Consider the following 57,120-nt stretch of genomic DNA (forward strand, 5'->3'; position numbering starts at 1 on the left):
TCATCCAACTGTTCGGGCTCTCGCCAAAGTGGAACGGTGAATGGCAGCTTGTGCTCCCACACGTGCTCAAGGCACCTCTGGCATTCAGCTTGCCATTCACCGCTCTCACTTCAGATTCTAATCCCCTCTCAAGACACAAGCTGGCTTGCCGGCGATAGGGCCGCACAGCGGCCCCTGTATCCCGTCTGATTACAGCGGATAGTGCTTCAACTCCCGCGCAATCAGCATCCGCTGGATCTCGCTAGACCCTTCATAGATCTGCGTGATCCGCGCATCGCGGTAGTAGCGCTCCACCGGGTAATCCTCCAGGTAGCCATAGCCGCCATGCACCTGGATCGCCATCGAGCACACCCGCTCGGCCATTTCCGAAGCGAACAGCTTGGCCTGCGAGGCCTCCGACAGGCACGGCTTGCCGGCGCTGCGCAGGCGTGCGGCATGCAGGATCAGCAAGCGCGCGGCATTCACCTGCACCTGCATGTCGGCCAGCAGGTTGGCGATGCTCTGGTGTTCGTTGATCGGCTTGCCGAACTGCACCCGGTCACGCGAGTAGACCAACGCCGCCTCGAACGCGGCGCGGGCAATGCCCAGTGCCTGGGCAGCAATGCCGATACGGCCGCCCTCGAGGTTGGACAGGGCGATGGCCAGGCCCTTGCCACGCTCACCGAGGATGTTGGCGGCAGGGATGCGGCAGTTGTCGAAGGTGACCGCGCAGGTGTCGGAAGCGCGGATGCCCATCTTGTGCTCGCTGCGATCGACCTTGAAGCCCGGGTTGTCGGTGGGCACCAAGAACGCCGACAGGCCCTTTTTGCCCAGCTCAGGGTCGGTCACCGCGAAAACGATGGCCAACCCGGCGCGGCGGGCGTTGCTGACGAACTGCTTGGCGCCGTTGATAACCCACTGGCCATCCACCAGCTCGGCGCGGGTGCGCAGGTTGTGCGCCTCGGAACCGGCCTGTGGCTCGGTCAGGCAGAAGCAGCCGATCACCTCGCCGGTGGCCAGGCGTGGCAGCCACTGCTGTTGCTGTTCTGCCGTGCCGTAGGCCAGCAGCGGGCCGCAGCCCACCGAGTTGTGGATGCTCATCATCGCTCCGGTGGCGCCGCAGCCGGCGGCGATTTCTTCCACCGCCAGGGCGTAGGCGACGTAGTCGGTGTAGCTGCCGCCGAAGTCTTCCGGCACCACCATGCCCAGCAGGCCCAGTTCGCCCATCTTGCGCACCACGCCATCGTCGATCCAGCCGGCCTTTTCCCAAGCCTGTGCATGCGGGGCGATCTCGCCACGGGCAAAGTCCCGGGCCATGTCGCGGATCATGATCTGTTCTTCGCTCAGTTCCAGGTCTTGCATCTGTGTACTCCCGGGCTCACAGGCCTTCGAAGAATTGGTCGACCCGCTGGCGTTGCAGTGCGGCCAGGGTCGGCGGGTTCCAGCGTGGTTGCTTGTCCTTGTCGATGATCAGCGCGCGCACGCCTTCGATGATGTCGCCGTGCTGGAACCACTGGCGGTCCAGGTGCAGCTCCATGGCAAAGCAGTCGTCAAGGCCCAGCTGGCGACCCCGGCGCAGCATCTCCAGAGTAACCGCCATGGCCAGCGGCGAGCGGCTTTCCAGCTGGTCGGCGGTGGCCACGGCCCAGGCGTGGCTGTCGCCAATGCTCACCGCACGCAGTTGCTCGACGATGGCAGGCACGTCCGGCAGAGCGAAGAAGTGGTCGATGACCGGTCGCAGTTTTTCCAGCGGCGCATCGGCGAGCACCTGGGTGCCGAGCCTGGCCAGCAGGTTTTGCAGGTCCTTGAGGGGGTGGTCGCCAAAGCGCAGCTGGTCCAGGCCCTGGTCGAGGGCTGCCAGCTGGTCGCTGGCCAGGTACCAGTCGGCCAGGCCGCAGTACAGTGCATCGGCTGCCTGGATCTGCGTGCCGCTGACACCCAGGTAGGTGCCCAGTTCGCCGGGGATGCGCGACAGGAAGTAGCTGCCACCCACATCCGGGAAGTAGCCGATAGCCACTTCGGGCATGCCCAGGCGGCTGCGTTCGGTGACCACGCGCAGGTCGCAGCCCTGCGCCAGGCCCATGCCGCCACCGAGGGTGAAGCCGTCCATCAGCACCAGCACCGGCTTGCGGTAGCGGTGGATGGCCAGGTCAAGGGCGTATTCCTCGACGAAGAAGGTTTCATGCAACGTTTCGCCGGCCTTGAAGCTGTCGTGCAGCGAACGGATATCGCCACCGGCGCAGAAGCCCTTGGGGCCCTCGCCACGCAGTACCACGGCGCGAACGTGCGGATCATCGGCCCACAGGTCGAGGTGCTGGCGCAGGCTGCGGACCATGTCCAGGGTCAGGGCATTGAGACCGGCGGGGCGGTTCAGGGTCAGGTGGCCGACCTGGTTGCGGACCTCGGCCAGCACATGGTCTGTTGCCGAGGTATGAGCGTGCGCAGTCATTGCGTTCTCCCTGCTTTGTTATTGATTTTCCAAGTGAAGTCTGGAGTTCGCTGGAGGATCGCAGGATCCTGTCATGCGAATTTGCCTTGCACAATCGACAAATCTGCAGGGGGATTCTGCATTTTTGTCTTGTGTGGCGATAACGCCACTCTAGCAAGGTTTCAGGTTGGCCGGGCTGGCCCTATCGCCGGCAAGCCAGCTCCCACAGATACCGCACAACCTTCAAGGCCTGCGCTGTACCTGTGGGAGCTGGCTTGCCTACGATAGGGTCATGAGCGACAGCGCATATGCTAAATCGTTACCCTGACCGTAACGATCAATGCCTGAGCTTGATTGATGCGCAACCACCCCAGCCCTAAGGTGACCCCCACGACAGCGAACCCGTGGAGTCACCATGACAACAACCAAGAATCCACCGCCGCAATGGTCGCGGCGGCGCGCCGAAAAGCAGCGTCGCCTTGACCGGGTCCGCCACCTCGCCGACGGCGTGGTGCTGCCCACCGAGCGAATCGTCGAAGCCCTTGAACTGCTGCTGGCTCCCGGCGACCGGGTAGTGCTAGAAGGCAACAACCAGAAGCAGGCCGACTTCCTCTCCCGCGCGCTGGCCAAGGTCGACCCTGGGCGCCTGCACGACCTGCACATGATCATGCCCAGCGTCAGCCGGGCCGAGCACCTGGACCTGTTCGAACGTGGCATCGCCCGCAGGCTCGACTTCTCCTTCGCCGGCCCGCAGAGCCTGCGCATTGGCCAACTGCTGGAAGACGGCCTGCTCGAAGTCGGCGCCATCCACACCTATATCGAGCTGTACTCGCGGCTGTTGGTCGACCTGATCCCCAACGTCACCCTGGTGGCTGGTTTCATGGCCGATCGCGATGGCAACCTGTTCACCGGCCCCAGTACCGAAGACACCCCGGCACTGGTGGAACCGGCCGCTTTCAGCGACGGCATCGTCATTGCCCAGGTCAACCAGCTGGTGGACCGTGTGGATGACCTGCCGCGGGTCGATATCCCGGCATCCTGGGTCGATTTCGTGGTGGTTGCCGACCAGCCTTTCTATATAGAGCCGCTGTTCACCCGCGACCCGCGCCATATCAAGCCGGTGCACGTGCTGATGGCGATGATGGCCATTCGCGGCATCTACGAAAAACACCAGGTGCAGTCGCTGAACCATGGCATTGGCTTCAACACCGCCGCCATCGAGCTGATCCTGCCTACCTATGGCGAGTCCCTGGGCCTGAAGGGCAAGATCTGCCGCAACTGGACACTCAACCCGCACCCGACGCTGATTCCGGCCATCGAGACCGGCTGGGTGGAAAGCGTGCATTGCTTCGGCACCGAGCTGGGCATGGAGGACTACATCGCCCAGCGCCCGGACGTGTTTTTCACCGGCCGTGATGGTTCGCTGCGTTCCAATCGCATGATGTGCCAGCTGGCCGGGCAGTACGCTGTCGACCTGTTCATCGGGGCCACCCTGCAGGTGGATGGCGATGGCCATTCCTCGACCGTGACCCGCGGCCGCCTGGCCGGCTTCGGCGGTGCCCCGAACATGGGCCACGACCCCCGTGGCCGGCGCCACGCGACCCCGGCCTGGCTCGACATGACCGTGCCGGAAACCATGCTCGAACGCGGTCGCAAGCTGGTGGTGCAGATGGTCGAGACCTACCAGGAAGGCGGCAAGCCCACCTTCGTGGAAACCCTCGATGCCGTGGAAGTGGCCAGGAAAGCCGGCATGCCGCTGGCGCCGGTGATGATCTATGGCGACGATGTCACCCACCTGCTGACCGAGGAGGGCATTGCCTACCTGTACAAGGCCCGCAGCCTGGAAGAGCGCCAGCAGATGATCGCCGCCGTGGCCGGGGTTACCGCCATCGGCCTGCGGCACGACCCCAAGAACACTCAGCGCCTGCGCCAGCAAGGCCTGGTCGCCTTGCCCGAAGACCTCGGCATCCGCCGCACCGACGCCAGCCGCGAACTGCTGGCTGCGCGCAGCATCGCCGACCTGGTCGAATGGTCCGGCGGCCTCTACAACCCGCCTGCACGGTTCAGGAGCTGGTGATGAAAGCACTCGACTTGCAACCGCGTGGGCTTCTTCGCAAGCACAGCAATAGTGATGCATCTGGAAATTGCGCAATCCTTGTGGGAGCGGGTTTACCCGCGAAGAGGCCAGCGCAGGCAACCAAATTACCCCTGGCCGACCACCTGGCCGACCTGGCCGTGGAAGCCCTGATCGACGAAGCCGACCTGTCCCCCAAACCCGGCCTGGTCGACCGCCGTGGCAACGGCGCCCACCACGACATGACCCTGGCCCTGATGCATGCCTCGGCCCTGGCCCTGTGGCCCTGCCTGCGCAACATGGCCGAAGCCGCTCAGGCCATCGGCACCCTCGGCCAGCCCCTGCGCACCACCCTGGGCCAGCTCGGCCGCGAAGGCGAGGCGGCAATGCTGGCCGCCACCGGCGGGGTCAACACCCACCGCGGCGCAATCTGGGCCCTCGGCCTGCTGGTAGCATCCAAGGCCCTCGATACCCAGGCCGATGCCAGCACCCTGGCTGCCCGTGCCGGTCGCATCGCACTGTTCGACGATCCCGCCATGACCACCCAAGACAGCCATGGCCTGCAGGTACGCCGCCGCTATGGCACTGGCGGTGCCCGCGAACAGGCGCAACAAGGTTTCCCGGCGGTTATCGGCCACGGCCTGCCGCAACTGCAGCGCAGCCGCGCCGCCGGTACCAGCGAGCCGCACGCCCGGTTGGACGCGCTGCTGGCGATCATGGCCGTGCTCAACGATACCTGCGTGCTCTGGCGCAGCGGCCCGACCGGGCTGGCTGCCGTCCAGCACGGCGCCCGTACCGTGCTGAGCGAAGGCGGCAGCGCCACGCTGGCCGGGCGCCGGCAGCTGCGCCGGCTGGACCAGCACCTGCTGCACCTGAATGCCTCACCGGGCGGCGCCGCCGATCTGCTGGCCGCCTGCCTGTTCCTCGACAAAGCCGGGAGCCTGTGACATGGAAACCCTGACCTTTCAATTCCCCGCCGCCGCACCTGGGCGTGGCCGCACGCTGGTGGGCTGCGTCAGCTCCGGCGACCTTGAAGTGCTGATCGAACCCGGCACCGCCGGCAGCCTGCAAATCCAGGTGGTGACCTCGGTCAACGGCAGCGCTGCCCGCTGGGCGCAGCTGTTCCAGCGCCTGTTCGAGGGCCGCACCTGGCCGGCCGTGAACATCGACATCCATGATTTCGGCGCCACCCCAGGCGTGGTGCGCTTGCGCCTGGAGCAAGGCTTCGAGGAGATCGCCCATGACTGATATCGCGCGCCTGCTGCACAGCCGCAGCTTTGTCGAACTCGGCGCCCGCCAACGCGCCCGCGCCTTGCTCGACCCGGGCAGCTTCCGTGAACTGCTGGGCCCTTTCGACCGGCTTATGTCACCCTGGCTGCCGCGCCAGGGCATCGTGCCCCAGGCCGATGATGGCGTGGTCATCGCCAAGGGCCTGCTGAACGGGCGCAACGCTGTGGTTGCCGCCATCGAAGGCGGTTTCCAGGGCGGCAGCATGGGCGAGGTGGGGGGGGCCAAGATCGCCGGTGCGCTGGAACTGGCCATCGAAGACAATCGCAACGGCATCCCCACCTGCGCCGTGCTGCTGCTGGAAACCGGCGGTGTACGCCTGCAGGAAGCCAACCTGGGCCTGGCGGCGATTGCCGAAATACAGGCGGCGATTGTCGAGCTGCGCGCCTGGCAGCCGGTAGTCGGCCTGGTCGCAGGGTCGGTCGGCTGTTTCGGCGGCATGTCCATCGCCGCCGGCCTGTGCAGCCACTTGCTGGTCACCCGCGAAGCCCGCCTGGGCCTCAACGGCCCGCAGGTGATCGAGCAGGAAGCGGGCATCGGTGAATACGATGCCAAGGACCGCCCCTTCATCTGGAGTTTGACCGGCGGCGAGCAGCGCCACGCCAGCGGCCTGGTCGACGCCTATGTGGCCGATGACATCGAGGCTTTGCGCGAACGCTTGCTGCAATTGCTCGACGAGCCTTCAACGGATCGCGCCGGTCAACACGCCTGGTTCCTCCAACGCCTGGCCCGGCTGGGTGATGGCTGCCCGCAACTGGATGCCGCTGCCGTGCGTGACCTTTACCAAGGAGATGCCGAATGAACCGTGCCTTGAACTGGCTGCCGGGCCTGGCCGGCGGGCAAGCCTTGCCAGGCTACCCCGCGTCGTTGCGGGTAATGGATGGCGAACTGGACAACCGCCTGGCGCGCTTCATCGCCGTGGTGCCGGACGCCGAAAACCCGTTCCCCCGTGCGCGCTCGGGCGAAGTCGGCCTGCTGGAAGGCTGGGGCCTGGCCAAGGCCGTGGGCGAAGCGATCGAGGCCGACCGCCATGGCCAGAAGCGCGCCATCGTCGCGGTGATCGACGTGCCCAGCCAGGCCTATGGCCGCCGTGAGGAGGCGTTGGGGATCCACCAGGCTTTGGCTGCTGCGGTGCAGGCCTATGCCCAGGCACGGCTGGCGGGGCACCCGGTGATCGGCCTGCTGGTCGGCAAGGCCATGTCTGGTGCCTTCCTGGCGCACGGTTACCAGGCCCAGCGCCTGATCGCCCTGGACGATGCCGGGGTCATGGTGCACGCCATGGGCAAGGCTGCGGCGGCGCGCATCACCCTGCGCAGCGTCGAGCAACTGGAAGCCCTGGCCGCCGAGGTGCCGCCAATGGCCTACGACCTTGCCAGCTACGCCTCGCTTGGCTTGCTGTGGCGCCGCCTGACGGTGGACAACGCCGAGACGCCTAGCAGTGCCGACATCGCTCAGGTACGTGCCTGCCTGGCAGATGCGGTGCGCGACATCGGCAGCTCGAGCGACTTGTCGTCGCGGCTGGCGGGCGAAAACCGCAGCGCCTCGCGCCAGGTGCGCGAACAGCTGCGTCGCCAGTGGCAGGGCGCTTGAAATGAACGCGCCAAGGCCACACGACCTGCTCTGGGGCATGCCCGTATCTGGCCTGCCTGTCGATGCTCCGCGTTGGGCGCAGGATGTGCTGCTGAGCGGCCAGCCGGTGGTGGTGCGCCGTGCCACCTGTGCGGACGGCTGGGTGGCGGTAGGGCTGCGTGGCCAGGGCAGGGCGCAGCGGTCGGGCGTACTGATGCGGCTGGCCGATATCCAATGTCAGCAAGGCCCCGAAGCGCTGCGCTGGCAAGCGGAAAGCCCTTGGCCTGCATTGCAGGCCCTGGCCTCGGTCGCCCCGGTGCTGGATGCCAGCGGCCTGGCCTGGGGGCCGACAGGTGGGGTGGGGTATCAGCTCGCCACCGGTATGGAGGTGGTACACGCCGAGAGCGACCTGGACTTGCTGCTGCGCACGCCACAACCACTGGCCCGGGCGCAGGCGCGTGCGCTGCTGGATATTCTCGATTGCGCGCCTTGTCGTATCGACCTGCAGCTGGAAACCCCGGCGGGCGCTGTCGCCCTGCGCGAGTGGGCCGGCTTCGCCCGCCGCGTGCTGCTCAAGTCGGCCGATGGCCCATGCCTGGTCAGCGACCCATGGGCAGTGATGGAGCGTGCCGCATGAGCAGCCTGTTCGCCTTCCCCGGCCAGGGCGCTCAGCAGGTGGGCATGCTGCAGCGCCTGCCCGAGGGTGCCGGGCAATTGCTGGAAGAAGCCAGTGACACCCTCGGCCAGCAGGCCTTGGCGCTGGACAGCCAGCAGGCCCTGCAGACGACCCGTGCCGTGCAGCTGTGTCTGCTGCTGGCTGGCGTGGCCTGGGCGCGCTGGCTGATGCAGCGCAGTCCCGCGCCGGATTACGTGGCGGGGTTGTCGATCGGCGCCTATCCGGCAGCGGTCACGGCGGGCGCCCTGGGCTTTGCCGATGCCGTGCGCCTGGTTGCCCTGCGTGGCGAACTGATGCAGCGCGCCTATCCGCAAGGCTATGGCATGACCGCACTCAGCGGCCTGGACCTGGCCTGCGTCGAACACTTGTTGAGCGACACAGGCGGCGAGGTGTATGTCGCCAACCTCAACAGCGACAACCAGATCGTCATCGCCGGTAGCGATGACGCGATGGCTGAGGTTGCCGCCAGGGTACGCCGCCTGGGCCAGGGCGTGGCCCGGAGGCTGGCGGTCAGCGTGCCGTCGCATTGCCCGTTGCTGGATGGCCCCGCGGCCGAACTGGCCAGTGCCTTCGCCACGGTCGAGTTGCAGCGACCGCGTATCACCTACCTCAGCGGCAGCAGCGCACGGCCGGTGTTCGACCCACAGCGTCTGCGCGACGACCTGGCCGGCAACATGGCGCGGCTGGTCAACTGGCGTGCCACGTTGCGCAACGCCTATGAGCGTGGCGTGCGTCTGCACCTGGAGTTGCCGCCCGGCAACGTGCTCGGCGGGCTGGCCCGACCGGTGTTCGAACAGGGCAGGGTGGTTGCTGTTGAAGGCACCCGCTGGGACACCCTGGATGCGCTGCTGCGCCAGGAGGTGGCTAACGAACGATGACAGCGGCACTGCGGCGGATGGTGACCCCTGTGGGAGCGGGCGTGCCCGCGAAGCAGGCACCTCGGTGAATGGCACGGGCGTCGCCCGTGTTCGCGGGCACGCCCGCTCCCACAATGACCGCGATAGCCGCACAAAAGTGTGTTTACGAAGAACAACAACAAGCAACTTCGACACTACCTGAGGACAACAACAATGATCATCTATGGTGTGGCACTGCTGGCGGTCTGCACGCTTGCCGGCGTCATCGTCGGCGACTTCCTGGGCGTGCTGCTGGGCGTCAAATCCAATGTGGGCGGGGTCGGTATCGCCATGATCCTGCTGATCTGCGCACGCCTGTACATGCACCGCAACGGCGGCATGAGCAAGGAATGCGAGTTCGGCGTAGGGTTCTGGGGCGCAATGTACATCCCGGTGGTGGTGGCCATGGCAGCCCAGCAGAACGTGGTCACCGCCCTGCACGGCGGGCCGGTGGCGTTGCTGGCGGCAGTGGGCGCGGTACTGGTGTGCGGTGCGACCATTGCCCTGATCAGCCGCAGCCACCGCGGCGAACCCCTGCCGGCAGTAAAGGCCGGCCCCGAAAGCAATGTGCAGGCTGCCCCTGCAGGAGGGCGTTGATCATGTGGCCGATCATTGACAATGCCCTGGAACATAACGGTTTGATCACTGCCTTCGCGGTGGTGGGCGCGATCATGTGGTTGTCGGTGGTGCTGTCGAAGTACCTGACCTTCGGCCGCGTGCACGGCTCGGCCATCGCCATCGTCATCGGCCTGGTGCTGGCCTGGGTCGGTGGCACCATAACCGGTGGCCAGAAAGGCCTGGCCGACATGGCGCTGTTCTCTGGCATCGGCCTGATGGGCGGGGCCATGCTGCGCGACTTCGCCATTGTCGCCACGGCCTTCGAGGTGCAGGCCACCGAGGCGCGCAGGGCCGGGATGATCGGCGCGGTGGCGCTGCTGCTCGGCACGGTGCTGCCGTTCATTGTCGGCGCGGCGGTGGCCTACGCGTTCGGTTACCGTGATGCGGTGAGCATGACCACCATCGGTGCGGGTGCGGTGACCTATATCGTCGGGCCGGTGACCGGGGCGGCGCTGGGGGCCAGCTCGGACGTGATGGCGCTGTCGATTGCCACCGGGCTGATCAAGGCGATCCTGGTGATGGTGTTCACCCCGGTATCGGCGCGCCTGCTGGCGCTGGACAACCCACGGTCTGCGATGGTGTTCGGCGGGTTGGCGGGAACGGTGTCGGGGGTGACGGCCGGGCTGGCGGCGACCGATCGGCGCCTGGTGCCGTACGGGGCACTGACAGCCACCTTCCATACCGGGTTGGGCTGCCTGATGGGCCCGTCGATCCTGTACTTCTGCGTACGCGCCCTGGTCGGGTGACAACAATTTGCTGGACTGCGCAGACCCCTTGTAGGAGCGGCCTTGTGTCGCGATCGGGCCGCAACGCGGCCCCAGCGATATCCGCATCGCAGTCAAGATCCTAGGGCCGCTGCGCGCCCCATCGCGACACAAGGCCGCTCCTACAGGTACAGCGACAACCTCGAGAGCAATGCTGTACCTGTGGGAATATCTCGTGACGAACACCTGCAAACCACCCCCCGTTTCGGGGAAAACCGCTGGGGAATCCTCCCCAACCTGTTTCGTTTACCGCTGCAACCAACTGAAAATAAAAGCAAACCGTTCCTGGCATACACCTTGCTCCAGCTCCACGCAGAGATCCTGTGTACCGGAGGTGCAGCATGTCTATGCCACTCAAAGGCCCCATCCTGTCATCACTCGTACTGGCCTTGCTCGGCTGGGAGTCGACCAGCGAAGCCGCCGTGCAGTGCCAGCGCACCCTGGTCGCCAACGTGGTGGCGCTGGACCAGCCACTGATGTTCAACCGCCTTGGCGCGCAAAACGCCAACGGCATGATGTTCGCCCTGCGCGAGGATGTGGTGGACGACAAGATGGTCCCCCTCAGCAGCGGCGGGGCGGCGGTACCGGGCAAGGTCACCCTGCGCCCGGACAAGCGCCCGCGGCCCATCGTGCTGCGGGTGGCCGCCGGTGAATGCCTTACCGTCAACCTGACCAACCTGCTCGACTACAAGGCCAACCCCAACAAGCACGGCATCGAGGCTGAAGAGCCTGAGGGCGAAGAGGAGGGGCCGGAGCTCGAAAATGACGCCGCCGAAGGCTTCGTCGCCGACGAGCAGGTGGCCGAGCGCATGGTCGGCTTCCAGGTCAACGGCATGCAGGCGGTCAACAGCATCGCCGATATTTCTGCCTACACCGGGCGCAATGGCAACTTCTTCGTCAGCCCAGGCAGCACCCGCAGCTATACCTTGTACGCCGAACGCGAAGGCGCTTTTGCCGCTACCAGCAAGGCCGCCACATTCGGCGGCGAGGGCACTGCGGGCAACGTTGCCAACGGCCTGTTCGGCCAGGTAGTGGTGGTGCCAAAACTCGGCCGCACCTACCGCAATACCCTTACCGAAGAAGAAATGCGCCTGGCCACCACCGGCCGCACCGCCACCGGCCAGCCGGTGATCGACTACGAAGCGCGCTACCCGCAAATTCAGCCCTGGATCGCCGAAGGCAAGGCCGGCAAACCGATCATTGCCATGGTCGACGGCAACGAAATCATCAACAGCGAAACCGATGCCATCGTCATGGGCCCCAACCCGGATGGCAGTTTCCCCAAATCCACCTACCCGCTGGAAAACCTGGGCAAGCGCAACCCGGCGCTGCCCAACCGCCTGGAGGCGTTCCGTGACTTCGCCTCGCAATTCGCCGACGAGGTCGCCGGCACCCAGGCGTTCCCTGGCTACTGGGCCGACCCGGTGATGGGCCATGTGCTGGAACCCACCCGCGACTCGTTCATGATCAACTACGGTTCCGGTGGCATGGGCGCCGAAGTGGTGGCCAACCGCCTGGGCGTGGGGCCGATGCATGACTGCCTGTCGTGCGCCTATGAGGAGTTCTTCCTCAGTTCGCACACGGTCGGTGATGTCGGTACGCTGGTGGACGTGCCGGCCAACGTCGGCCTGGAGCACATCCGTCCTGGCGAGGTACCACCGGCCAGCGCCGTCGGGGTCAAGGCCAGCATGGCCCTGTTCCCGGCGGAACCGGCCAACGTGCACCACAGCTACATCGGTGACTTCACCAAGTTCCGCAACACCCACAACGGCCATGAACAGCACATCTTCCACCTGCATGGCCATCAGTGGCTGTTCAACCCCAATGACGACAATTCCGACTACATCGATGCCCAGGGCATCGGCGCGGGGGGCGGCTACACCTACGAAATCGCCAACGGCGGTGCGGGCAACCGCAACCGGGTGGCGGGCGATGCCATCTACCATTGCCACTTCTACCCGCACTTCGCCCAGGGCATGTGGGCCATGTGGCGGGTGCATGACGTGTTCGAGGAAGGCACCCGTCTTGAAGTGAGCGGGCAGGGCGAGAATGGCTTCCACAGCACCCCGTTCGCCCTGCGCAGTGGCAAGCCGGCGGTTGGCGCCCGGGCCTTGCCCGATGGCGAGATCGTTGCTGGCACGCCAATCCCGGCCATCGTGCCGCTGCCCGGCAAGGCCATGGCGCCGATGCCAGGCAAGGTGGTGGTGGTACCGAAGCTGTCCGAAGAGCTGGTTGCTGCCAATGACGACGACGAGCCCGAAGAAGAGGATGAAGAACCAGCCAACCAGGCGCCGGTTCGCAAGGCCATCGGCTCGCTGGCGCTGGTCGACCGCAGCGACGCCAACCGCAACGCCGACGGCACCTTGAAGAACCCTGGCTATCCGTTCTGGATCGGCGGTATGGAAAGCAGCGTGGGCAACCGCCCACCAACCCCGCCACTGGACATGCTCGACCCGGCCATGGCACGCCAGCTCAAGGAAAGCGGCAAGGCTCTGTGGGCCAACCTCGACCCCAACCAGGTCGATGGCTGGGACGGTGGCCTGGGGCGCCATGCGCTGGACGGCGTATCCGCCGGCGGCGAAGCCGAAACCACCACCACCAAGCTCGATTTCACCAAGGTGGTACACAAGGCCAAGCCGATCTATCTGCCCGAAGAAGGCACCGATGTCGAGCAGGCGGCCATGCAGTTCCACGCCCAGGCCGAACACCAAAGCTTTGCCCTGATCCCCGGCAGCGAGCCGGTGGCCAAGGCGTTCCGCACCAACGGCGCATTGCCCACTGCCGGCGCGCCGTTCTACGAGCCGTGCATGGATGACCGGGGCAAACGCCTGACCCAGTCCTCCGGGGTAGGCGAATACTTCAGCGGCGAAAGCCTGTCGGGCCTGAACTTCCGTGGCGCCTCGGCCTTCACCGCCGACCGTCCACGCATCTACAAGGGCGCCAACATCCAGTTCGACGCGGTGTACAACAAGGTCGGCTACCACTTCCCGCAGGCACGCATCATCGCCCTGTGGGAAGACGCCTGGCCGGTGATCACCAAGCAGCGCCCGCCAGAGCCGCTGGTGATGCGCATGAACACCTTCGACTGCACCATGTACCAGCACACCAACCTGATCCCGAACATCTACGAGATGGACGATTACCAGGTGCGCACCCCGACCGACGTGATCGGCCAGCACATCCACCTGCCCAAGTGGGACCTGACCGCCGCCGACGGCTCGGCCAACGGCTGGAACTACGAAGACGGCATCTTATCGCCCGGCAGCGTGGTCGAGCGGGTGCAGGCCATTCGTGCCTACAACGGCTGCACCCAGGGCGATAGCCGCGACGGCACCGCCGCCTGCCCGCAAGCCCGGCAGCACCCGTACTTCGGCCGCTTTGGCCGGGCCGACTGGCTGGGCGCACGCACGGCCATGCAGCGCTGGTTCGCCGACCCGCTGGTGAACGTGTACAACGTCGACCGTGGCCTGGGTACCATCTTCACCCACGACCACCTCGGCCCATCGACCCACCAGCAGCTTGGGCTGTATGCCACCGTGCTGGCCGAACCGGCCAACTCCACCTGGTACCACGCCGAAACCGGCGAGAAGCTGTACAACCCGGCCACGCGGCAGGACGGTGGCCCGACTTCGTGGCAGGCGGTGATCCAGACCGGTGACCACGACGGCGACGGCAAGAACGACAGCTACCGCGAGTTCTTCCTGGAATACAGCGACTTCCAGCACGCGTACGAGGCCGGTGTGTACGTCGGCGCCGGGCCGGACGGCATCCCCAATGCCCAGTCGTACCCGGCCACTGCCGACAGCTTCCGCTACGCCATCAACCCGCCCGTGCGCGGCAAGGCATCGAACCTGCTGGAGGCCATCGTCGAAGAACGCGGTGGCATCAACCCGGGTTGCCCAAGCCGGCCCTGCCCACAGGCCATCTCGGTGGACGACCCGGGCATGTTCGTCGTCAACTACCGCAACGAGCCCCTGGCCCTGCGTGTTTACGACCCCAACAAGGTCGGCCCGGACGGCAAGCGTGGCATGCAGGCCGACGGCCTGGCCGGCGACCTGAGCTACGCCTTGCAAACCCGTACCGACCGCGCCATCCCGGCAATGAACCTGGCGCCCTCGGCGATCACCTCGGCGGTCGGCCCCACTGGCGGCACCACGCTGTTCCCGCCGCACATCAACGCGGCCGGCAGCGAACCGGGCGACCCGTTCACCCCGATGCTGCGCACCTACTCCGGCGACAACGTGCGCCTGCGCATGCACGCCGGTGGCCATGAAGAGGAGCACAACATCACCTTGCATGGCGTGAAGTGGCTGCAGAACGGCACCGGCTACGGCAACAGCTCCAACTCGGGCTGGAAGTCATCGCAGATGATCGGTATTTCCGAGCAACTGGGTTTCATGGCGCCGGTGTCGATGATCTCCAGTTCAGCGGCCACCAACGGTGACTACCTGTATTCGCTGGATGCGGCCCTGGAGGGCTACTGGAACGGCATCTGGGGGATCATGCGCAACTACACCGCGCAGCGTGCCGACCTGTTCCCGCTGCCCAACAACCCGCAGCCGGTGGCCATGCGCAACACCGTGAACTTCGATGGCATCTGCCCGAAAACCACGGCCAACCCCAACGGCGTCGGCACCCGCCCCACGGTCAAGCGCAGCTACGAGATCGTCGCGGCACTGGCCAACGATATCCTCGAGAACCGTAACGGTGTCAGCATCAACGACCCGGCCGGTGTCGGCCAGCATGTCGGCGGCCCGCTCAAGGCCAACGGCGGCACCTTGGTGTTCAACAGCCGCAAGACCGCCATCCCGCTGGTCAGTGGGGTAGACCCCGAAGATGGGGAAACCTTCACCATCGGTGGCCACAGCGCGCCGCTGCACGACCCGACCGCGATCCTGTACGTGCGCAAGGCCGACCTGGACGCCACCACCGGCAAGCTGAAGGCGGGCGTGCCCGTGGAGCCGCTGGTGCTGCGCGCCAACGCTGGCGAGTGCATCAGCATCACTCTGGAAAACCGCCTGCCACTGGTAATGCCGGACTTGCCCAGCACTGCGGTGATGCACAACGTGGTCAAGCGTGACCGCTTCGACAGCGAGGGTGCCACCGCGTTTGCCAACAACCTGATGCGGCCATCCAGCCACGTGGGCCTGCATGCCCAGTTGCTGGCCTACGACATCACCAAGTCCGACGGCGCCAACGTCGGCCTCAACCCGGTGCAGACCGTGGCCCCGCGTACCGGCACCAGCGGCGCCTGGCCGACCCGTACCTATCAGTACTATGCCGGCCACCTGGAGCGTGAAGGCAAGCCGGTGTCGCAACTGGGCCGCACGGTAGACAACATCAACACCACGGCCATCGAATTCGGCGGCCTCAACCTTACCCCGTCGGACGTCATCAAGCAGCCGCAGAAAGGCCTGGTGGGTGCCATGAGCATCCTGCCGCAGACCGCCACCTGGACCGAGGACACCGCAACAAGGGCCCAGGCCACGGTCAAAGTCACCGGCCAGCCGGACTACCGCGACTTCGTCACGGTATGGCAGCGTGCGCTGAACATGCGCTGGGCCGACGGTCGCCCGGTGGAGGGCATCAATACCGAAGGCAACGGCGCCGCCGGCGACCCTCAGGACAACGGCAACATGGCGGTCAACTACAAGACCGAACCCCTGTGGCTGCGCTTCGGCATGGCCCCCGACTCACCCTTCGGCCGCGCCGGTGGCCTGGGCTTTGGTGATGTACCCAACGCCCATATGGCCTACGCCAACGCCCTGGTCGGTGGCGACCCGCAAACCCCGGTGCTGTACGCCAAGCCCGGCCAGCCAGTGCGCAACCATATCGTGATGCCCAGTGGTGGCAGCCGCGGCATGGTCTATCAGCTGGATGGCCACTTGTGGCCACTGCACAACTACCAGGCCGAGAAGAACGACGTGGACGGCTACCCGCTGAGCCTGCCCGGCATCGGCTCGGTGCGCTTCGGCTACAACCCGATGGCCATGTACATCGGTGCCCAGGAAAGCGTGCTGCCAGCGGCGCACTTCAGTTTCATGCTGCCCAGTGCCGGCGGCGCCAACGCGGTGGCGGGTGACTACCTGTTCCGCGACTACGCCGCCTACGGCAACCTCTCGGGGCTGTGGGGGATCTTGCGGGTGACCAATGAAGCGCCGCCGGCAACGGCACCGGCGCAGTGACGGTAAATGGGGGCGCGAACATGAACAAGAAAACCCGCCTTGCATGCATGGGTGTAGCACTGGGGGCAGCGCTGATCGGCCTGGGCGTAGCCTATGAAAGCCTCTGGTGCGATCCGCGCGAGTATCTGCAGGACGCTGACGATCCGCAGGCCCTGCACCGGCTGAGCCGGGACGGCGTGACCGTGGAGTTCGAGGCCCGGCCGCTGGCGGGGGGCGAGCTGCAGGAGGGCAGCTTTGCCAACATTCGTTTCAAGGTCAGTGACCAGGCCAGTGGCCAGCCGTTGTCGGGCATGGCCCCAGGGGCGTGGATCGACCCGACGCAGTCGGCCCCGGAGGGCGACCGCGACCAGAGCTGCAAGGCCCGTGTCGCGCTGTTCCTCAAGAGCAGCATCGGCGCCCGGCCATTGCTCGACCTGAACGGTTACTTTCTGTTGATGATGAACAGGGACGCCAGCCTGACGGTGATCGACCCGACCGTGTCGGTGGGCGGCGTGACCAGCACCATGGCCCGCATCGACCTGCCTGGGCGGCCCATGGACTGGGTGGCCACCAGTGACGACAAGCTGGTATTCGTGTCCATCCCCGAGCGCGGCAAGGTCTCGGTGATCGACACCGAGACTTTCACCCGCGTGGCCGACCTGGACGCTGGCGACCAGCCGCTGCGTGTGGCCCTGCAGCCGGACCAACACCGGCTGTGGGTAGGCAACAACAGCAGCGACCCGGCCAAGGGCGGGGTGACGGTGATCGATGTACCGGGTCGCAACACCCTGAAAACCTTCAACACCGGCAGCGGGCACCACGAAATCGCCTTCAGTGCCGACTCGCGCTACGCCTATGTCAGCAACCGTGACAGTGGCACCCTGAGCGTCATCGACATCCCGGAAATGCGCCTGGCCAAGACCATCAAGGTTGGCCCGCACCCGCTGTCGGTCAGTTACTCGGCGTTGTCCCAGGCGGTGTACGTGGTCGACGGCGAGGAGGGCAGCGTGCGCGTGTTCGATGCCCGCAGCCACCAGCTGCGGCACACGGTCCAGGCCGATCCGGGCCTGGGGCCGATGCGCTTCAGCAGCGATGGCCGCTACGGCATCGTGCTCAACACCCTGGAGAACCAGGCCCTGGTGATCGACGCCAGTACCGACAAGCTGATCCACCAGATCCCGGTGGCGGCCGAACCGTACCAGCTGACCTTCACCAAGGGCTATGCCTACGTGCGCGGCCTGGCTTCGTCGAAGGTGAGCATGATCAACCTGGCCAGCCTGGGCGAAGGGCGTTCGCCGATCATACAGGGCTTCGAGGCCGGCCCGGCGGCGCCACGCCAGGCCGGTGACCTGCCGCTGGCCCAGGGGCTTTCGGTATCGCGCGACGACAATTCGGTGTTCGTGGTCAACCCGGTGGACAACACCACCTACTTCTACGCCGAAGGCATGAACGCACCGATGTCCGGTTACAACAACCGTGGCCACCAGGCCCGCGCCGCCATCGTCGTCGACCGCAGCCTGCGTGAACTGGCACCGGGCGTGTACGGCTCGACGGTGAAGATGCCCGCGGCCGGCAAGTTCGACGTGGCCTTCCTGCTCAACCAGCCGCAGATCATCCACTGCTTCAGCACCGACGTGGCCGCAGCGCCGAATGCCGGCAAGCGCAAGGGTGCGCACGCCGAGTTCATCGGCCTGGACAGGCCGTTGTCGCAGCACAGCGCCATTAATGCACGGGTGCGCATCCTTGGCGACGATGGCCAGCCGCGCCTGGGCCTGAACGACCTGAGCCTGCGTTACTTCCTGGCGCCTTCGTCGATGCCGCGCAACCTGCGGCTGGAGGAAGTGGGCGAGGGCATCTATCAGGCAGCCCTGACCCTGCCAGAACCCGGTGCCTGGTACCTGCACGTGCAGTCGCCGTCGCTGGGGCGCAGGTTCGCCGAGGAAAACTACACCAGCCTGCGCGTCCTGCCGGCCGCAACGTCCACCGTTTCCGAGAATGACGTGAGGAATCTGCGATGAACGCCAAGCATGCTTGCAAACTGTTGGCCCTGAGCCTGGCTTTTGCCGGCAACCTGGCCCAGGCCCATGGTGGCCACGACCATAACGGCCACGCCGAACAGCCACCGGCGGCGCGCCAGGAAAAGGCCAGCGTGCGCTTTGCCGATGTCTCGCTACTGAACCAGGACGGCATGCCGGTACGCCTGGAAAAAGACCTGGTGGGCGACCACCTGGTGGTCATGGGCTTCATCTACACCAGCTGCACCACGGTGTGCCCCGTGGTGTCGTCGATCATGGGCAAGGTCCAGCAGCAACTGGGTGGCCGGGTAGGGCAAGACATTCATCTGGTGTCGATCAGTGTCGACCCGCAACGTGACGACGCCAAGCGCCTGCAGGATTACGCCAAGGCCTTCCAGAAAGGGCCGGGCTGGAGCTGGCTGACCGGCACGCCGTACGCCATCAGCGAAACCCTCAAGGGCCTGGGCAGTTTCAGCGCCGACCTCAGCCAGCACCCACCGCTGATCCTGGTGGGCGACGGGCGCACCGGGCACTGGACGCGCTACTACGGGTTCACCGACCCGGCTGTGCTGATCGATGAAATCAACCGCCTCGGCGCCCGCCGGGTGCATGCCAAGAGCACGGCCATTGCCGACCATCACGAGGTGCAACCATGAGCCAGACAAGCTCCCGCCGCGTAGGCATGCGCGGTTTTGACTGGCTGGTGCTGGGTGGCTGCCTGTGGATCCTTGCCTCGGTGGCGCTCGCCCATGAAGGCCATGCCCCGCAGGCGCCAGAGCCGCAGCCGGCCCCGCAGGCGATGACCAGTGGCGGCGGTACCCGCGATGCCCAGACCTGGTTCACCGACACTGTGCTCAAGGACCAGAACGGCTGCGAGCTGCGCTTCTACAGCGATGTGCTCAAGGACAAGGTGGTGATGCTCAACGTGATCTTCACCCACTGCACCGACGCCTGCCCGCTGATCACCCGCAAGTTGCGCGAAGTGCGCGAGACCATGGGGCCGCAGCTGGCCAGCCAGGTGACTTTCGTGTCGATCAGCAGCGACCCGCTCAACGACACCCCCGAGGTGCTCAAGGCGTTTGCCGGGAAGCAGGGCGTGGATGGGCCCAACTGGTTGTTCCTGACCGGTGACAAGGCCAATGTCGACCTGGTGCTCGGGCGCATCGGCCAGTTCCTGCCCAGCCCCGAGCAGCATTCCACACAGCTGATAGCCGGCGACGTGGCCGGCAAGCGCTGGAGCAAGATCCGCCCGGATGCACCGCCGGCGGCGATTGCCCAGCGCATGCAGTTGCTGGCACTGCCTCTGGCAGGGCGGTGAGTATCATGCGATCCCTGCGGCATTGGCCTCTGTGGCATCTGCCACTCTGGGAACTCCCTTTGTGGATGCGGTCTTTGTGGGAGCGGCCTTGCAGCGCTCCCCGTTTTCTGGGCTGGTGCAACTATCGCTGGGGCTGCTGCGCAGCCCTTTCGCGACGCAAGGCCGCTCCCACAAAGACCGCTCCCACAGGGCTTGCGATCTGGTTGGCGTTCGTGCTCGGCATGGCACCCTTTTTTTCTGCCTTTGCCCTGGACCTGACCGAACATGAACAAGCCGGCAAACGCCTCTACCGCGAGGGCGTCTCCAGCAGTGACGCACAGCTGCAAGCCCGGGTCGGCGCCAGCGACATGACGGTCCCCGCCAGCGTGCTGCCCTGCGCCAGCTGCCACGGCAACGATGGCCGCGGTCGTGCCGAAGGTGGTGTGCGGCCACCCAGCCTAGACTGGCAGCGCCTGGCGCAAGGCCAAGGCGAACGCGAAAGCGAAAGCAACGGCCGCCGCTACCCGGCATACACCGACAGCAGCCTGGCCCGGGCCATTCAGCAAGGCGTCGACCCGGCCGGCAATCGCCTGGACCCGGCCATGCCGCGCTTCGAGCTGACCCTGGCCGACCAGCGCAACCTCACGGCCTACCTCAAGCGCCTGGCCCAGGACCGCGACCCTGGCGTGGAGGAGGGTGTGCTGCGCCTGGGTACCTTGCTGCCGGCGTCTGGCCCGCTGGCCGAGGCCGGGCAGGTGGTGCGTGCGGTGCTGGAAGACGGCCTGGCGCAGCTCAACCAGCAGGGCGGCATCCACGGGCGACGCCTGGAACTGGTTGTGCTCGATCCGGGCTTCGACCCGGCCAGCGCCGAACGGGCGCTGCAGCAGTTGCTGGAGCAGGAGCAGGTGTTCGCCCTGATCGCGCCATTGGCACCCATGCTCGACCAGCGCCTGGCAACCTTGCTGGCACCACACAATGTACCGCTGATCGGCAGCACCCCACGCAGCGGTGGCAGCCCACAGATTTTCGACCCGTTGCCCGGCTTGCCCGCGCAATTGCTCAGCCTGGCCGGCCACGCCCGCGCGGCGCTGGGCCTGGCAGCGGGCGACCTGCGTGTGGTGTATGCCGGCAACGAACAAGCGGCGTTGGCCGAGCAGGTGCGCGAACGCTTGCAGCAGCAGGGCTGGGTACCACCGGCGGCCCAGGCCTTTGCTGGCCAGCCCGTGGACGGGCAGGGCATTGTCTTCCTCGGCCGTGCCCAGGCCTTTGCCGAACTGGCTTCGGCACTGCAGTCAGCCGGCCGCCAGCCATACCTGTTCGCCGCCTCCAGCCAGGTGACCGGCGCCGTGGCGCGCTTGCCCGAGGTTTGGTCGCAACGGGTGTTCCTGGCTTATCCGTACGTGCCCGAGGACTGGACCGAACAGGGCCTGGCGACCCTGGCCGGCCTGCAGCAGCGCCAGGGCCTCGACCCACGCCAGGCGTCGTTGCAGGTCAACACACTGTGCGCCCTGCGCCTGTTGAGCGAAGCGTTGAAGCAGACTGGCCGTGACACCAGCCGCGAGCAGCTGATTGCCGCGCTGGAAGGCCTGCATGATGTGTCCACCGGCCTGACTCCGGCCTTGGGCTTCGGCCCAGGTCGCCGGCAAGGCATGGCCGGTGCCCATGTGGTGGCGGTGGCCCTGCCCGGGCCGCGCTTTACCGCAGTCACCCCGTACCGGCCACTGCCGGAAAACCCTTGAGCGGAGGTTGCCATGCGTGTTCTGTTGTTGTGCCTGTTGCAGGTGCTGGCCAAGGCAGCCTGGGCTGACATGCCGGTGGCGCGGGTCAACGGTGTGGAGATCGAGACGATGCGCCTGGAGCGCTATTTCAGCGAATACCTGGACGCCCAGGGCCGCGCGGTGGCCAGTATCCGCAACCCCAACCTGTATCAGCGCCTGCGCGACCAGGCCCTGGATGAGCTGATCGACAAGGAGCTGTTGTGGCAGGAGGCCCAGCGCCGCGGCATAGCCGTCAGCGATGAGCAGGTATCGGCGCATGTGGGCGAGGTCGAGGCCGCGCTTGGCAGCCCGGCAATTTTTGAGCGGCGGCTGGCGGAAGCGGGTTTCGATAGGGCACAGTACAATGAGTACACCCGGCGCGAGCTGGCCGCGCAGCAGGTGTATGCCCAGCTCAGCGCGGTGGCCGCGCCCAGCCAGGCCGAAGTGGAGGCATTCTATGATGCCAATTCGCGAAACCTGCAAGGAGTGCAGCAACAAAGTGACGACTCTTCGGTCATACGCGAACAGGGCCTGGCGCTGGCCAGGGCCGCGCTCATCGGGCAGCGGGAAGCGCAGGCGCGCCAGGCCGTGCGCCAACGTTTGCGTGCGTCCGCTACCGTTGAGATCGCCAACTGAGGCTCCTGATGGCGTTTCCCCAATGCTGGGGAATAACGAAGTAGCAGTGTGCCATCAGTTTCCCCGCATGTGGGGAACGGGGCCGGTGCGCCTGTTTGCCGCGTTGCGGGTGGTGATCAGCGCCCCTGCAAAATCAATGAGTTACGGTTATTCAGCATGACTATTCACGCCTGGCACGAAGCCTGCTCAAGCCTGTACAGGGGCGCACTTCGCAGACCGGGTTACCGGGCAGTTCTTGGGAGTCGACCTTGGTGAACAGAGTATTGGTAGTCGATGACGAACAGACTCTTGCGCAGAACCTGCAGGCGTACCTGCAGGCGCAAGGCCTGGAAGTTCATGTTGCCCACGACGGTGCCAGTGGTATCGAGCAGGCTGCAAGCCTGGCACCGCAAGTGATCGTGCTGGATTACCGCTTGCCCGACATGGAGGGGTTTCAGGTTCTGGAGACCGTACGCAGGAACAGGCAGTGCCACTTCGTGCTGATTACCGCCCACCCCACCGTCGAGGTGCGTGAGCGGGCCGCCGAACTGGGTGTGAGCCATGTCCTGTTCAAGCCGTTCCCGTTGGTGGAACTGGCCCGTGCGATCTTCGACCTGATGGGCATCGAGCGCCGGCGCAGGGCCACGGACAACCCGGCTGAAGGGTTCGTCGAACGACGCCAGAACAGGAACGAATCGTTCCCCCTGCAGTTGTACGATGGAAGCTGGGTTTTGGCCGACCGCCGCCGTAACGGCGCCAAGCCTCCAGGGCCCGACGACGATCAACTGCTCACAGGGGAATAGCGGCGCCCGCACCCTTGGCCGAGCCAACCTGCGACGCGCCCCTGAGCGGAGTCGCAGGCCATGCCAGAAGCATTCGATGCAACCCAGGACGCTCTACCGCCTGCACCGGCCTCTTCGCGGGTACACCCGCTCACACAGGGGCACTGCAATCCTGAAGATATCGAAAATCCTGTGGGGGCGGGTTTACCCGCTAAAGGGCCGGCACAGGTAAAAGCATATTCTGCCTACCCCCGCGACCTGTTGGCCCAGGCCCGCCTGCAAAGCAGCGACGAACGCCTGCTCACCCGCCTGGAACAGCTGGCCTGCGACACCCCCGACATCTTCACCCAGCGCCTGGGCCTGACCCTGCATTATCCGGTGCTGGGCAGCCATGCCCTGCTGGCCAGCAACCCACGCTTCGACAAGGTCAGCCTGGCGATGTGCCTGAAGCGTGAATTCGTGCTGATCGAGCAGGGCGGCCAACTGCTGGGCGTGTTCGCCGATCCCTTCGACCACGCCCGCCTGGCCTGGATCGACGATGTGCTGCAAGGCGCACCGCTGTACCTGGCCCATGCCGCAGACCTGGCCACCTTCCTGGCCCGCCACGAAGAAAGCTTCCACGCCGTGGACGCTCTTGACCACGACGCCGAAACCAGCAGCGAAAGCGACCCGCTGCAGCGCCTGTCGCTGGCCAGCATCAGCGAAGACCAGAGCCGCGTGGTCAAGCTGGTCAACTCTACCCTGTACGACGCCCTCAAGCTGCACGCCAGCGACATCCACCTGGGCATGACCGGCCAGGGCCTGACCATCAAGTACCGCATCGACGGCGTGCTCAACGGCGCCGGCAAGGCCAGCGGCAGCGCCTTCGCCGACCAGGTGATCTCGCGCATCAAAGTGATGGCCGAGTTGGACATCGGCGAAAAACGCGTGCCCCAGGACGGCCGTTTCAAGGTTGCCGTGGGCGACCGGCAAATCGACTTCCGGGTGTCGATCATGCCCAGCATCTTCGGCGAAGACGCGGTGCTGCGGGTGCTCGACAAGCAGGACCTGTCCGACCGGGTCAGCGGCGTGCAGCTGCAGGCCCTGGGCTTTGCCGAGGAAACCCTGCGCGCCCTGCGCCGGCTGGCCGCCGAACCGTACGGCATGATCCTGGTCACCGGCCCCACCGGCAGCGGCAAGACCACCACCCTCTACGCCATGATCAGCGAGATCAACCACGGCGTGGACAAGATCATCACCATCGAGGACCCGGTCGAATACCAGCTGCCCGGCGTGCTGCAGATCCCGGTCAACGAGAAGAAGGGCCTGACGTTTGCCCGCGGCCTGCGCTCGATCCTGCGCCACGACCCGGACAAGATCCTGGTCGGCGAAATCCGCGATCCGGACACCGCGCAAATTGCCGTGCAGTCGGCGCTCACCGGCCACCTGGTGTTCACCACCATCCACGCCAACAACGTATTCGATGTGATCGGCCGCTTCAGCCAGATGCAGGTCGACCCCTACAGCTTCGTCTCCGCGCTCAATGCGGTGCTGGCCCAGCGCCTGATCCGCCTGGCCTGCCCGCACTGCGCCACGCCGTGCGAAGTCGACGACGACACCCTGTACGGCGCAGGCCTGACCCGTGAGGGCGTGGCCGGCTGGAAGTTCGTCCGCGCCCAGGGTTGCGGTCAGTGCCGCGGCAGTGGCTACCGCGGCCGCAGCGCCATCGCCGAACTGCTGCACCTGGACGACGACCTGCGGCAGATGATCGTCGAGCGCCGCCCCCTGTCGCAAATCAAGAACCTCGCCTGCCAGCGCGGCCTGCGCCTGCTGCGGGCCTCGGCCCTGGACCTGGTCCGGGATGGCCGTACCACTCTCGAGGAGATCAACCGTGTCACATTCATCTGATCGTGGCGCTTACAGATACAGCGCCGTACTCGGTGCCGAAGGTGTGGGCCTGGGTAGTTGGCACGCCAATCACCACCAATGGCTGGGCAGCCGCGACTTTACCTGCGATGCCACCCAGCCGGCCTGGGAGGCCGCCGTCGACGCCCTGGCCACGCTGCTGGCCGAGCATGCTGTGCGCGGTGCCCAGTTGCGGGTACTGCTGTCGGCCCGCTACAGCCGCTTCTGCCTGGTGCCCTGGAGTGATGCCATCAGCCACCCGCGCGAGCTGGACGCCTACGCCCGGGCCTGTTTCGAAAACCTCTACGGGCAGCCGCTGGACGACTGGCGCATCGTGCTGTCGCCCGAGCCGGCAGGTGCCGCGCGCATCGCCACGGCTCTGCCCGAAGCCTTGCTGCAGCGGCTGCAGGCGCTGGGCCGGGAAAGCCACCTGAGCCTGCGCTCGGTGCAGCCGTACCTGATGGCCGCCTACAACCGCTGTTCGGCACAGCTGGAGCAGGGTGACTTCCTGTTCGTCCTGGCCGAACCGCGCCGCAGCGTGCTGCTGCTGGCCGCCGGAGGGGCCTGGCAGCAAGTGCTGGCGCAAGGCTGCGCCGATAGCGACCAGGCCCTGCAAGCACTGATCGAGCGCACCTGCGAGCTGTACGGTGAGCACCTGCCACGGGTCTACCTGCATGCCCCGGGCCGGGGCGAGGTGCCGCAACTGGCGGCGGTGCAGCTGTGCCAGCCGGCCAGCGATGCCGACCCGCTTTGCGCCATGTGGCGGGCGGTGGCCTGACATGCGCCGTCTCGACCTGGAATTCCAGCCCCGGCGCAGCAGCCCGTTGGCCTGGTCGCTGCTGGCCGTGGCGAGTGCCATGGTCGCCGGCCTGGTGCTGGTGCAACAAAGCTTGCAGGCCGAGCAGGTCGAAGTGGAGGCCAGCGTGCACCGCCTGGAGCAGCAACTGGGCCGTCGCCCGGCCACTGTCGCACCGCTGAGCAGAGCCGCCAGCCGCGAACAGGCCGAGCGCCTGGCGCAGATGCAAAGCGTGTCGCAGCAGCTGCAACGGCCCTGGCAGCAGCTGTTCGCCATGCTCGAAGCGCAGCCACAGGACGACGTGGCCCTGCTCAGCCTGGCCCCCGACGCGCGCAAAGGCCAGCTGCGCATTACCGCCGAGGCGCGCAACCTGGAAGCGATGTTGCAGTATCACCAGCGCCTGGAAGGCAGTGCCGAGCTCAGCGATGTGTCGCTGCTCAACCACGAGGTGCTGGCCGCGCAGCCCGAGCACCCGGTGCGCTTCACCCTCACCGCCACCTGGGAGACCGGCCATGCGCGCCCGTGAATCGCTGAACAGCCTGATCCTCCAGGAACGTCTGCGTCGCATCGGCCCGGTCGGCCTGGCTGCGGTTGCGGTGGGCCTGCTGGCCGTGGGCGTGCTGTGCGCCGGGGTGTTGCCGCAATGGCAGAGCCTGCGCGAGCTGCGCGCCGCCGAAGCGGACGCCAGCGTGCAGGTCGAGCGGGTCAGGCGTGGCGAGCTGAAGATCGCCATCAAACCCGAGCAGCAGGCCCTCGACAGCCTGCGCCAGCAACTGCCGGGGCAGCCCCAGGCCAGTGCGCTGATCGAGCGCTTGTACCACCTGGCCAGCGCCGAGCACATCAGCCTCGCGCGTGGCGAATACGCCCTGGGCATCGACCCCAGGACGCAACTGGCGCGTTACCAGATCGTGCTGCCGGTGCGCGGCAGCTACCCGCAGATTCGTGGCTTCCTCAAGGGCCTGCTCAAGCAGTTGCCGACCCTGGTACTGGAAGACCTGGAGCTGCAACGCAAACGCATTGGCGACAGTGAGCTCAACGCCCGCCTGCGCATGACCCTTTACCTGTCGAGGTCGTGATGAACACACAACGTGCTGTCATCTGGGTTGGCTTCCTCGGCGTGAGCGCGGCGCTGGCCTGGGCCCCGGGCCACTGGTTTGGCCAGGAAGACGGCGTGGCCCCCTTCGCGGGCGCGCCCGCTCCCACAAAGGATTCGGCTGCGTCCCCGTCCCCTGTGGGAGCGGGTTCACCCGCGAATAGGCCGGAACAGGCCTCTGGTGATCTCTTCCCAACCCAGCAATGGACCAGACCCCAGGCCCTTGCCACCGTCACCGAACAACCCGTGAACGCCGCCCCGGTCGCCCCCTCAGCCCCGACCGCCCCGGCTCTGCCATTCCAGTTCATTGGCCGCATCGGCGACCGCGACGACCTGCAGATCTTTCTGCAGAGCGGAGAAAAACTCTACGTCGTGCGCCAGGGCGACGTGATCGAAGACACCTACCGCCTCGAACGGGTATCGGCCAGCGAGCTGCATCTGGTCTACCTGCCTTTGCATCAGTCGCAGACTTTGTCTGTAGGGAGCGCACCATGAAGTCGTCAAAGCTGTGCAAACCGGCTCCGTTCCTGCTAGTGGCGCTGTGCGTGGCCATTGCCGGCTGCGGCTCCAGCGCGGTACGCAAGGACAGCGACCAGCTGATGAAGGAGGGCCAGTACGAAGCCGGCATTGCCCGCCTGGAAGAAGCCCTGCGCGAGGACCCGCGTGACACCGAACTGAACATCGCCCTGGCCCACAGCCGCCAGGCCGCGGTCGAGGCGCTGCTGACCCAGGCCGACGCCGACCGCATCCGTCACGACTTCGCAGGCGCCCGCATGGGCTATGGCCGTGTGCTGACCCTGGAGCCGAACAACCGCCGCGCCCAGGAAGGTATCCGCCAGCTGGAGCTGATCCGTACCCTCGACGAGCGCGTGGCGCTGGGCCAGGCGGCGCTGCGCCAGGGTGACCTGTTCGGTGCCGAGCGCTACATGCGCGAAGTGCTGCGCCTGGACCCGCAGAACCAGAAGGGCATTGCCCTGCGCAGCGACATCGAGAACGTTCAGGCGCGCACCGCGCAACCGTTCCCGCAGCTGCGCAGCAAGCTGGAGCGGCCGGTGACCCTGGAGTTTCGCGATGCCAACCTGAAGACCATCTTCGAGGTGCTGTCCCAGGTCGCCGGCATCAACTTCATCTTCGACAAGGACATGCGCCCGGACATGAAGGCCACCATCTTCGTGCGCGAGTTGCGCATCGAGGACGCCGTGGCACTGCTGCTGGAGCAGAACCAGCTGCGGCAGAAGATCGTCAACGAAAACACCCTGATGATCTACCCCGACTCGCCACAGAAGACCAAGGACTACCAGGAACTGGTCATGCGCACCTTCTACCTGACCAGCATCGACTCCAACACCGCGCTGAACATGGTCAAGACCATGCTCAAGACGCGCGACGTGTTCGTCGACGAACGCCTCAACACCTTGACCATGCGCGACACCCCCGATGCCGTGCGCATGGCCGAGAAGCTGCTGCAGTCGCAGGACCAGTCCAACCCCGAGGTGGTGCTGGAAGTGGAGGTGATGGAAGTGGCCACCTCGCGCATCCTCGACCTCGGCCTGCAATGGCCGAACACCTTCGGTGTGCTGAGCTCCGACGGCCAGCCGGTGAGCGTGCTCGACCAGCTCAAGGGCATCGACTCCAGCCGCATCAGCATCGCGCCGGCGCCGCAGGCCAAGATCAACGCCCAGGACAAGGACATCAACACCCTGGCCAGCCCGGTGATCCGCGTCAGCAACCGTGAGCAGGCACGCATCCACATCGGCCAGCGGGTGCCGATCATCAGCGCCACCTCGGTGCCGTCCACCCAGGGCCCGGTGATCACCGAAAGCGTCACCTACCTGGACGTCGGCCTGAAGCTTGAAGTGCAGCCCACCGTGCACCTGAACAACGAGGTGGCGATCAAGGTAGCCCTGGAGGTGAGCAACGCCACCCCGCTGGAGGCCACGCGTCAGGGCACCATCCCGGTCCAGGTCGACACCCGCAACGCCCAGACCACCCTGCGCCTGCACGATGGCGAAACCCAGGTGCTGGCCGGCCTGGTGCGCAACGACCACAACGCCAGCGGCAACAAGATCCCGGGCCTTGGCGACATCCCCGGCCTGGGGCGGCTGTTCGGCAGCAACAAGGACGACATGAGCAAGTCGGAGCTGGTGCTGGCGATCACCCCGCGCATCGTGCGCAACCTGCCGTACCAGAGCCCGTCGGACATGGAGTTCGCCACCGGCACCGAGTCGGCCATGCAGGTGCGGCAGATGGCGCCGTTGCCGCCGGCAGATGTGCCTGGCAATGCCCCGGCCACCGACGCCCCGGTGGTGGAAAGCCAGATGGCGATCGCCCCGGCCAAAGGGAGCCCGCGGCCATGATCGCGCAGCGCCGCATGCAGGGCTTCAGCCTGATCGAGGTGGTGCTGACCCTGGCACTGCTCGGGATGCTTGCCAGCATGGCCGCACCGCTGACCGAAACCGTGGTGCGCCGCGGCAAGGAGCAGCAGCTGCGCGAGGCGCTGTACCAGATCCGCGATGCCATCGACGCCTACAAGCGCGCGTTCGATGCCGGCTACATCGAGAAGCGCCTGGACGCCAGTGGCTACCCGCCGAACCTGCAGGTGCTGGTCGACGGCGTGCGCGATGTGCGCAGTGCCAAGGGCGCCAAGTTCTACTTCCTGCGGCGCATCCCGCACGACCCGCTGGTGGCGGCCAAGGGTGAGGACGAAGGCGGGTGGGGGCTGCGCGCCTACGACAGTAGCCCCGACAACCCGCGCGAAGGCGAAGACGTGTTCGACGTGTATTCCAAGGCCCGCGGCAAAGGCCTGAACAACATCCCCTACGGGCAATGGTGACAGCCATGAAACGCAGCAAAGGCTTCACCCTGATCGAACTGCTGGTGGTGCTGGCGATCATCGCCACGCTGATGACCATCGCCATGCCGCGCTACTTCAACAGCCTGGAAAGCTCCCGCGAAGCCACCCTGCGCCAGAGCCTGGCGGTGTTGCGCGAGGCGCTGGACCATTACTACGGCGACACCGGCCACTACCCCGACTCGCTGGAGCAACTGGTGGAGCAGCGTTACCTGCGCAACACCCCGATAGACCCGATCACCGAGCGCAGCGATGCCTGGCAGCTGGTGCCACCGCCCGAAGGCGTGGCCGGCGGCGTGGCCGATATCAAGAGCGGTGCCACAGGGAGGGCGCGCGATGGCAGCCTGTTCGCGGAATGGTAAGGCCGACGCCGGCTTCACCTACCTGGGCGTGTTGCTGCTGATTGCGGTCAGCAGCGTGGCCCTGGCCGCCACCGGCACGCTCTGGGCCAGTGCTGCCCAGCGTGACCGCGAACGCCAACTGTTGTGGGTGGGCAGCCAATATGCCCAGGCCCTGCGCAGCTACTACCGCGCCTCGCCGGGGCTGGCCCAGTATCCCCAGCAACTGGCCGACCTGCTGCAGGACAACCGCTTCCCGCAGGCCAGGCGGCACATTCGCCGGCTGTACCCCGACCCCATCACCAACAGTGACGATTGGGGCCTGCTGCGCTCGATCGACGGCCGCATCACCGGCGTGCACAGCCGCTCGGACGCCACCCCGTTCAAGCGCAGTGGCTTCAGCGCCGAATGGAGCGGTTTCGACGGGCTGGAGCACTACAGCGACTGGCAGTTCGTCGCCGAGCAGGCCTTTGCCGAAAGTGCCGGTGGCGTGCAGACCCATGCCGGCCCGGGAGACACGCCATGAGCCGCCTGGCCGCGCTGTATCTGGGCCTGCTGCTGGTGGCAGTGCTGGCCACCTCGGCCAGGGCAGGGGACGAGGACGAGATGCAAGGTTTCATCGTCGACAACACCATCTCGCACATCGGCCACGACTTTTACTACTACTTCGCCGACCGCCTGCGCGCCACCAGCCGGCTGGATTTCAACCTGGTGGTGCGCGAACGCCCGGATGCCCGCTGGGGCAGCCTGGTCACCGTGGAATTCGAGCGTGAGGTGGTGTACCGCCGCTTTCTGCCACCGAACACCACCGAGCTCAAGGACGAGGCCGTTGCAGCAGCCGACCTGGTCAAGCAGCAAATAATCCAACGCAAGTTGCAACGCCTGCTGCAGGACACCACCGATCTGGAGAGGGACGAGCTATGAAGTACCACATACCCCGTTGCATCGCCGCCTGCCTGTTTGCCAGCGCATGTGCCGCCCAGGCCACCGAGCTGGTGTACACCCCGGTCAACCCGGCCTTTGGCGGCAACCCGCTCAATGGCACCTGGTTGCTGAACAACGCCCAGGCGCAGAACGACCACGACGACCCCGACCTCAAGGACCGCTCCTCGGCCTTTGCCGGCACCACGGCCCTGGAGCGCTTCAGCAACCAGCTGGAGTCGCGGATGTTGTCGCAGTTGCTGGACAACATCAGTAACGGCAACACCGGCAGCATGGCGACCGATGCGTTTCTCATCGACGTCATCGACGATTCCGGGGCCTTGAGCATCAAGGTCACCGATCGCGCCACAGGAGAAATTTCGATCATTGAGGTCAGCGGCCTGAACCCTTGAGGGTGCAAGGCTATTTGTTTGGGGAGAGAACACCATGAAACGTCTGCTGAGCACGCTGCTGATCCTCACCACCCTGGGTCTGCACGGGTGTGGCCTGCGCGAACCGATGCCCGCCGAACAGGACTCGGAAACCCCGACCCTGACCCCCCGGGCCTCGACCTACTACGACCTGATCAACATGCCACGGCCCAAGGGCCGGTTGATGGCGGTGGTGTACGGCTTCCGCGACCAGACCGGGCAGTACAAGCCGACCCCGGCCAGCTCGTTCTCCACCAGCGTCACCCAGGGTGCGGCAAGCATGCTGATGGACGCCCTGAACGCCAGCGGCTGGTTCGTGGTACTGGAGCGTGAAGGCCTGCAGAACCTGTTGACCGAGCGCAAGATCATCCGTGCTTCGCAGAAAAAGCCTGATGTACCGGAAAACATCATGGGCGAGCTGCCACCGCTGCAGGCCGCCAACCTGATGCTGGAGGGCGGTATCATCGCCTACGACACCAACGTGCGCAGCGGCGGCGAGGGTGCTCGTTACCTGGGTATAGACATCTCCCGCGAGTACCGCGTCGACCAGGTGACCGTTAACCTGCGTGCGGTGGACGTGCGCACCGGGCAGGTGCTGGCCAATGTGATGACCAGCAAGACCATCTATTCGGTCGGCCGCAGCGCCGGGGTGTTCAAGTTCATCGAGTTCAAGAAGCTGCTCGAGGCCGAGGTGGGGTACACCACCAACGAACCGGCGCAGCTGTGCGTGCTGTCGGCGATCGAGGCGGCGGTGGGGCATCTGCTGGCGCAGGGGATTGAACGGCGGCTGTGGCAGGTGGCGGGGGATGCGGGGGAAGGGCAGGCTACGGTGGACAAGTACCTGAGCCAGAATCAGCAGCCGTGATTGGCTACGAGGGCCTCTGCGCGGGTGAACCCGCTCCCACAGGTACAGCTTCAACTCCAAGCCCGCGCTGTCCCTGTGGGAGCGGGCGCGCCCGCGAAGCAGGCTACGCGGTGGATGGCACCGGCTTTGCCGGTGTTCGCGGGCATGCCCGCTCCCACAGGGACCGCGTGATCTCAAGTGCGACGCCATCCCTGTGGGGTTTACCCGCAAATGGGCCGGTGCCGGGTGTCTGGCGGGCACCTGGGCTTTGTTGAAATCAAGCGGCAGCCGTGATTGAGCTTGAGGGCCTCTTCGCGGGTGAACCCGCTCCCACAGGTTCAGCGCCAACTCGAAGCCAGCGCAGTACCTGTGGGAGCGGGCCCGCCCGCGAAGCAGACGACGCGGTGGATGGCACCGGCTTTGCCGGTGTTCGCGGGCATGCCCGCTCCCACAGGTACCGTGTGATCTCAAGTGCGACGCCGGCCCTGTGGGAGCGGGTTTACCCGCGAAGAGGCCGGTGCAGGCGACACAACATGGTGAACACTGCTGATTCGCCGGCCGGAGATGAGTGAGAGGCGGCAATGGAAGTGTTACTGCACATTCCCTTCGCTTGAAACGCTTCCCCGACACCGGTAGTCCGATCCTCCCGTACGCGCCACCACGGCGTCCTCCAGTTTCTCCACGTGCGAATGCAGCCATCCGCCGTTGTTTGCCGTGCGTTCGGGGGTGCACTACGAAGATGCGCTGGTGCATCTGTCCACGCTGCTCAAAGGCGCGTTTGCGACCAATCTCAAGGCACTGGAACTGGCCAAGGGAACCTGTCGTGATCTGTTGTTGAGCAATGACCATGGGCTGGATTCGGCCAAGGCGGTGGTGGAGGCGTTGCTGGATGGGGTGGAGAGACAGCAACTGGTTGGGCGGAAGACGGTACCGGGTGTCTGACGAGCGTTTGGGCTTTGTTTGACTCAAGCGGTAACCGTGATTGACCTCGAGGGCCCCTTCGCGGGTGAACCCGCTCCCACAGGTACAGCGCCAACTCGAAGCCCGCGCAGTACCTGTGGGAGCGGGCGCGCCCGCGAAACAGACAACGCGTGCGCTGTTCAAATCGTGCAAGCCCGCCAAGAGGTCGATGCATGAAACCACGATCTTCAGGTCGTTCAGCCCTCTTTGGCATAAGGTCCCGAACAGGTAGATGAAACCTTGCACCCACAAGCAAGCTTTGCAGGCTCGAACACTAACGAAATACCGTTGAACAAGACACTCCCGTCACCGCCAGAGACCAACGCAAATGTCCCTCCATGAAGCGCGCATGGCGCACGATCTCCGAGAATGCATTGTCGCCGCCCGTTGACAAGAACTCCGCTTCCTTCCCCCATCCGACCACCCCCTCTGTGAGGATCGCCTTTTCGAATCGCACCTTGTCGGGACATCGCTCAATCCTTTGCGCTGTTTTGCAGGATTGCTTCGTAAAGGCCGGCCGGTACGGCATCAAGATCGTGTTTGCAGGCGGCAGACAGGAAGCGCATCAGCAGTTCATCCGGCTCGAAGCGCATGCCAGGCGGGCACGTCAGCCTGGCGTAGGGTGTTTTCATCAATGGGTGGTCGATGGAAGGGTTCGGCAGGCCCAATGAACGGCGCAGGTTGAGAATGGCCAGGATCTCGGCGGGGTAGATGGCCTCGAAGGGGGAGCCAAATTCGAAATTGCCGGAGTCAAGTTCGCGGGATGTCAGGGCGATGCGTTGGACATGGGTATCGCAGGCCGCCACCAGGATCGGCGCCAGTTTATCGGGATCAGGTTCGCGCCAATGGGCGACCAATTGACCCCAGGCTGGGTCGCGAGGCAGGGCGTGCTTGTCGAGGTCAAGCGGTTTGCCAAGCCAGTCGCCGATGATGGTCAGACCGAAGGCGGCGTAGCGAAGGGTGGTGCCTGTCGGCAGGTTGTTTCCATCCTCTACGCCGTAGCCGCCTTCCAACGCTAGAAGAATGGTTTGGTGGAAAGGCGCTATCAGTCGAAATTGTCCTGTAGCCATGGCACAGAACATGAGGTGTGTTATGCCGTCCAGCGTATCATTAGCAACTCGCCCGGTGCCTTTAAGTGATTCGATAAGGATTGCATCGCTGGCCATCATTCTAACTATACCGGTCGTTAAATTCTTGGGTGCTGGTGGTGCTATTTTGAGTCGTGCTTGTAGAAGCTCTTTTTTGATTTCGAGAAGCCCAATTCTGAATAGGGCGTTAAAAGCCAGGGTAGATTGGGAACCGTTGTTCAAGTAATCGTCAAACCAATTGGCTGGATAATTTCCGTTAGCAGATGCCCAATCGTCCAGGTCTCGGAGGCTTTGTTGAAATCGATTTTTCTTCATGTTATTTCCAGTTATTAATTTGTATACCGCTGAGGGCGTGGGTTAGTGGGTTGAGTTTGCCACTGGAGTCGAAGAAAACTTGAGCGTGCAGGAATTCAACTTTTCCCGAGGCTGTCGCCGTCATGGTCGCCCCGGCTTTTGATGTGAAGCCGGGGTCATGCTTTTGAAGCTTATCGAGTTGCCAAGCGCCTTTGTCCTTAGCTATAAGCTCTTGGATTCGTCGTAAATTTCTTGACCCTCCAACGCGTTGCGTTTCTAGAAAAGATGGCGTCCTGGTTTTGCCAAGCGTCGTTTTCACCTCAATCACCAACAACGTCCCAGCCTCGAACTTCAGTTCCTCCAGCGGCGCCGTCCCTTTCAGCCCATCGATGTGGTGCCGCATTTCCTGCGTCGTCGGATTACGCACTGTCATCGAGGGCGGTGGTGGTACGTACACCAGCATGTCGATCCCCTGGTCGCTCTTGTTCTTCAAACCGAACTGGCTGGGCCGGGAAGGGTGGGTGCTCAGGCCGAGGATGTTCTCCGGCTTGACCTTCCAGTGGCTGATCAGGGCCGCCGCCAGGGCTTCTTCGCCGGCATCGGCGACGACCTGGGTCAGGCTGCCGCCCATGCGCACCGGCCCGATGCTGTGCTGAATCATGGCCACCAGCCGGTCGCGCAGGGTGGTGGCCATGTAGGCGTAGTCGGCCTTGCCGCCAGCCACATCGAGCGCGACCAGGCTGGCATTGCGCTCCACCGAGTGCAATTCACGGGCGGTGACCGGCAGCTCACCCTCGCGGGGGCGTCGCTGGATGCGGGTTTCCAGTACGGTGACTTCGCCGGCGCTGCGGCTGCCGAGGCGGCGGACTTCCTCTTGCGACAGTGCGGCGTTGTCGAGGCGCACGGTGGTCATGCTGCCGGGCCGCAACTTGTGCATCAGCCAACGGGCGCCGCCGATGGCGGCTGGCAGCAGCAGGGCCAGGTTGATGGCCATGAACACCTGCTTGCCCCGCGCCTCGGCAGTGTCGGGGTTGGCCAGGCGCGCCAGGTCGGTGAAGAACTGTTCGCCGATACTCAGGCCTTCGCCAGTGATCATGCGGCTGCTGCCGTCGACCATGGCATCGGCGGCCAGCGCGGCCTCCAGGGCGACGAAGGCATAGCGGCCGAGCGTTATGGTGCCCTTGATGCCGCGCACCACCGGTATGAATGCCAGCACTCCGAGGGCGAATTCGCCCGCGCCAATGACACCTTGCCAGAAGCGAGCCCGGGCCTTGGCTTCGGTGTAGTGCCGGACCAGCTGTTCACAGGCCTGTTCGATCGGGTACAGGGCACTGGGCGTGTGCCAGGTATAGGGCGGGCTGATACGCTGGGTGCCGTGCTCGTCGACGTACTCTTCCCGTTGCGCCTCGGCCCACTGCACATGGGTGAAGGTGGCGAAATAGATCTTGTGGTCGGTGAACAGGAAATTGCTGTGCAGGGCAAAGGCATAACCGTGCTGGCTGCGCTCGCCCATGTGGTCGAGTACGGGCGGGGGCAGTTCGTCGAGGCGGATCTCGTCGTCGATGCACACCAGCTGCAGCTTTTCGCTGGCGGCAAAGGCATGAAACTCAGCCAGCCAGGCATTGCCCAGCGTGTCGCCGGCATGCTCCAGCACCTGCTGGAGGAAGGTGTCGCGATGGTTGCGCGCCTGGTCGCGGATCCACGGGTTGTTGCGAAACCACGTGGGGCCAACGCCACTTCTGGAAGGTATGCCCAGCAACTGGTCGCAGCCATCACCACCGTCGAGAGAGAACAGCGCGCCGGGAAGGGAGCAGGGTACGCAAATGTCGGGTGGAACAGGCAGCGCTCCGTTGAGTGCGGCTTGCCCCAGCGTTTGTAAAGCAGATGCTTCAACCATGCGGACTCGGCTCCTTGAGTGCTTGTTGGTGGGCTGCCAGTTGACCTGCCAACAACCTGCAGCGCTCTCGGGGAGAGTCGGTGGCTTCAAGCAACTTCACCCAAGGGGTGAACAATGGGTTGAGGTAAAAGTGTCGACCGAACGCGATCGCCAGGAGCACATGCACCAGCACTTGGCTGCGGGGCAACGGGGGCAGCTTGTACAGGTCATCGGACGGCTGAGGTAGCCGTTTTCCGTAATAGCGGTAGGCGAGGATCTCGTTCCCGTTCAGCTCCTTGTGGTTGATGGCGGGCAGCGCATAGCGGCGGCTGGCATCCGACTCATAGCAGCAGTAGCAAGACTGCTGCGCGTCAGCTGGTATGCCGCGCAGGGTCATCAGTTGCTCCAGTGCTCGCCACTGCCGGTCGTGGTCGCAATCGTCATCGGGCAGGCGCAAAATCTGCCGTGTGACGTCATGCATAAGGGTAAGTTGACCCTCCCACTGCATACGGTGGGCTACTGCCCGCACGGTCAGCATGTCGAGTCGCTCATCCTGGGTAAGGCCGGGAACCTGGTGGATTGACCACACCGATTCGCTTGCGGGGTCGTTCCACCAGCCCAGACCCAGCAAGAAATGGCTCAGCACCAGCAAGCTGTATTCCTTGCCGCAGGTGTAGCCCGTGTTGCTGACCAGAGCCCCCGCATTGGCTACCAGCAGGGGAACGTCCTCGGGACGGGTATGAAAACGCGCAAGCGAACCGTCCAACGTCCTCAGCAGGAAGCGGGACAGTCGACGGTTGATGGACCGTAGCGAGGCAGCTTGCAGCGCACCCAGATTCAGGCTCGGCAGGCTCATGCAGGGACCTCGTGGCGCAATGGCAGCCAGGCCAGGCAGCCTTCCCGTTCGATGCTGCTTTCTGTTTGCTCGAACAGCGGCTGTGCGCCAAGTGCAAGCCCGGTTCGTGAATCGTGAAAGTAAAGTCTGCGTATGCGTCCGTGATCGAACAGCCGGGCCAGGGTATCTGGCTGGTGCGCCAGTGAGCCGACGTAGAAGCTTAACGAGCGAGGGTCACCAAGCCTCATGAAGTAACGACGTCGTCCTTCCTGGACTTTGCCAAAGCGACGCAGGTGCCGCGCGAGGGCTTCGAGGGAAAGAGTGGTCTCGGCGACAGTACAGGCGAAGGCCCCGTCCAGGCCGCCAAGCCAGGCATCCAGTTCGCTGCCTGCTGTCAGCTGGAACAGTAATGGCGCATGCTCCTCCAGCCCGGTGTGATGGTCCAGGTGCCATAGGCATTGGTGTCGGCTGGAATGGAACTCGAGCCTGCCCAGCAGGCCCGGATTGGCCGACGCTTCGGCAAGCACGAACAGGCTTGCACTGACGACACCCGTATACAGGCTGCCTTCGCTTAATTGCTGGTGCAGGCTCATGCGTCGTCCTTCCCGGCAAAGGGGCATTCTTCAATCAGCGGTGAGCCTTCCCGAATGGCGGCCTCGATGGCTTCGACCTGGGCCTGCACAGGTGTCTGGTAGGTAACATTGCCTTTGAAGCGGATGTTGGGAGCCTCGATTGTGATGCCGTCGGTATCGAGGATGATCTTGCCGCTCGGGCCACGGATGTGGATGCGTTCCGTGCCCTGAAGCATGTAATACCGGGTCAGCAGGCGTTGTGCAGTACGGGCTTCAATGGCGCGCGTACCTTCTATGACGAGCGACTGATTGCCGCCAATACTCAGGCAGTGATCGGCGGCAATGCTGATGCGGCTTGTGTTGCCAATGGAGTGGATATCGTTGCGGTCGATGCTGGTGAATCGGTCCTGGTGAACATGATCGCGGCGATCACGTCCCGTATCGATAGTCTCGTCACGCGCAATGCTGGTGTTTTGGTCCCGGCCTGTCGCGGTGGCGCGATCATTGCCGACGTTCAGGGTCTGGTCGTGTTTGACCTTGGTATTCATGTTCCTTTCGGCATGCACGTACACTTCCTGCTGACCCAGTTCATCTTCGAAACGCAGTTCGTTGAAGCCATTACCCTTGTGGGTCTGACTCTTGATGGTCATGCGGGTCTTGTGTTCGGGCAGGTCATACGGCGGCAGTTGGTCGCCGCAATAGGTACGCCCGGTGATCATCGGCTGGTCGGGGTCGGCGTTGACGTACTGGATGATCACGTCCTGGCCGATGCGCGGGATGGCCATCGAGCCCCAGCTGCCGCCTGCCCAACCTTGTGATACGCGCACCCAGCAGGAGCTGAACTCGTTGTTTCTGCTCTCCCGGTCCCAGGGGAAGCTGACCTTGACCCGTCCCCATTCGTCACAATAGATCTCCTCGCCGGGTGGACCGACGACGGTGGCCATGTGCGGGCCATCGATGCGCGGTTTGTCCAGCGGCGCAGGTCGCCATTCGATCCGGCCGGGCACCAGTACGGCCTCCTGCGAGTAGCGCGTTCCCTGTTCGGCTCCGGCAGCTTCTTCTTGCAGGCTGGTGAATTGGCTCCCCTCGTGATGCACGCGCATCACGCGCCAGTGTGTGTTGAGGTCTTTGCGGGGGTGTTCGATGAGGGTGAAGCTCAGGCCTGGTTGCAGCCGCACATCGTCGCCCTCTACCTCGGCAATACGGGCGTCATGGCGCAGGGCCGTGAGTCGCGTGGCGGTGAAGGGGACGCCGACCACATCGCGCTTGTAACGGCCGGGGTAGTCGAAGCGCTCATAATCCCGGGACTGATGGGCGATGCCACTGTCATCTGCGCGGTGTTCCTGCCGGTACTGCGGGTTGGTGAAGGTGTAGTCCCGCTGTACCTGTCGTGCGGTGCGTACCTGCTCGCTGTAGCGCAGGCGGCGCAGGCAAGGCCTGGCCTGATCACCACCGCTGTTGGCGCGGTACAGCACCTGGTCGGGGCCGACGTCGTCTTCTTCAGGAAGCCCTTCATCGTCGTCTTCGGTCTTGATCGCGCCTCGGCTGATCTGCCCCAGCGCCAGCAGTCGGTCGGTGATGACCAGCAGGTGTTGTTTCGGCGTGTGTTCGAAGCGATAGATGAAGCCCTCTTCACCCGCCAGGCGGGCGATGAAGTCGAGGTCTGTTTCACCGGCCTGTACGCAGAACTCGCGCACCTGATGGTCGCCAAAAGTGTGCAACTCGAAATGAATGATGCACTGGCGCTTGAGCATGATTTCGAGAATCTGCGGCACGGTCTTGTGCTGGAAGATTCGCCAGTTCGAGCGCAACCCGCCGCGGGCCAGGAGGGGCTCGACCAAGGCGCGGTAACGGGTGCGATAAAAGCCCGTTTCACCTTGGCTGAAGCTGCTTGTCACGCCGTGCACGTAGCGCAGTGGGCGTTCGTGCTGCCAGATCGTGAACAGCACCGGCTTGTCGAGCAACTGTCCGAAGTCGACTTCATCTTCGTGACTGATCAGCTCCAGCTTCAACTGGAATGGCGTGCTGATGGCTTCGTCGAGTTCAAATGAAATCACCTCGAATTGAAGGTCGCCAGCCAAGGGTTGGAAGCTGAAACGCAGTTCAGATTGTCGGTACATGGCGTGTTTTACCTTGTTAAGAATTGCTCCGGTATCAGCCGTAGTCTTGGTGCAGATTGGGCTTGGGGTAAGGTTGATGGCGAGGGCGAACTTGCAGGGTAGGCGGGCTGCGGCGGGATTTAAATAAACAGGGTGTTGTTGTTTTTGGTAATAAGTAGGAACTTTCTGAAACTTGTAACTTAGTGTTTTTTCTTGGTTGTTGGGTTGGCCATGTAGTTGAGAACAAGTTGTGCGCTGTTTCTGCAGGAGCGGCCTTATGCCCAGTTATTTCGTTTTATGGTGGCTAAGACAGCGCAGTACCTGTGGGAGCGGGCCCGCCCGCGAAGCAGACGACGCGGTGGATGGCACCGGCTTTGCCGGTGTTCGCGGGCATGCCCGCTCCCACAGGTACCGTGTGATCTCAAGTGCGACGCCGGCCCTGTGGGAGCGGGTTTACCCGCGAATGGGGCGGTGCCGGGTGTCTGGCGGGTACCTGGGCTTTGTTGAAATCAAGCGGCAGCTGTGATTGACCTCGTGGGCCTCTTCGCGGGCGCGCCCGCTCCCACAAATATTGCGCAAGCTTCCAGATCTTGAGCAAGGCGGCGCTCCTGCGTGTCCCTTTACGTAAACGTCACCATATGCCACCTTCTACCGCAGCCTGATGACGGCCAGGGATTTCTCCCGCAAACTGCGGAAAATTCCCAAGCCCGTTCCCCGCCACCTTGGCGGGGCACAGCCGGAGTAGAAAATGGCGCGACAACTAATAACAAACGCCCACGACCCGCTGCACGAATCCCGCCAGGCCCGCCTCAGGCTGGCCAGCGAAGGCGAGCTGCCACTGGGCATGCTGCGCGACGAGATCGATGCCTCCTGGCGCCGCAGCCTGGGCCATGGCCTGGACTGCCTGCAGGGCGAGCAGGTCGGCCTGGGCCTCGAGCAGGGCCACGACCTGCGCATGCTGCTGGAGCGCAATCGCCTGCTGGTCGACGCCGTTACCCCCGAACTGGACTACCTGGTCGCGCGCCAGGGCAAGGCCGGCATCGTCATCCTCGGCGACGCCCAGGCCAACGTGCTGGCCATAGAGGGGCAGAAGCACGTGCTGCAACGCGAGGGCCTGCGTGACCTGCACCCGGGCAGTTGCTGGAGCGAGTCATTGCGCGGCACCAACGCCATCGGCACGGCAGTGGTAGAAGGCCGGCCGACCTTGATCAACTGCGGCGAACATTACCTCGACCGCCTCAGCCCGTTCTCCTGCACTTCGGTACCCCTGCGCGACCCGCGCGGCGAGGTGATCGGCGTGCTCGACATCACCCGTGAAGGGGTGATGGCGCAACCACAGGACAGCCTGTCGACGCTGATGCTGGCGGCCGGCAACATCGAAAGCCGCATGTTCGGCCTGTGCCACCCAGAGCAATTGGTGCTGGCCTTCCATAGCCGCCCGCAATACCTCAACAGTGCCTGGCATGGCCTGCTGGCGCTGAGCCTGGACGGCGAGGTGCTGGCTGCCAACGACAGTGCCTGCCAGCTGTTGCAGGTGCCGCGCCATGAGCTGTTGGGCCGGCGCAGCAGCGACCTGCTGGGTGAACGGTCACCGGCCTTCATCGCCCGCCTGTGGCAGGGCGGGGTGAGCAGCGTGCAAACGGCCAAGGGCGAGTTCTACTTCCGCGCCCTGCAGCTGCCGCGCCATGGCCGGGTCAACGGCAGCACGCCGGTGAGCAAGCCGGCGCCGGGCAAGCAGTCGCCAGCCCTCGACGCCCTGGCCGGTGGCGACCCGCGCCTGGCGCGCAACCTGCGCATGGCCCGCCAGGGACTGGGCAATGGCCTGCCGGTGCTGCTGCTGGGCGAGACCGGTACCGGCAAGGAGGTCGTCGCCCGCGCGCTGCATCAAGCCAGCCCGCGTGCCGACAAACCGTTCGTGGCCGTCAACTGTGCGGCCATCCCCGAAGGGCTGATCGAGTCCGAACTGTTCGGCTACCGTGAAGGCGCGTTCACCGGTTCGCGCCGGGGCGGCATGGTCGGCCGGCTGATGCAGGCCCATGGCGGCACGCTGTTCCTCGACGAAATCGGCGACATGCCGCTAGCGCTGCAGGCGCGCTTGTTGCGGGTACTGCAGGAACGGCGAGTGGCCCCGCTGGGGGCGGGCGACGAGCAGGAAATCGACGTGGCATTGATCTGTGCCACCCACCGCGACCTCAAGCGCCTGGTGCAGGAGCAGCACTTCCGCGAAGACCTTTACTACCGGGTCAACGGCGTGTCGCTGCGCCTGCCGGCACTGCGCGAGCGTGATGACCTGGCGGCGATAATCCAGGGGCTGCTGGACAAGTCAGATGCCCGGGGCGTGACGCTGGACCCTGCCCTGACCGCGCTGCTCGAAGGCTTCGACTGGCCGGGCAACATCCGTCAGCTGGAAATGGTCGTGCGCACCGCGCTGGCCATGCGCGAGGACGGCGAGCAGGTGCTGACCCTCGACCACCTCACCGACTGCCTGCTGGACGAACTGGCCAGTGGCACGGCACCTTCCGGCAGCCTCAAGGACAACGAGCTGGAGTTGATCCGTGGTGCCTTGGCGCGTCATCAGGGCAACGTGTCCGCGGCGGCCGAGGCGCTGGGTATCAGCCGGGCGACGCTGTACCGCAAGCTCAAGCAGTTGCGCGGCTGACATGGGCGGCCTGTTCGCCCGGCTGGTGGAATCCAGCGACCCTGTGCTCATGCGCCAGGCGTTGGCCTGGCTGTATGGTTTCGTGCGCCCCCATCGACGCGCCATCGGCCTGTTGCTTGGCTTGTCGCTGGGCGCCTCGTTGCTGGCGCTGGCGCAACCCTGGCTGGTCAAGACGCTGATCGACGAGGGGCTGCTGGCCAAGGACTACCAGACCCTCTGGCACATGGCCGCGATCATGATCGGCGCGGGCCTGCTGGGTACCGTGCTGGCCGGGGTAAACCGCTACCTGCACACGCGCTTGTCGGGGCGCATCCTGTTTGCCCTGCGCGATGACCTTTACCGCCACCTGCAGCAGCTGTCGCCAACGTTCTATGGGCGGCGGCGCATCGGCGACATCCTTTCGCGGCTGGATGGCGATGTGGCGGAAATCCAGCGCTTTGCCGTGGATTCGCTGTTTTCGGCGGTGTCGGCGGTGATCGGCCTGGTGGGCGCGGTGGTGCTGATGCTGATGCTGTCGTGGCAACTGTCGCTGCTGCTTGCGCTGCTGGTGCCGATCGAAGTGCTGTGGCTGCGCTGGATGCGGCGCAAGGTGGAGCGCGAAGTACGCAACCTGCGCGAACGCTCGGCGGATGTGTCGTCGTTCCTGGTCGAAACCCTGCTGGCGATGAAGTTCATCCAGGCCGCCGGCCAGCAGGGCCGCGAGGCGGGGCGCCTGGACCAGTTGGGCCAGGGCTACATGCGCCAGTTGCTGAAGGTGCAGGTGACCGAGTTCTTCACCCAGGCCATTCCCGGCACGCTGACCTCATGGTGCCGTGCCTGCGCGTTTCTGGTTGGCGGCTGGTGGGTGATCCAGGGCACCTGGCAACTAGGGGCGCTGATCGCCTTTTCCACCTACATGGGCATGGCGGTAGGGCCAGTGCAGAGCCTGCTGGGCCTGTACGTGGCGGTGCAGCGCATGGCGGTAAGCCTGGGGCGGGTGATGGAACTGAAGCAGGAGGCCGTCGCCGTGCGCCCGGCAGCCAACCCGCAGCCCCTGCCCGATGGCCCGGGCGAATTGCGTCTGGAAGGGGTGAGCTTTGCCCATGAAGGGCGCCAGGGCGCGGTCCTGAACAACGTGCAGGTGTGCGTGTCGGGTGGCCTGAAGGTGGCCATCAGCGGTGCTTCGGGGGTGGGCAAGTCGACCCTGATCGACCTGCTGCAGCGCTTCTATGACCCGGACGCCGGGCGCATCCTGCTGGATGGCACCGACTTGCGCGAGCTGGACCTGGCCGCCCTGCGTCGGCGCATTGCGGTGGTCAGCCAGGATATCGTGCTGTTCCGCGGCACCCTGGCACAAAACCTGGCCTACGGCGTGCCCGAGGCAAGCCGTGAGGAACTGGAACGGGTAGTGCGCCTGGCGCGGCTGGACAGCCTGGTCGACAGCCTGCCGCTGGGCCTGGACGGCCTGCTGGGTGAGCGTGGCCAGCAGTTGTCGGGCGGGCAGAAACAACGCATTGCCATCGCCCGCGCGGTGTTGCAGGCGCCGGCGATCCTGGTGCTGGACGAGGCTACATCGGCGGTGGACGAAGCCACCGAGCGCGAGGTGATCGCGGCCATCGACCAGCTGTTCGCCGGCCGCACGCGCATCCTGATCAGCCATCGTGCTTCGACCCTGGCCGATGCCGACCTGCACCTGCAGCTGCACGATGGCCAGTTGCAGGTGTTGCCCGAGGAGGTGATCAAGCATGGGCACTGACTTGCGCGTTGGCGTCATCGACAGTGGTTGCTCGCCGGAGCAGGCCAGTGCCTTGCTGGGCGCGCGCCGCTTCTGGCTGGAGGACGGCCGGTTGCGCGAAGGTGACCTGCTGCCCGACCAGCTTGGTCACGGTAGCGCCGTGCTCGCCGGCTTGCAGCGGGAGGCCGGGCCGGTGCCCGTGCTGCTGGCCCAGGTTTTCGGCGCCCAGGCCAGCACCAGTGCCTTGCAGGTGGCGGCCGCGCTGCTGTGGCTGGTGGAGGCGGGGGCTACGCTGGTCAACCTCAGCCTTGGCCTGCAGCAGGACCGGCCTGTGCTGCACCAGGCCTGCGCCGAGGCTTTGGCCGCGGGTGTGCTGTTGTGCGCCTCCAGCCCGGCCCAGGGCGGGCCGGTGTATCCGGCCAGCTACCCCGGGGTAATCCGGGTTACCGGCGATGCCCGCTGTGCGCCGGGCCAGTGGTCCTGGCTGGGTACCCGGCAGGCGGACTTTGGCGGTTATGTGGGCGTGGGCGGCAGGGCGGGCGCGAGCCTGGGCTGTGCGGCCCTTAGTGGCAGGGTGGCTGCGTTGCTGCGTGATCAGCCGGGCATGGACCACCCGCAGGTTCATGACTGGTTGCGCCACCACGCGGCGTTTGCCGGCCCTGAGCGACGAGGTGCCGGCCATGGCTGAGCCACGCATTGTGGTGCTGGGGGCAGGCCCTGCGGGTGCGGCCACGGCCATTGGCCTGCGGCGGCTGGGCTATGCGGTGGCGGTGGTGTCCGAATGGCGCCGGTTTGCGGCGGTCGAAGGGGTTTCGCAGCGGGTGCTGGAGGGGCTGCGCCACGCCGGCCTTGGCGGGGCGTTGCGCCAGGCGGCGATGCCGGCGACTCGGCAAGTGCACTGGAATGGCCAGCAGCTGCACCTGAACCAGGAATTTCTGCTGGATCGGCAAAGGTTTGACCGGGCGCTGCGTGACGACCTTCAGCGTGCGGGTGTGAGCGTGGTCCAGGGGCGGGTGCGCGAGGTGGTTCGCGACGTCGGTCATGGTATCCGCCTGGACGACGGGCAGGTACTGCAGGCCGATTTCCTGGTCGAAGCCCGAGGCCGCCAGGCCCCGCTGGCTGCCGATCGCCTGCGTGGGCCGGAGACGGTCAGCTTGCTGAATGTCTGGCAGGCCGCCCCCGGGGCGCCCGCATCGGCGGTGGAGAGCCTGGCGGATGGCTGGGCGTGGATGGCGCGCCTGGAAGACGGCCGCTGCTACTGGCAAGTCACCCTGGACGCCGCGGGGCTGCCGGGCAAGGCCGGGTTGGCGGATTACTGCGCGGCGCGGCGAGCCGACAGCGCGCTGGTGGCCGAGCTGTTCGATGCCAGGGCATTGGCGTCGGCAGAGGTGCATGCTCGCAGCAGTACCGCGATTCTGGCTGGTGAGTGCGTCGGGCAGGACTGGATACGCGTGGGCGATGCCGCGATGGCCGTTGACCCACTGTCGGGCAACGGGATCTTCCAGTCGCTGTCTTCGGCACTGCAGGCGCCGGTGGTGATCAATACCTTGCTGCGCAGGCCCGAGCGGGCAGGGTTGGCGCGGCAGTTTCACCAGCAGCGGATCGAACAGCTGTTTTTGCGCTTTGCCCGGATCGGGCGGGATTTCTATGGCCAAGAGCAGGGGCGCGTGGGGCAGCCGTTCTGGGCACGGCGGCAGGGGTGGCCGGACATGCAGGCATTGCACGTGGCGGCGGACTGGAGTGCGGTGAGGGTCGAGCGGCGGCCGGTGTTGCGTGACGGGCTGGTGGATGAGGCGGAAGTGGTGGTGACGGCGGATCAGCCGTTGGGGGTGTGGCATTTGCAGGGGGTGGAGCTGGCGCCGGTGGTGCGGGAGTTGCAGGCTGGTCGGCCTCTTGAGGCAGTGGTGTCGGGCCTGTCGGGGGAGCAGCAGAGAATGGTGCGGCGGTGGTTGTTGGAGCAGGGTCTGGCTTGAGATTGCAGGGGCCGCTTTGCGGCCCTTTCGCGACACAAGGCCGCTCCCACAGGTTCACGCAAACCTTGAGGGCAGCGCTGTACCTGTGGGAGCGGCCTTGTGTCGCGATAGGCTGCGCAGCAGCCCCGGGATCTCGAATCAGAAGAAAGTCCCGACGATCAACTGCATGTAGGTCCCGGTATCCCGCCCGCCCAGCTGCGTGCCGCCATCGGCCGCGTTGCGCTCCGGCTTGTAGAACCCTACCAGCGGACTGATCAGCAGATGGTCATTGACCATCCATTCCACATACAGGTCCAGCTCCCGCCCGCCCAGGTTGCCCTGGTCGGTGTCCAGCGTATCGAAGTCGAAGTACAGCGCCCCGACGGTCAGGTTGGCCCGTGGTTTGCCCTTCAACGCCACGTGATGTACCTGGCTGTTGCTGTTGAACGGCCCGGCATAGTTGGCTGCCACCTCACCCTGGAACCAGGTGCCATAGCCACGGCTCAAGCCATAGAACAACGGGTCGAAGTCTTCGGAAAAGCGGCTGTAGCGGTAGGTGGCGGTGGGTGACCAGGGCAGTTCGGAGAAGGTCCAGTTGCCTTCCAGGTACCAGGCGTTCTCCCGCCCGCCGGTTTTGTCCTGGGTCACGTACTCGGCGGCCAGCTCCAGGTCTTTCACCCCCAGGTTGCCACGCCCGCGCAGGCTGGCGGTGTCCATGCCGTCACGGTGTTCCAGGCCCATGATCTGCGCGTAGCGCTGGTCCACGTCGAGGCCGCGGATCCAGCTCAGGCCCACGGTGCCGGCGTCGGCGACGTGTTCCAGGTTGGCCACCGCCAGCGATGTGTCGGCCTGGTAGTGGTTGTCGGACTTCAGCCACATCAGGTCGCTGCGCCAGCCTTGCTTGCCGCCCAGGCGCAGCGCGGCGGTGCGGTCGAAGGCCTTGCGTGCGGCCAGGTAGTAGGCACCGCCGCGGTCGAAGTTGGCGCCCAGGTCGACCTTGCCCAGGTTCACCGGATCGCCCTGGATCAGGAAACCGTCGCCCAGGGTCACCACTTGGCGGCCGCCGGAAATATCCACGCCGTCCTCCCCCAGGGCCGGGAACAGGTTGGCCGAGCGCCAGCCCAGGTACAGGTCTTCGATGGCGGTGCGGCGCTCGTCGCCCAGGGTAAGGCCGGCGGCATCGCCATCGCCCCAGGTGGCGGAGCTGAGCAGGTTGAAGGCGCCGTAGAGCGCGCCGCTGTCGGCCAGGGCCTGGCTGCCGCTGAGGCCATACTTGACGTAGCCTTCCTGCCAGGCGGTGCTGCCGGGCTTGCGGTTGCCGGCCAGGTTGAAGCTTTCGTCGCTGTGGAAGGCGCCGAACAGGGCTTCGAGGTCGGCGTTGAGGGTGGTGCCGTCGTGGTTGTACAGCTCGTAGGCCTGGGTGACTTGGGCGGCGAACAGCAGGGCCAATGTGCAGGCTAGTTTGTGCCTCATGGTGTGCTCCATGTTTTTGTTGTTTTTGGGGTTGCCTGTACCGGCCTCTTCGCGGGCTTGCCCGCTCCCACAGGATTTCCTCAGGTCGTGAAAGGAGTGCAATACCTGTGGGAGCGGGCGAGCCCGCGAATAGGCCGGTACAGGAAAATGATCAGAGCTTGATCAACACCGACTTCAGCTCGGTGTAGTGCTCGATGGCAGCGGCCCCCATTTCACGGCCGACGCCGGACATCTTGTAGCCGCCAAACGGCAAGGCAGGGTCGAGGGCGCTGTGGCAGTTGACCCACACCGAACCCGACTTGATGCGCGGGATCATCCGGTGCACGGCGGCCAGGTCGTTGGACCAGATGCTCGCACCCAGGCCATAGGGGTTGTCGTTGGCCATGCCGATCACTTCGTCGATGTCATCGAACGGCATCGCCACCAGCACCGGCCCGAAGATCTCTTCCTGCACCAGGCGGTGGCGCTGGTCGACATCGACGATCACCGTCGGCTTGACGAAGTAACCCGGCCCGAAGCCTTCGCCGCCGCAGGCAATGGTCGCACCCAGCTCGCGGCCAAGCTCGATGTAGCCGGTGACGCGGTCCTGCTGCTTGGCCGAAATCAGCGGGCCCATCTGCACCGCCGGGTCCAGGCCGCTGCCCAGCTTCATGCCGTTGGCGATGCCGGCGATGTCGGCCACCACGTTGTCGAAGTGCTTGCGGTGCACGTACAGGCGGGACCCGGCGCAGCATACCTGGCCCTGGTTGAAGAAGATCGCCGTTGCGGCGCCGGCAGCGGCTTCCTGAAGGTTGGCGTCGGGCATGACGATGGTCGGCGACTTGCCACCGAGTTCCAGGGTGACGCGGGTCATGTTGTCCATGGCCGCCTTGCCGATCAGCTTGCCGACCTCGGTGGAGCCGGTAAAGGTCAGCTTGTCCACGCCGGGGTGGCGGCTGAGTGCGGCGCCGGCGTTCAGGCCGGTGCCGGTGACCACGTTGAACACGCCAGCCGGGTAGCCGGCTTCGTCCACCAGCTCAGCCAGCTTGAGCACGCTCAGCGGGGTTTCGTCGGCTGGCTTGAGCACTACGGTGCAACCGGTAGCCAGGGCCGGGCCGAGCTTCCAGCAAGCCAGCAGCAACGGGAAGTTCCAGGCGACGATGGCGCCGACCACGCCCACTGCCTCGCGTCGCACGAAACCATGGAACTGGTCGTTGGGCATCAACGGCATCGAGGCTTCGACGGTGCTACCCTCGATTTTGGTAGCCCAGCCGGCCATGTAGCGCAGGAAGTCGATGGCCAGTTGCACGTCCATCACCTGGGCCACGGCGGCGCTCTTGCCATTGTTCAGGCATTCCAGTTCGGCCAGCTGGCGGGCGTCGCGTTCCATCAGGTCGGCCAGGCGCCACAGCAGGTTCTGCCGTTCGCGCGGGCGCAGGCGGCTCCACGGCGAATCATCGAAGGCCTGGCGCGCGGCGCGCACGGCGCGGTCGACATCTTCGGCCTCGGCGGCGGGCACCTCACCCAGCACCTCGCCAGTGGCCGGGTTGCGGAACGACAGGGTGCGACCGCTGGCGGCGTCCTGCCAGTCGGCGCCGATGCGCATCTTCAGCTTGCGTTCGAGAAAGGCGCGGGTGGCGGGCAGGATGGGCAGTTCAGAAAGCATGGGACGGTGCCTCTTGTCATTGGATGTGACGGGCACAGGCGCAATGGGCGTGCCAAGGTCCGCAGATGGCCGCAAGCCTTTGAGCAGGTTGGTTTTTGTCCTGGGGCAAGGTTGGGATTGCAGGGTTGCGCTGTTGCACATTGAGACGGTGTGAGACGGTGGTGAAACAGTGGCTGTTCCGGCCTCTTCGCGGGCACGCCCGCTCCCACAGGGAATGCGCAATGCCTAGGGCCGATGCGATACCTGTAGGAGCGGGCAAGCCCGCGAAGGCCTGCGCAGCAGGCCCCTGTCTCAGGATGAAACACCCTGTCGCGAAATGGCACGCTGCAATTGGCCATCTCTGCTGACAGCAAAGCCCGGAAAACTAGCTAAAAGCTTGAAAGGAAACATTTTTAGAGCACCTGGCACAGTTCCTGTATCGCAACTGTCACATGCACACCTGCTGTACCAAAGCGTGCGACAACGATAAGAACAACAACCGTGGAGGTCTGACCTTGAAGACGACTCGACTCCGGCGGCATGCGGGCAAACTGGCGCTGGTCGCCGCCGCGCTGCTGAGCACCCAGGCCATGGCGGCCGAGCAGGGCCCGAGCCTGTTGCAGAACAAGTGCATGGGGTGCCATATCCCCGAAGGCAACGACGCCTACAGCCGTATCAGCCACCAGCGCAAGACGCCGGAAGGCTGGCTGATGAGCATCGCCCGCATGCAGGTGATGCACGGCCTGCAGATCAGCGACGACGACCGCCGCACCCTGGTCAAGTACCTGGCCGACAAGCAGGGCCTGGCGCCCAGCGAAACCGATGGGGTGCGTTATGCCATGGAGCGCCGGCTGAACACCGTCGAGCAGTTCGACACCCAGCTCAGCGAAACCTGTGGCCGTTGCCACTCCGGTGCCCGTGTCGCCTTGCAGCGGCGCCCGGCCAAGGAATGGGAGCACCTGGTCAACTTCCATCTCGGCCAGTGGCCGTCCCTCGAATACCAGGCCCAGGCGCGTGACCGCGACTGGCTGCCGATCGCCCTGCAGCAAGTGGTGCCTGACCTGGCCAAGCGCTACCCGCTGGAAAGCGCGGCATGGGCCGAATGGCAGAAAGCCAGGCCCAAGGCCGATGCGCTGCCGGGGCAGTGGGCATTCAGCGGCCACATGCTGGCCAAGGGCGACGTGCGCGGGGTGATGAGCGTCACGCCTGACCAGGGTGACACCTTCAAGGTCGAGGTCAAGGGTGCGTATGCCGACGGCACACCGTTCAATGGCAGCGGTTCGGCGATCCTCTACAACGGCTATGAATGGCGTGGCAACGTCAAGGTGGGCGACGCCAACCTGCGCCAGGTGTTCGCCGCGCTGGATGGCGAAATGAAGGGCCGCATGTTCGAGGCCGAGCACGACGAGCGTGGCCTGGACTTCACCGCGGTGAAGGAGGGCAAGGCGCGCCTGCTGGCGGTGCAGCCGGCATTCATCAAGGCTGGTGGCGAAAGCGAGATCACCCTGGTCGGCAGCGGCCTGGCCGGCAAACCGGACCTGGGCGCTGGCGTGGAAGTGACCGAGGTGCTGGAGCAGACCCCGACCCTGGTACGGGTGAAGGCCCGCGCCGCGGCCGATGCCAAGCCTGGCCAGCGCGAAGTCGCCGTAGGGACGCTCAAGGGTGTCAACCTGGCGGTGTACCACAAGGTCGAGGAAGTGAAGGTGGTGCCGGCGTTTTCCATCGCCCGCATCGGCGAGAACGGCGCTTCGGTGCCCAAGGTGCAGGGCCGTTTCGAGGCCGAAGCCTGGGGCAAGGACGCCAATGGCCAGCCGCTGCGCATCGGCTACCTGCCGGCCAGCTGGAAGGTCGAGCCATTCAACGAGCGTGCGGTCGAGGACGAAGACGTCAAGTTTGCCGGGAAGATGCAGGCCGATGGCGTGTTCGTGCCAGGCGGTGCCGGCCCCAACCCGCAGCGCAAGATGATGACCAACAACGCCGGCAACCTGAAGGTCATCGCCACCCTGGCCGACGGTGGCCAGACTGGTGAAGGGCACATGATCGTCACCGTACAGCGCTGGAACAACCCGCCGCTGCCGTAACGGCAGGGGCTTACGGTTTTCCAACGGATCGTTTATCGGGAGGTCGCCATGGGCGCGCTACTGAACCTGGTCGAACGCAACCTGCATGAAGTGCAGGTCGACACCGACCGCATGCTGTTCCATATCCCCAGCAGTTCGCTGTTCACCGCCGACGCGGTGACCGGCGGCATCATCGACACCCTGCGCCAGCAAGGCTGTTCGGCCGAGGAGCTGATGCAGCGCCTTGGCCAGCAGTTTGCCGGCAGTGATATCCAGGACACCCTGCGCGAGCTGATCGCGCTGGAGCTGGTCAGCGACGGCTCGCCGCTGACCCCGGAAATCGCCCTCAGGCAGGTCGAGCGCACGGCGCTGAACACTGTGGTGCTCAACGTCAACACCGGCTGCAACCTCAGCTGCACCTACTGCTACAAGGAAGACCTGGACAAACCGTCCGCGGGCAAGAAGATGAGTACTGCCACCGCCGAGGCTACGGTGGAGATGCTGCTCAAGGAGTCGCCCGACGAGCAGCGCTACAGCGTGGTGTTCTTTGGTGGCGAGCCGCTGTCCAACCGGCCGTTGATCGAGCACATGGTCGCCTACTGCGAGCGGCGCTTCGCCGAGGCTGGCAAGCAGGTGGAGTTCATCATGACCACCAATGCCACCTTGCTCACCGAAGAGATCGTCGACTGGCTCAATGCCCACCGGTTCGGCCTGTCGGTCAGCATCGATGGCCCCAAGACCGTGCACGACCGCAACCGCATCACCGTGGGCGGGCAGGGCACCTATGACGTGGTAAGGCGCAAGGTCGACATGCTGCTGTCGCGCTACCACAGCCGCCCGGTGGGCGCGCGGGTCACGCTGACCCGTGGCATCACCGACGTCGAGACCATCTGGAACCACCTGTTCAACGAACTGGGGTTCGCTGAAGTCGGCTTTGCCCCGGTCACCTCCGGCGATATGGCCAACTTCAACCTCACCGGCGAAGAGCTGGTGCAGGTGTTCGCCAACATGAAGGCGCTGGGCCGGCGTTACCTGGAGGCTGCGCTGGAGCACCGCAACATCGGCTTTTCCAACCTGCACCAGCTGATCACCGACATCCATGAAGGGCACAAGAAGGCCCTGCCGTGCGGCGCCGGGCTGAAGATGCTGGCCGTTGACCATGAGGGCGAGTTGAACCTGTGCCACCGCTTCACCGGTTCCAGCCTGCCGACCTTCGGCAATGTGCACCAGGGCGTGAAGCAGGCGCAGCTCAACGACTTCCTGTCGCAGCGCCTGGACCGCAGCAACACCGGCTGCGACAGCTGCCGCATCCGCAACCTGTGCTCCGGCGGCTGCTACCACGAAAGCTATGCCCGCTATGGCGACCCGCAGCACCCGACCTACCACTATTGCGAACTGATGCGCGACTGGGTCGACTTCGGCATCGAGGTCTACAGCCGCATCATGGCCGCCAACCCGGCCTTCATCGATCGCTACATCACCCCGCGGAAGGCGCACTGACATGAAGCACTTGAAGCCCCTGAACAACAAGGCGCGCATCCTCGAGCAGGCCGCCGCCGAAGACCGTGTCGAAGAAGTCATGGCCATGAGCGCGGTGGCAGGCTGCACCGCCACCACCGACCCGGGCTGGGAAGTGGACGCCTTTGGTGGCGTGAGTTCACTGTGCCAGCCGATGGAGGCCGACCTGTATGGCTGTTCCGACCCTTGCTGGTGGCCGGCCCAGGTGCCGGACATGATGAGCACCTACCAGGACTGGAACGCCCAGGCGAGCAACTCGGCGGAAGACTGGCGCAACCTCGGCACCGTGTTCCCGAAAGACAAGTGACCGGCCCAACAAGAATGACAAGGGGAAACCGCATGAAAGCTGGACGCTGCGCGTCACTCGCGCTCACCATCGCCGCCGCGGCCTGTGCCGGGCTGGTACAGGCCGCCGACACCGGGCCGGCGCTGAAGGCTGGTCACGAATACATGATCGTGACCAACTACCCGAACAACCTGCACGTGGTCGATGTGGCCAGTGACACGGTGTACAAGAGCTGCGTGATGCCCGACAAGTTCGGCCCCGGCACCGCGATGATGGCGCCGGACAACCGCACCGCCTACGTGCTCAACAACCACTACGGCGACATCTACGGCATCGACCTGGACACCTGCAAGAACACCTTCCACGCCAACCTGTCCAGTGTGCCGGGTGAGGTGGGCCGGTCGATGTACTCGTTCGCCATCAGCCCGGACGGCAAGGAAGTGTACGCCACGGTCAACCCGACCCAGCGCCTGAACGACCACTACGTGGTCAAGCCACCGCGGCTGGAAGTGTTCAGCACCGCCGATGGCCTGGAGGCCAAGCCGGTGCGCACTTTCCCGATGCCGCGCCAGGTGTACCTGATGCGTGCGGCGGACGATGGCAGCCTGTACGTCGCCGGGCCGGACATCTACAAGATGGACGTGAAGACCGGCAAGTACACGGTGGCCTTGCCGCTGCGCAACTGGAACCGCAAAGGCTACAGCGCCCCGGACGTGCTGTACTTCTGGCCGCACCAGAGCCCGCGCCACGAGTTCTCGATGCTGTACACCATTGCCAGGTTCAAGGATGACAAGCAGGACCCGGCCACCGCCGATCTGCTGTATGGCTACCTGAGCGTCGACCTGAAGACCGGCAAGACCCACACCCAGGAATTTGCCGACCTGACCGAGCTGTACTTCACCGGGCTGCGTTCGCCAAAAGACCCGAACCAGATCTACGGCGTGCTCAACCGCCTGGCCAAGTACGACCTCAAACAGCGCAAGCTGATCAAGGCGGCGAATCTGGACCACACTTACTACTGCGTGGCCTTCGACAAGAAGGGCGACAAGTTGTACCTGGGCGGCACCTTCAACGACCTGGCGGTGTTCAACCCGGATACGCTGGAGAAAGTGAAGAACATCAAGTTGCCGGGTGGGGACATGTCCACCACCACGCCGCAGGTGTTCATCCGTTAAACCGGTGCTGGCTTCTTCGCGGGCAAGCCCGCGAAGAGGCCGGTACAGACAATACAAGAACAACAAGAGACCGCCATGCCCCAGCCAAGCTACTCCCAGGGCAACCAGGACAAACCCCTGCTTACCCAGTGCATCGGCGACGCCTTCGATACCACCGTCGCCCGCTTCCCCGACCGTGACGCCCTGGTCGTCCGCCACCAGGCCCTGCGCTACACCTGGCAGCAACTGGCCGAAGCCGTCGACCGGCACGCCCGTGCGCTGATGGCCTTGGGCGTGCAGCCCGGTGACCGCCTCGGCATCTGGGCACCCAACTGCGCAGAGTGGTGCATCACCCAGTTCGCCAGCGCCAAGGTCGGTGCGATCCTGGTCAACATCAACCCGGCCTACCGCTCCAGCGAACTGGACTACGCCCTCGGCCAGTCCGGCTGCCGCTGGGTGATCTGCGCCGACGCGTTCAAGACCTCCGACTACCACGCCATGCTGCTGGGCCTGGTCCCGGGCCTGGCCGGCGGCCAGCCGGGCGGCCTGATCTGCGAACGCTTCCCCGAGCTGCGCGGTGTGGTCAGCCTGGCCGTCGCGCCACCGCCGGGCTTTCTCGCCTGGCACGACCTGCAGGCCCGTGCCGCGGCCGTCAGCCGCGAAGCCCTTGCCGAGCGCCAGGCACAGCTGCGCTGCGACGACCCGATCAATATCCAGTACACCTCGGGCACCACCGGTTTCCCGAAAGGCGCCACCCTCAGCCACAGCAACATCCTCAACAACGGCTACATGGTCGGTGAAAGCCTGGGCCTGACCGAGCATGACCGGCTGGTGGTGCCGGTGCCGCTGTACCACTGCTTTGGCATGGTCATGGCCAACCTCGGCTGCATGACCCACGGCAGCAGCCTGATCTACCCCAGCGACGCCTTCGACCCGCTGGCCACCCTGCGTGCGGTGGCGGAAGAAAAGGCCACTGCGTTGTACGGAGTGCCGACCATGTTCATCGCCGAACTGGACCACCCCCAGCGTGGCGAGTTCGACCTGTCGAGCCTGCGTACCGGGATCATGGCCGGTGCCACCTGCCCGATCGAAGTGATGCGCCGGGTTATCGGCGAGATGCACATGGCCGAGGTGCAGATTGCCTACGGCATGACCGAAACCAGCCCGGTGTCGCTGCAGACCGGCGCCAGCGACGACCTGGAGCGCCGCGTGACCAGCGTCGGGCGCACCCAGCCGCGGTTGGAGAACAAGGTGATCGATGCCGATGGCAACACCCTGCCGCGTGGCGAGATCGGCGAGCTGTGCACCCGGGGTTACAGCGTGATGCTGGGCTACTGGAACAACCCCAAGGCCACGGCCGAAAGCATCGACGAGGAAGGCTGGATGCATACCGGCGACCTGGCGGTGATGGACGAGCAGGGCTATGTGCGTATTGTCGGGCGCAGCAAGGACATGATCATTCGCGGCGGCGAGAACATCTACCCGCGTGAACTGGAAGAGTTCTTCTTCACCCACCCGGCGGTGGCCGATGTGCAGGTGATTGGCGTGCCATGCAGCAAGTACGGTGAAGAGATCGTGGCCTGGGTGCGGCTGCACCCGGGGCATACGGCCAGTGCGGAGGAACTGCGCGATTGGGCGAAGGCGCGGATAGCGCACTTCAAGGTGCCGCGGTATTTCCGCTTTGTCGATGAGTTCCCGATGACGGTGACCGGCAAGGTGCAGAAGTTCCGCATGCGCGAGATCAGTGTCGAGGAGCTGTCTGCCGGATGATGTGTCGTTTGTACTGGCCTCTTCGCGGGCACGCCCGCTCCCACAGGAAATTCACTGCCCGTCAGACCTGTGACATACCTGTGGGAGCGGGCGTGCCCGCGAAGAGGCCAGTGCAGGCAGCGGATGACCTCAGCCTTGCAACAGCTCCGGGCTGTTGAAGTTGCTCAACCTGCGATCATCGTCGGCACATTCCAGCCCCTGCACCGCTTCACGCAGCAAGGCCTTCTGCAAACTCCGCTCGCCCGCCGCCCAGGCCTGCTCCAGTACCGGCAACACCCTGCGTGGCAGCACGCTGAACATCGGCTGCCAGTACCCACCCTGGCGCACCATCGCCGCACTGTCACTGGTCACCGCCAGCCGCAGCAAGTCTTCGATCAACTCCCGGTCAACCAGCGGCGCATCACAGGCCAGAAGCACTACCCATTCATGCCGCGCCACCTTTAGCCCGGCAATCACCCCCGCCAACGGCCCGGGGTAGTCCGCCTCGGCATCGCCCACCAACTGGTCGGCATACGCCCGGTAGGCCTGCTGGTTACGGTTGCAGGAAATCACCAGGTCATCGCTGAGCGGCCGTACCACGCGCTGCACATGCGCCACCAGCGGTTTGCCCTGCCAGTCGACCAGGCCCTTGTCACGGCCGCCCATGCGCTGGCCGCGGCCACCGGCGAGAATGAGGATGGAGCAGGGGGGAAGGGCATCAGGCATGAAAAAGGGTTCCGGGCAGTCAATGCCGGGAACCCTCCCATTTCACGCGGGGCTTGTCCAGTCAGCTGTCGCTGGTCACGGCCTGCGTGTCGGCACCCGCCTGGCGTCGCCCGGCAAGGCGCATCACCACCACGAAGAACACCGGCACGAACACCACCGCCAGGGTGGCGCTGAGCATGCCGCCAATCACGCCGGTGCCGATCGCCTGCTGGCTGGCCGAACTGGCGCCGCTGGCAATGGCCAGTGGTACCACGCCGAGGATGAACGCCAGCGAGGTCATCACGATCGGCCGCAGGCGCAGGCGCGCGGCCTGCACGGCGGCGTCGACGGCATCCACGCCCTGGTCGACCAGGCTCTTGGCGAACTCGATGATCAGGATGGCGTTCTTCGCCGACAGGCCGA

The 57,120-nt window shown here is 65.3% G+C and carries 50 protein-coding genes (1 of these 50 only partly in view); 38 read left to right on the plus strand and 12 right to left on the minus strand.

Features of this window, described 5'->3' with window-relative positions; all coding sequences use genetic code 11:
• Positions 1–189: 189 nt before the first annotated feature.
• Positions 190–1,341, minus strand: a complete 1,152-nt coding sequence (locus tag CAF92_RS10855; RefSeq protein WP_075045375.1) for an acyl-CoA dehydrogenase family protein — start codon at positions 1,339–1,341, stop codon at positions 190–192.
• A gap of 16 nt (positions 1,342–1,357) precedes the next feature.
• A complete protein-coding gene (locus CAF92_RS10860) occupies positions 1,358–2,428 on the minus strand; it encodes an enoyl-CoA hydratase/isomerase family protein (protein WP_046614365.1) in 1,071 nt (356 codons plus the stop codon).
• A 394-nt stretch (positions 2,429–2,822) separates the two neighbouring features.
• Here CAF92_RS10860 and mdcA point away from each other — a divergent pair, with 394 nt between their 5' ends.
• The 29 genes from mdcA to CAF92_RS11005 all read left to right on the plus strand — a co-directional run bounded on the left by mdcA (position 2,823) and on the right by CAF92_RS11005 (position 33,021).
• Complete coding sequence (gene mdcA / locus CAF92_RS10865; protein ID WP_085600744.1) at positions 2,823–4,484, plus strand: malonate decarboxylase subunit alpha; 1,662 nt, start codon at positions 2,823–2,825, stop codon at positions 4,482–4,484.
• A complete protein-coding gene (locus CAF92_RS10870) occupies positions 4,484–5,428 on the plus strand; it encodes a triphosphoribosyl-dephospho-CoA synthase (RefSeq protein ID WP_085600746.1) in 945 nt (314 codons plus the stop codon). The genes mdcA and CAF92_RS10870 overlap by 1 nt, the downstream gene beginning before the upstream one ends.
• A 1-nt stretch (position 5,429) precedes the next feature.
• A complete protein-coding gene (locus tag CAF92_RS10875; RefSeq protein ID WP_024087234.1) occupies positions 5,430–5,729 on the plus strand; it encodes a malonate decarboxylase subunit delta in 300 nt (99 codons plus the stop codon).
• Positions 5,722–6,570 (plus strand): biotin-independent malonate decarboxylase subunit beta, encoded by an 849-nt coding sequence (locus CAF92_RS10880; protein ID WP_085600748.1) that lies wholly within the window; start codon positions 5,722–5,724, stop codon positions 6,568–6,570. Before CAF92_RS10875 ends, CAF92_RS10880 begins: the two co-directional genes overlap by 8 nt.
• Positions 6,567–7,358 (plus strand): biotin-independent malonate decarboxylase subunit gamma, encoded by a 792-nt coding sequence (gene mdcE, locus CAF92_RS10885; protein WP_085600750.1) that lies wholly within the window; start codon positions 6,567–6,569, stop codon positions 7,356–7,358. Before CAF92_RS10880 ends, mdcE begins: the two co-directional genes overlap by 4 nt.
• 1 nt (position 7,359) lies before the next feature.
• Entirely contained in the window at positions 7,360–7,974 is a 615-nt protein-coding gene (locus CAF92_RS10890) for a malonate decarboxylase holo-ACP synthase (protein WP_085600752.1), read from the plus strand.
• The gene (gene mdcH / locus CAF92_RS10895; protein WP_085600755.1) at positions 7,971–8,891 is read left to right on the plus strand and encodes a malonate decarboxylase subunit epsilon; all 921 of its coding nucleotides are present in this window, start codon (positions 7,971–7,973) and stop codon (positions 8,889–8,891) included. Before CAF92_RS10890 ends, mdcH begins: the two co-directional genes overlap by 4 nt.
• A gap of 192 nt (positions 8,892–9,083) precedes the next feature.
• Positions 9,084–9,506, plus strand: a complete 423-nt coding sequence (gene madL, locus CAF92_RS10900) for a malonate transporter subunit MadL (protein WP_085600757.1) — start codon at positions 9,084–9,086, stop codon at positions 9,504–9,506.
• A 2-nt stretch (positions 9,507–9,508) separates the two neighbouring features.
• Positions 9,509–10,273 (plus strand): malonate transporter subunit MadM, encoded by a 765-nt coding sequence (madM, locus tag CAF92_RS10905; RefSeq protein WP_024087229.1) that lies wholly within the window; start codon positions 9,509–9,511, stop codon positions 10,271–10,273.
• A 359-nt stretch (positions 10,274–10,632) separates the two neighbouring features.
• Positions 10,633–16,476 carry a manganese-oxidizing multicopper oxidase MnxG gene (gene mnxG / locus CAF92_RS10910; protein WP_085600759.1) on the plus strand — a complete coding sequence of 1,948 codons (5,844 nt, stop codon included), beginning with the start codon at positions 10,633–10,635 and terminating at the stop codon, positions 16,474–16,476.
• Positions 16,477–16,496: 20 nt separating this feature from the next.
• Positions 16,497–18,473 (plus strand): cytochrome D1 domain-containing protein, encoded by a 1,977-nt coding sequence (locus CAF92_RS10915; protein ID WP_085600761.1) that lies wholly within the window; start codon positions 16,497–16,499, stop codon positions 18,471–18,473.
• Positions 18,470–19,126, plus strand: coding sequence for an SCO family protein (locus CAF92_RS10920; RefSeq protein WP_046614354.1), 657 nt, complete (start codon positions 18,470–18,472; stop codon positions 19,124–19,126). The genes CAF92_RS10915 and CAF92_RS10920 overlap by 4 nt, the downstream gene beginning before the upstream one ends.
• Positions 19,123–19,788: an SCO family protein gene (locus CAF92_RS10925; RefSeq protein ID WP_085600763.1), complete on the plus strand. Its 666-nt coding sequence runs from the start codon at positions 19,123–19,125 to the stop codon at positions 19,786–19,788. The genes CAF92_RS10920 and CAF92_RS10925 overlap by 4 nt, the downstream gene beginning before the upstream one ends.
• A 221-nt stretch (positions 19,789–20,009) precedes the next feature.
• Positions 20,010–21,506, plus strand: a complete 1,497-nt coding sequence (locus CAF92_RS10930; protein ID WP_178081777.1) for an ABC transporter substrate-binding protein — start codon at positions 20,010–20,012, stop codon at positions 21,504–21,506.
• 12 nt (positions 21,507–21,518) lie between these two features.
• Positions 21,519–22,160 (plus strand): SurA N-terminal domain-containing protein, encoded by a 642-nt coding sequence (locus CAF92_RS10935; protein WP_046614352.1) that lies wholly within the window; start codon positions 21,519–21,521, stop codon positions 22,158–22,160.
• 248 nt (positions 22,161–22,408) lie between these two features.
• Positions 22,409–22,942 carry a response regulator gene (locus CAF92_RS10940; RefSeq protein ID WP_046614351.1) on the plus strand — a complete coding sequence of 178 codons (534 nt, stop codon included), beginning with the start codon at positions 22,409–22,411 and terminating at the stop codon, positions 22,940–22,942.
• A 60-nt stretch (positions 22,943–23,002) separates the two neighbouring features.
• Positions 23,003–24,808, plus strand: a complete 1,806-nt coding sequence (locus CAF92_RS10945; RefSeq protein WP_256573722.1) for a GspE/PulE family protein — start codon at positions 23,003–23,005, stop codon at positions 24,806–24,808.
• Positions 24,792–25,583: a hypothetical protein gene (locus tag CAF92_RS10950; RefSeq protein WP_046614349.1), complete on the plus strand. Its 792-nt coding sequence runs from the start codon at positions 24,792–24,794 to the stop codon at positions 25,581–25,583. The genes CAF92_RS10945 and CAF92_RS10950 overlap by 17 nt, the downstream gene beginning before the upstream one ends.
• Position 25,584: 1 nt before the next feature.
• Complete coding sequence (locus tag CAF92_RS10955) at positions 25,585–26,127, plus strand: PilN domain-containing protein (protein WP_085600767.1); 543 nt, start codon at positions 25,585–25,587, stop codon at positions 26,125–26,127.
• Positions 26,114–26,677, plus strand: coding sequence for a GspMb/PilO family protein (locus tag CAF92_RS10960; protein WP_046614347.1), 564 nt, complete (start codon positions 26,114–26,116; stop codon positions 26,675–26,677). The genes CAF92_RS10955 and CAF92_RS10960 overlap by 14 nt, the downstream gene beginning before the upstream one ends.
• Positions 26,677–27,189: a hypothetical protein gene (locus tag CAF92_RS10965; protein ID WP_085600770.1), complete on the plus strand. Its 513-nt coding sequence runs from the start codon at positions 26,677–26,679 to the stop codon at positions 27,187–27,189. Before CAF92_RS10960 ends, CAF92_RS10965 begins: the two co-directional genes overlap by 1 nt.
• A complete protein-coding gene (locus CAF92_RS10970) occupies positions 27,186–29,051 on the plus strand; it encodes a secretin N-terminal domain-containing protein (protein ID WP_085600772.1) in 1,866 nt (621 codons plus the stop codon). Before CAF92_RS10965 ends, CAF92_RS10970 begins: the two co-directional genes overlap by 4 nt.
• Entirely contained in the window at positions 29,048–29,527 is a 480-nt protein-coding gene (locus CAF92_RS10975; protein ID WP_046614344.1) for a type II secretion system protein, read from the plus strand. The genes CAF92_RS10970 and CAF92_RS10975 overlap by 4 nt, the downstream gene beginning before the upstream one ends.
• A gap of 5 nt (positions 29,528–29,532) precedes the next feature.
• Positions 29,533–29,907, plus strand: a complete 375-nt coding sequence (locus tag CAF92_RS10980) for a type II secretion system protein (RefSeq protein ID WP_024087221.1) — start codon at positions 29,533–29,535, stop codon at positions 29,905–29,907.
• The gene (locus CAF92_RS10985) at positions 29,882–30,409 is read left to right on the plus strand and encodes a type II secretion system protein (RefSeq protein WP_085600774.1); all 528 of its coding nucleotides are present in this window, start codon (positions 29,882–29,884) and stop codon (positions 30,407–30,409) included. The genes CAF92_RS10980 and CAF92_RS10985 overlap by 26 nt, the downstream gene beginning before the upstream one ends.
• A complete protein-coding gene (gene csgE / locus CAF92_RS10990) occupies positions 30,406–30,807 on the plus strand; it encodes a curli production assembly/transport protein CsgE (protein ID WP_046614343.1) in 402 nt (133 codons plus the stop codon). Before CAF92_RS10985 ends, csgE begins: the two co-directional genes overlap by 4 nt.
• Positions 30,804–31,217, plus strand: coding sequence for a curli assembly protein CsgF (locus CAF92_RS10995; RefSeq protein WP_046614342.1), 414 nt, complete (start codon positions 30,804–30,806; stop codon positions 31,215–31,217). Before csgE ends, CAF92_RS10995 begins: the two co-directional genes overlap by 4 nt.
• A gap of 34 nt (positions 31,218–31,251) precedes the next feature.
• Positions 31,252–32,100, plus strand: a complete 849-nt coding sequence (locus CAF92_RS11000) for a CsgG/HfaB family protein (protein ID WP_085600776.1) — start codon at positions 31,252–31,254, stop codon at positions 32,098–32,100.
• Between the two features lie 684 nt (positions 32,101–32,784).
• Positions 32,785–33,021 (plus strand): hypothetical protein, encoded by a 237-nt coding sequence (locus tag CAF92_RS11005; RefSeq protein WP_085600778.1) that lies wholly within the window; start codon positions 32,785–32,787, stop codon positions 33,019–33,021.
• Between the two features lie 215 nt (positions 33,022–33,236).
• Here the strand turns inward: CAF92_RS11005 and CAF92_RS11010 are convergent, their stop codons facing one another.
• Genes CAF92_RS11010 through CAF92_RS11035 form a run of 6 tightly spaced genes read right to left on the minus strand, consistent with a single transcriptional unit; the run spans position 33,237 to position 39,824 of the window.
• The gene (locus tag CAF92_RS11010) at positions 33,237–33,509 is read right to left on the minus strand and encodes a PAAR domain-containing protein (protein ID WP_085600780.1); all 273 of its coding nucleotides are present in this window, start codon (positions 33,507–33,509) and stop codon (positions 33,237–33,239) included.
• A 3-nt stretch (positions 33,510–33,512) separates the two neighbouring features.
• Entirely contained in the window at positions 33,513–34,442 is a 930-nt protein-coding gene (locus CAF92_RS27635) for a hypothetical protein (protein WP_256573726.1), read from the minus strand.
• 1 nt (position 34,443) lies between these two features.
• Complete coding sequence (locus CAF92_RS27640; protein WP_256573727.1) at positions 34,444–36,318, minus strand: hypothetical protein; 1,875 nt, start codon at positions 36,316–36,318, stop codon at positions 34,444–34,446.
• Positions 36,311–37,153: a hypothetical protein gene (locus tag CAF92_RS11025; protein ID WP_085600782.1), complete on the minus strand. Its 843-nt coding sequence runs from the start codon at positions 37,151–37,153 to the stop codon at positions 36,311–36,313. Before CAF92_RS11025 ends, CAF92_RS27640 begins: the two co-directional genes overlap by 8 nt.
• On the minus strand, positions 37,150–37,725 hold the full coding sequence (locus tag CAF92_RS11030; RefSeq protein WP_085600784.1) for a DUF4123 domain-containing protein: 576 nt from the start codon (positions 37,723–37,725) through the stop codon (positions 37,150–37,152). Before CAF92_RS11030 ends, CAF92_RS11025 begins: the two co-directional genes overlap by 4 nt.
• Entirely contained in the window at positions 37,722–39,824 is a 2,103-nt protein-coding gene (locus CAF92_RS11035) for a type VI secretion system Vgr family protein (RefSeq protein ID WP_085600786.1), read from the minus strand. Before CAF92_RS11035 ends, CAF92_RS11030 begins: the two co-directional genes overlap by 4 nt.
• Positions 39,825–40,551: 727 nt before the next feature.
• On the opposite strand from CAF92_RS11035, the gene CAF92_RS11040 reads away from it, so the two are divergent.
• From CAF92_RS11040 to CAF92_RS11055, 4 genes are read left to right on the plus strand one after another with little or no spacing between them, the layout of a single operon-like run.
• The gene (locus CAF92_RS11040; RefSeq protein ID WP_046614341.1) at positions 40,552–42,462 is read left to right on the plus strand and encodes a sigma-54-dependent Fis family transcriptional regulator; all 1,911 of its coding nucleotides are present in this window, start codon (positions 40,552–40,554) and stop codon (positions 42,460–42,462) included.
• Between the two features lies 1 nt (position 42,463).
• A complete protein-coding gene (locus CAF92_RS11045; RefSeq protein WP_085600788.1) occupies positions 42,464–44,197 on the plus strand; it encodes an ABC transporter ATP-binding protein in 1,734 nt (577 codons plus the stop codon).
• Positions 44,187–44,864: a peptidase S8 gene (locus tag CAF92_RS11050; RefSeq protein WP_046614339.1), complete on the plus strand. Its 678-nt coding sequence runs from the start codon at positions 44,187–44,189 to the stop codon at positions 44,862–44,864. The genes CAF92_RS11045 and CAF92_RS11050 overlap by 11 nt, the downstream gene beginning before the upstream one ends.
• Entirely contained in the window at positions 44,857–46,149 is a 1,293-nt protein-coding gene (locus CAF92_RS11055; protein WP_085600951.1) for an NAD(P)/FAD-dependent oxidoreductase, read from the plus strand. The genes CAF92_RS11050 and CAF92_RS11055 overlap by 8 nt, the downstream gene beginning before the upstream one ends.
• Before the next feature lie 138 nt (positions 46,150–46,287).
• Here the strand turns inward: CAF92_RS11055 and CAF92_RS11060 are convergent, their stop codons facing one another.
• Positions 46,288–47,601, minus strand: a complete 1,314-nt coding sequence (locus CAF92_RS11060) for a hypothetical protein (RefSeq protein WP_085600790.1) — start codon at positions 47,599–47,601, stop codon at positions 46,288–46,290.
• Positions 47,602–47,752: 151 nt separating this feature from the next.
• Positions 47,753–49,246: an aldehyde dehydrogenase gene (locus CAF92_RS11065; protein WP_046614337.1), complete on the minus strand. Its 1,494-nt coding sequence runs from the start codon at positions 49,244–49,246 to the stop codon at positions 47,753–47,755.
• Between the two features lie 494 nt (positions 49,247–49,740).
• Between CAF92_RS11065 and peaA the strand changes: the two genes are divergently transcribed.
• The 5 genes from peaA (at position 49,741) to CAF92_RS11090 (ending at position 56,013) form a co-directional block, all read left to right on the plus strand.
• A complete protein-coding gene (gene peaA / locus CAF92_RS11070; RefSeq protein WP_085600792.1) occupies positions 49,741–51,306 on the plus strand; it encodes a quinohemoprotein amine dehydrogenase subunit alpha in 1,566 nt (521 codons plus the stop codon).
• 48 nt (positions 51,307–51,354) lie between these two features.
• Positions 51,355–52,785, plus strand: coding sequence for a quinohemoprotein amine dehydrogenase maturation protein (gene peaB / locus CAF92_RS11075; RefSeq protein ID WP_085600794.1), 1,431 nt, complete (start codon positions 51,355–51,357; stop codon positions 52,783–52,785).
• A gap of 1 nt (position 52,786) precedes the next feature.
• Positions 52,787–53,110, plus strand: a complete 324-nt coding sequence (gene qhpC, locus CAF92_RS11080) for a quinohemoprotein amine dehydrogenase subunit gamma (RefSeq protein ID WP_004375838.1) — start codon at positions 52,787–52,789, stop codon at positions 53,108–53,110.
• 32 nt (positions 53,111–53,142) lie between these two features.
• A complete protein-coding gene (gene peaD / locus CAF92_RS11085) occupies positions 53,143–54,264 on the plus strand; it encodes a quinohemoprotein amine dehydrogenase subunit beta (protein ID WP_085600796.1) in 1,122 nt (373 codons plus the stop codon).
• 75 nt (positions 54,265–54,339) lie between these two features.
• Positions 54,340–56,013: a fatty acid CoA ligase family protein gene (locus CAF92_RS11090; RefSeq protein ID WP_085600798.1), complete on the plus strand. Its 1,674-nt coding sequence runs from the start codon at positions 54,340–54,342 to the stop codon at positions 56,011–56,013.
• A gap of 129 nt (positions 56,014–56,142) precedes the next feature.
• On the opposite strand, the gene mobA is transcribed toward CAF92_RS11090, so the two are convergent.
• Positions 56,143–56,718: a molybdenum cofactor guanylyltransferase MobA gene (gene mobA, locus CAF92_RS11095; RefSeq protein ID WP_085600800.1), complete on the minus strand. Its 576-nt coding sequence runs from the start codon at positions 56,716–56,718 to the stop codon at positions 56,143–56,145.
• Positions 56,719–56,779: 61 nt separating this feature from the next.
• Positions 56,780–57,120, minus strand: the 3' end of a protein-coding gene (locus tag CAF92_RS11100) for an efflux RND transporter permease subunit (RefSeq protein WP_085600803.1). It continues 2,785 nt past the right edge of the window; 341 of the gene's 3,126 nt are visible here — the last part of the coding sequence; its start codon lies off the right edge, out of view — the gene reads right to left on this strand; it ends in the stop codon at positions 56,780–56,782.

It is taken from the genome of Pseudomonas sp. B10(2017) (assembly GCF_002113295.1).
Classification (GTDB): domain Bacteria; phylum Pseudomonadota; class Gammaproteobacteria; order Pseudomonadales; family Pseudomonadaceae; genus Aquipseudomonas; species Aquipseudomonas pudica.

What these genes read in the sequence shown, in the direction of transcription:
- CAF92_RS11010 (WP_085600780.1), bottom strand. Translation starts at nt 33,509, where the DNA reads ATGTCCCGACAAGGTGCGATTCGAAAAGGCGATCCTCACAGAGGGGGT.
- peaD (WP_085600796.1), top strand. Translation starts at nt 53,143, where the DNA reads ATGAAAGCTGGACGCTGCGCGTCACTCGCGCTCACCATCGCCGCCGCG.
- CAF92_RS10880 (WP_085600748.1), top strand. Translation starts at nt 5,722, where the DNA reads ATGACTGATATCGCGCGCCTGCTGCACAGCCGCAGCTTTGTCGAACTC.
- CAF92_RS11050 (WP_046614339.1), top strand. Translation starts at nt 44,187, where the DNA reads ATGGGCACTGACTTGCGCGTTGGCGTCATCGACAGTGGTTGCTCGCCG.
- madM (WP_024087229.1), top strand. Translation starts at nt 9,509, where the DNA reads ATGTGGCCGATCATTGACAATGCCCTGGAACATAACGGTTTGATCACT.
- CAF92_RS11090 (WP_085600798.1), top strand. Translation starts at nt 54,340, where the DNA reads ATGCCCCAGCCAAGCTACTCCCAGGGCAACCAGGACAAACCCCTGCTT.
- CAF92_RS10960 (WP_046614347.1), top strand. Translation starts at nt 26,114, where the DNA reads ATGCGCGCCCGTGAATCGCTGAACAGCCTGATCCTCCAGGAACGTCTG.
- CAF92_RS11065 (WP_046614337.1), bottom strand. Translation starts at nt 49,246, where the DNA reads ATGCTTTCTGAACTGCCCATCCTGCCCGCCACCCGCGCCTTTCTCGAA.
- CAF92_RS11035 (WP_085600786.1), bottom strand. Translation starts at nt 39,824, where the DNA reads ATGTACCGACAATCTGAACTGCGTTTCAGCTTCCAACCCTTGGCTGGC.
- CAF92_RS11000 (WP_085600776.1), top strand. Translation starts at nt 31,252, where the DNA reads ATGAAACGTCTGCTGAGCACGCTGCTGATCCTCACCACCCTGGGTCTG.
- mnxG (WP_085600759.1), top strand. Translation starts at nt 10,633, where the DNA reads ATGTCTATGCCACTCAAAGGCCCCATCCTGTCATCACTCGTACTGGCC.
- CAF92_RS11055 (WP_085600951.1), top strand. Translation starts at nt 44,857, where the DNA reads ATGGCTGAGCCACGCATTGTGGTGCTGGGGGCAGGCCCTGCGGGTGCG.
- CAF92_RS10915 (WP_085600761.1), top strand. Translation starts at nt 16,497, where the DNA reads ATGAACAAGAAAACCCGCCTTGCATGCATGGGTGTAGCACTGGGGGCA.
- CAF92_RS10855 (WP_075045375.1), bottom strand. Translation starts at nt 1,341, where the DNA reads ATGCAAGACCTGGAACTGAGCGAAGAACAGATCATGATCCGCGACATG.
- CAF92_RS10965 (WP_085600770.1), top strand. Translation starts at nt 26,677, where the DNA reads ATGAACACACAACGTGCTGTCATCTGGGTTGGCTTCCTCGGCGTGAGC.
- CAF92_RS10980 (WP_024087221.1), top strand. Translation starts at nt 29,533, where the DNA reads ATGAAACGCAGCAAAGGCTTCACCCTGATCGAACTGCTGGTGGTGCTG.
- CAF92_RS27640 (WP_256573727.1), bottom strand. Translation starts at nt 36,318, where the DNA reads ATGGTTGAAGCATCTGCTTTACAAACGCTGGGGCAAGCCGCACTCAAC.
- CAF92_RS10930 (WP_178081777.1), top strand. Translation starts at nt 20,010, where the DNA reads ATGGCACCCTTTTTTTCTGCCTTTGCCCTGGACCTGACCGAACATGAA.
- CAF92_RS11025 (WP_085600782.1), bottom strand. Translation starts at nt 37,153, where the DNA reads ATGAGCCTGCCGAGCCTGAATCTGGGTGCGCTGCAAGCTGCCTCGCTA.
- CAF92_RS10955 (WP_085600767.1), top strand. Translation starts at nt 25,585, where the DNA reads ATGCGCCGTCTCGACCTGGAATTCCAGCCCCGGCGCAGCAGCCCGTTG.
- peaB (WP_085600794.1), top strand. Translation starts at nt 51,355, where the DNA reads ATGGGCGCGCTACTGAACCTGGTCGAACGCAACCTGCATGAAGTGCAG.
- mobA (WP_085600800.1), bottom strand. Translation starts at nt 56,718, where the DNA reads ATGCCTGATGCCCTTCCCCCCTGCTCCATCCTCATTCTCGCCGGTGGC.
- CAF92_RS27635 (WP_256573726.1), bottom strand. Translation starts at nt 34,442, where the DNA reads ATGAAGAAAAATCGATTTCAACAAAGCCTCCGAGACCTGGACGATTGG.
- mdcA (WP_085600744.1), top strand. Translation starts at nt 2,823, where the DNA reads ATGACAACAACCAAGAATCCACCGCCGCAATGGTCGCGGCGGCGCGCC.
- csgE (WP_046614343.1), top strand. Translation starts at nt 30,406, where the DNA reads ATGAGCCGCCTGGCCGCGCTGTATCTGGGCCTGCTGCTGGTGGCAGTG.
- CAF92_RS10945 (WP_256573722.1), top strand. Translation starts at nt 23,003, where the DNA reads ATGCCAGAAGCATTCGATGCAACCCAGGACGCTCTACCGCCTGCACCG.
- CAF92_RS10860 (WP_046614365.1), bottom strand. Translation starts at nt 2,428, where the DNA reads ATGACTGCGCACGCTCATACCTCGGCAACAGACCATGTGCTGGCCGAG.
- CAF92_RS10870 (WP_085600746.1), top strand. Translation starts at nt 4,484, where the DNA reads ATGAAAGCACTCGACTTGCAACCGCGTGGGCTTCTTCGCAAGCACAGC.
- CAF92_RS10970 (WP_085600772.1), top strand. Translation starts at nt 27,186, where the DNA reads ATGAAGTCGTCAAAGCTGTGCAAACCGGCTCCGTTCCTGCTAGTGGCG.
- CAF92_RS10875 (WP_024087234.1), top strand. Translation starts at nt 5,430, where the DNA reads ATGGAAACCCTGACCTTTCAATTCCCCGCCGCCGCACCTGGGCGTGGC.
- qhpC (WP_004375838.1), top strand. Translation starts at nt 52,787, where the DNA reads ATGAAGCACTTGAAGCCCCTGAACAACAAGGCGCGCATCCTCGAGCAG.
- CAF92_RS11060 (WP_085600790.1), bottom strand. Translation starts at nt 47,601, where the DNA reads ATGAGGCACAAACTAGCCTGCACATTGGCCCTGCTGTTCGCCGCCCAA.
- CAF92_RS11045 (WP_085600788.1), top strand. Translation starts at nt 42,464, where the DNA reads ATGGGCGGCCTGTTCGCCCGGCTGGTGGAATCCAGCGACCCTGTGCTC.
- CAF92_RS11030 (WP_085600784.1), bottom strand. Translation starts at nt 37,725, where the DNA reads ATGAGCCTGCACCAGCAATTAAGCGAAGGCAGCCTGTATACGGGTGTC.
- madL (WP_085600757.1), top strand. Translation starts at nt 9,084, where the DNA reads ATGATCATCTATGGTGTGGCACTGCTGGCGGTCTGCACGCTTGCCGGC.
- CAF92_RS10935 (WP_046614352.1), top strand. Translation starts at nt 21,519, where the DNA reads ATGCGTGTTCTGTTGTTGTGCCTGTTGCAGGTGCTGGCCAAGGCAGCC.
- CAF92_RS10920 (WP_046614354.1), top strand. Translation starts at nt 18,470, where the DNA reads ATGAACGCCAAGCATGCTTGCAAACTGTTGGCCCTGAGCCTGGCTTTT.
- CAF92_RS10995 (WP_046614342.1), top strand. Translation starts at nt 30,804, where the DNA reads ATGAAGTACCACATACCCCGTTGCATCGCCGCCTGCCTGTTTGCCAGC.
- CAF92_RS10985 (WP_085600774.1), top strand. Translation starts at nt 29,882, where the DNA reads ATGGCAGCCTGTTCGCGGAATGGTAAGGCCGACGCCGGCTTCACCTAC.
- CAF92_RS10975 (WP_046614344.1), top strand. Translation starts at nt 29,048, where the DNA reads ATGATCGCGCAGCGCCGCATGCAGGGCTTCAGCCTGATCGAGGTGGTG.
- mdcE (WP_085600750.1), top strand. Translation starts at nt 6,567, where the DNA reads ATGAACCGTGCCTTGAACTGGCTGCCGGGCCTGGCCGGCGGGCAAGCC.
- CAF92_RS11040 (WP_046614341.1), top strand. Translation starts at nt 40,552, where the DNA reads ATGGCGCGACAACTAATAACAAACGCCCACGACCCGCTGCACGAATCC.
- mdcH (WP_085600755.1), top strand. Translation starts at nt 7,971, where the DNA reads ATGAGCAGCCTGTTCGCCTTCCCCGGCCAGGGCGCTCAGCAGGTGGGC.
- CAF92_RS10925 (WP_085600763.1), top strand. Translation starts at nt 19,123, where the DNA reads ATGAGCCAGACAAGCTCCCGCCGCGTAGGCATGCGCGGTTTTGACTGG.
- CAF92_RS10890 (WP_085600752.1), top strand. Translation starts at nt 7,360, where the DNA reads ATGAACGCGCCAAGGCCACACGACCTGCTCTGGGGCATGCCCGTATCT.